This is a genomic window from Flavobacterium sp. ov086 (genome assembly GCF_900187965.1).
Lineage (GTDB): Bacteria > Bacteroidota > Bacteroidia > Flavobacteriales > Flavobacteriaceae > Flavobacterium.
In genome coordinates, this window is the sequence record NZ_FZNL01000028.1 from 1 (window position 1) to 57671 (window position 57671).

The 57671-nt window shown below is 33.2% G+C and carries 51 protein-coding genes and 2 tRNA genes; 20 read left to right on the forward strand and 33 right to left on the reverse strand.

The window, feature by feature from the left end; all coding sequences use genetic code 11:
- A partial coding sequence (locus CHB81_RS22990) for an integrase core domain-containing protein (protein WP_141130362.1) occupies positions 1-292 on the forward strand: 292 nt, incomplete at its 5' end.
- A 53-nt stretch (positions 293-345) separates the two neighbouring features.
- Here the strand turns inward: CHB81_RS22990 and CHB81_RS22995 are convergent.
- The 3 genes from CHB81_RS22995 to sppA all read right to left on the reverse strand — a co-directional run bounded on the left by CHB81_RS22995 (position 346) and on the right by sppA (position 5825).
- Positions 346-2937, reverse strand: a complete 2592-nt coding sequence (locus CHB81_RS22995) for an AsmA family protein (RefSeq protein WP_089354178.1) — start codon at positions 2935-2937, stop codon at positions 346-348.
- 173 nt (positions 2938-3110) lie between these two features.
- Positions 3111-4058 carry a S9 family peptidase gene (locus CHB81_RS23000; protein ID WP_089354179.1) on the reverse strand — a complete coding sequence of 316 codons (948 nt, stop codon included), beginning with the start codon at positions 4056-4058 and terminating at the stop codon, positions 3111-3113.
- Between the two features lie 9 nt (positions 4059-4067).
- Entirely contained in the window at positions 4068-5825 is a 1758-nt protein-coding gene (gene sppA / locus CHB81_RS23005) for a signal peptide peptidase SppA (protein ID WP_089354180.1), read from the reverse strand.
- Between the two features lie 281 nt (positions 5826-6106).
- On the opposite strand from sppA, the gene folK reads away from it, so the two are divergent.
- Positions 6107-7240, forward strand: a complete 1134-nt coding sequence (gene folK / locus CHB81_RS23010) for a 2-amino-4-hydroxy-6-hydroxymethyldihydropteridine diphosphokinase (protein WP_089354181.1) — start codon at positions 6107-6109, stop codon at positions 7238-7240.
- Between the two features lie 87 nt (positions 7241-7327).
- On the opposite strand, the gene CHB81_RS23015 is transcribed toward folK, so the two are convergent.
- The 3 genes from CHB81_RS23015 to CHB81_RS23025 all read right to left on the reverse strand — a co-directional run bounded on the left by CHB81_RS23015 (position 7328) and on the right by CHB81_RS23025 (position 11370).
- Positions 7328-10216, reverse strand: a complete 2889-nt coding sequence (locus CHB81_RS23015) for a T9SS type B sorting domain-containing protein (protein WP_254921264.1) — start codon at positions 10214-10216, stop codon at positions 7328-7330.
- Between the two features lie 109 nt (positions 10217-10325).
- The gene (locus CHB81_RS23020; RefSeq protein WP_089354182.1) at positions 10326-10868 is read right to left on the reverse strand and encodes an RNA methyltransferase; all 543 of its coding nucleotides are present in this window, start codon (positions 10866-10868) and stop codon (positions 10326-10328) included.
- 79 nt (positions 10869-10947) lie between these two features.
- Positions 10948-11370 carry a DUF1573 domain-containing protein gene (locus CHB81_RS23025; RefSeq protein ID WP_089354183.1) on the reverse strand — a complete coding sequence of 141 codons (423 nt, stop codon included), beginning with the start codon at positions 11368-11370 and terminating at the stop codon, positions 10948-10950.
- A 158-nt stretch (positions 11371-11528) separates the two neighbouring features.
- On the opposite strand from CHB81_RS23025, the gene mutS reads away from it, so the two are divergent.
- The 4 genes from mutS to CHB81_RS23045 all read left to right on the forward strand — a co-directional run bounded on the left by mutS (position 11529) and on the right by CHB81_RS23045 (position 14997).
- Positions 11529-14135, forward strand: coding sequence for a DNA mismatch repair protein MutS (mutS, locus tag CHB81_RS23030; RefSeq protein WP_165902272.1), 2607 nt, complete (start codon positions 11529-11531; stop codon positions 14133-14135).
- Between the two features lie 149 nt (positions 14136-14284).
- A tRNA-Gly gene (locus CHB81_RS23035) sits at positions 14285-14357 on the forward strand.
- 14 nt (positions 14358-14371) lie between these two features.
- Positions 14372-14457, forward strand: a tRNA-Leu gene (locus CHB81_RS23040).
- Between the two features lie 162 nt (positions 14458-14619).
- The gene (locus CHB81_RS23045; RefSeq protein ID WP_089354184.1) at positions 14620-14997 is read left to right on the forward strand and encodes a DUF1508 domain-containing protein; all 378 of its coding nucleotides are present in this window, start codon (positions 14620-14622) and stop codon (positions 14995-14997) included.
- A gap of 232 nt (positions 14998-15229) precedes the next feature.
- Here the strand turns inward: CHB81_RS23045 and CHB81_RS23050 are convergent, their stop codons facing one another.
- Positions 15230-15454, reverse strand: a complete 225-nt coding sequence (locus CHB81_RS23050) for a hypothetical protein (protein ID WP_089354185.1) — start codon at positions 15452-15454, stop codon at positions 15230-15232.
- Between the two features lie 349 nt (positions 15455-15803).
- Positions 15804-17033 carry a 3-deoxy-D-manno-octulosonic acid transferase gene (locus tag CHB81_RS23055; RefSeq protein WP_089354186.1) on the reverse strand — a complete coding sequence of 410 codons (1230 nt, stop codon included), beginning with the start codon at positions 17031-17033 and terminating at the stop codon, positions 15804-15806.
- Positions 17034-17169: 136 nt separating this feature from the next.
- Here CHB81_RS23055 and CHB81_RS23060 point away from each other — a divergent pair, with 136 nt between their 5' ends.
- From CHB81_RS23060 to CHB81_RS23075, 4 genes are all read left to right on the forward strand, one after another.
- Complete coding sequence (locus CHB81_RS23060) at positions 17170-18303, forward strand: DegT/DnrJ/EryC1/StrS aminotransferase family protein (RefSeq protein WP_089354232.1); 1134 nt, start codon at positions 17170-17172, stop codon at positions 18301-18303.
- A 44-nt stretch (positions 18304-18347) separates the two neighbouring features.
- Positions 18348-19361, forward strand: a complete 1014-nt coding sequence (galE, locus tag CHB81_RS23065; protein ID WP_089354187.1) for a UDP-glucose 4-epimerase GalE — start codon at positions 18348-18350, stop codon at positions 19359-19361.
- A gap of 151 nt (positions 19362-19512) precedes the next feature.
- Positions 19513-19710 (forward strand): hypothetical protein, encoded by a 198-nt coding sequence (locus tag CHB81_RS23070; protein ID WP_089354188.1) that lies wholly within the window; start codon positions 19513-19515, stop codon positions 19708-19710.
- Positions 19698-20015 carry a hypothetical protein gene (locus CHB81_RS23075; protein WP_089354189.1) on the forward strand — a complete coding sequence of 106 codons (318 nt, stop codon included), beginning with the start codon at positions 19698-19700 and terminating at the stop codon, positions 20013-20015. The genes CHB81_RS23070 and CHB81_RS23075 overlap by 13 nt, the downstream gene beginning before the upstream one ends.
- A gap of 86 nt (positions 20016-20101) precedes the next feature.
- Here the strand turns inward: CHB81_RS23075 and fabD are convergent, their stop codons facing one another.
- Together fabD and CHB81_RS23085 are read right to left on the reverse strand one after the other, a co-directional pair.
- Positions 20102-20977 (reverse strand): ACP S-malonyltransferase, encoded by an 876-nt coding sequence (gene fabD / locus CHB81_RS23080; protein WP_089354190.1) that lies wholly within the window; start codon positions 20975-20977, stop codon positions 20102-20104.
- A 71-nt stretch (positions 20978-21048) separates the two neighbouring features.
- Positions 21049-21411, reverse strand: coding sequence for a DUF983 domain-containing protein (locus tag CHB81_RS23085; protein WP_089354191.1), 363 nt, complete (start codon positions 21409-21411; stop codon positions 21049-21051).
- A 149-nt stretch (positions 21412-21560) separates the two neighbouring features.
- Here CHB81_RS23085 and CHB81_RS23090 point away from each other — a divergent pair, with 149 nt between their 5' ends.
- Positions 21561-22424, forward strand: a complete 864-nt coding sequence (locus CHB81_RS23090) for a helix-turn-helix domain-containing protein (protein ID WP_089354192.1) — start codon at positions 21561-21563, stop codon at positions 22422-22424.
- Positions 22425-22600: 176 nt separating this feature from the next.
- Here the strand turns inward: CHB81_RS23090 and CHB81_RS23095 are convergent, their stop codons facing one another.
- From CHB81_RS23095 to CHB81_RS23115, 4 genes are all read right to left on the reverse strand, one after another.
- The gene (locus tag CHB81_RS23095) at positions 22601-23134 is read right to left on the reverse strand and encodes a YceI family protein (protein WP_089354193.1); all 534 of its coding nucleotides are present in this window, start codon (positions 23132-23134) and stop codon (positions 22601-22603) included.
- 287 nt (positions 23135-23421) lie between these two features.
- The gene (locus tag CHB81_RS23100) at positions 23422-23652 is read right to left on the reverse strand and encodes a (4Fe-4S)-binding protein (RefSeq protein ID WP_089354194.1); all 231 of its coding nucleotides are present in this window, start codon (positions 23650-23652) and stop codon (positions 23422-23424) included.
- Between the two features lie 174 nt (positions 23653-23826).
- Positions 23827-24543 (reverse strand): pirin family protein, encoded by a 717-nt coding sequence (locus CHB81_RS23105; RefSeq protein ID WP_089354195.1) that lies wholly within the window; start codon positions 24541-24543, stop codon positions 23827-23829.
- A 391-nt stretch (positions 24544-24934) separates the two neighbouring features.
- Positions 24935-26416 carry a helix-turn-helix domain-containing protein gene (locus CHB81_RS23115; protein ID WP_089354197.1) on the reverse strand — a complete coding sequence of 494 codons (1482 nt, stop codon included), beginning with the start codon at positions 26414-26416 and terminating at the stop codon, positions 24935-24937.
- 196 nt (positions 26417-26612) lie between these two features.
- Between CHB81_RS23115 and aceB the strand changes: the two genes are divergently transcribed.
- Both aceB and aceA read left to right on the forward strand, forming a co-directional pair.
- Positions 26613-28214, forward strand: a complete 1602-nt coding sequence (aceB, locus tag CHB81_RS23120; protein ID WP_089354198.1) for a malate synthase A — start codon at positions 26613-26615, stop codon at positions 28212-28214.
- A gap of 108 nt (positions 28215-28322) precedes the next feature.
- Positions 28323-29603: an isocitrate lyase gene (aceA, locus tag CHB81_RS23125; RefSeq protein WP_089354199.1), complete on the forward strand. Its 1281-nt coding sequence runs from the start codon at positions 28323-28325 to the stop codon at positions 29601-29603.
- 187 nt (positions 29604-29790) lie between these two features.
- Here aceA and CHB81_RS23130 read toward each other — a convergent pair whose 3' ends face one another.
- The 9 genes from CHB81_RS23130 to CHB81_RS23175 form a co-directional block, all read right to left on the reverse strand.
- Complete coding sequence (locus CHB81_RS23130) at positions 29791-30366, reverse strand: Crp/Fnr family transcriptional regulator (protein ID WP_089354200.1); 576 nt, start codon at positions 30364-30366, stop codon at positions 29791-29793.
- Positions 30366-30683 carry a DUF6370 family protein gene (locus CHB81_RS23135; RefSeq protein ID WP_089354201.1) on the reverse strand — a complete coding sequence of 106 codons (318 nt, stop codon included), beginning with the start codon at positions 30681-30683 and terminating at the stop codon, positions 30366-30368. Before CHB81_RS23135 ends, CHB81_RS23130 begins: the two co-directional genes overlap by 1 nt.
- A 2-nt stretch (positions 30684-30685) precedes the next feature.
- Positions 30686-31846, reverse strand: a complete 1161-nt coding sequence (purT, locus tag CHB81_RS23140; RefSeq protein WP_089354202.1) for a formate-dependent phosphoribosylglycinamide formyltransferase — start codon at positions 31844-31846, stop codon at positions 30686-30688.
- A gap of 698 nt (positions 31847-32544) precedes the next feature.
- On the reverse strand, positions 32545-34419 hold the full coding sequence (locus tag CHB81_RS23150; protein ID WP_089354204.1) for a U32 family peptidase: 1875 nt from the start codon (positions 34417-34419) through the stop codon (positions 32545-32547).
- A gap of 138 nt (positions 34420-34557) precedes the next feature.
- Positions 34558-35103, reverse strand: coding sequence for a dihydrofolate reductase family protein (locus tag CHB81_RS23155; protein WP_089354205.1), 546 nt, complete (start codon positions 35101-35103; stop codon positions 34558-34560).
- Between the two features lie 155 nt (positions 35104-35258).
- The gene (locus CHB81_RS23160; protein WP_089354206.1) at positions 35259-35852 is read right to left on the reverse strand and encodes a hypothetical protein; all 594 of its coding nucleotides are present in this window, start codon (positions 35850-35852) and stop codon (positions 35259-35261) included.
- Positions 35853-35991: 139 nt separating this feature from the next.
- Positions 35992-36450 carry a PA2169 family four-helix-bundle protein gene (locus CHB81_RS23165; RefSeq protein ID WP_089354207.1) on the reverse strand — a complete coding sequence of 153 codons (459 nt, stop codon included), beginning with the start codon at positions 36448-36450 and terminating at the stop codon, positions 35992-35994.
- A gap of 377 nt (positions 36451-36827) precedes the next feature.
- Complete coding sequence (locus CHB81_RS23170; RefSeq protein WP_089354208.1) at positions 36828-38018, reverse strand: pyridoxal phosphate-dependent aminotransferase; 1191 nt, start codon at positions 38016-38018, stop codon at positions 36828-36830.
- A gap of 63 nt (positions 38019-38081) precedes the next feature.
- The gene (locus CHB81_RS23175; protein WP_089354209.1) at positions 38082-39176 is read right to left on the reverse strand and encodes an acyl-CoA desaturase; all 1095 of its coding nucleotides are present in this window, start codon (positions 39174-39176) and stop codon (positions 38082-38084) included.
- Positions 39177-39283: 107 nt separating this feature from the next.
- Between CHB81_RS23175 and rsmG the strand changes: the two genes are divergently transcribed.
- Complete coding sequence (rsmG, locus tag CHB81_RS23180; protein ID WP_089354210.1) at positions 39284-39913, forward strand: 16S rRNA (guanine(527)-N(7))-methyltransferase RsmG; 630 nt, start codon at positions 39284-39286, stop codon at positions 39911-39913.
- An 88-nt stretch (positions 39914-40001) separates the two neighbouring features.
- Here rsmG and CHB81_RS23185 read toward each other — a convergent pair whose 3' ends face one another.
- Positions 40002-40733, reverse strand: coding sequence for a hypothetical protein (locus CHB81_RS23185; protein ID WP_254921267.1), 732 nt, complete (start codon positions 40731-40733; stop codon positions 40002-40004).
- A 339-nt stretch (positions 40734-41072) separates the two neighbouring features.
- Between CHB81_RS23185 and CHB81_RS27065 the strand changes: the two genes are divergently transcribed.
- Both CHB81_RS27065 and CHB81_RS23190 read left to right on the forward strand, forming a co-directional pair.
- Positions 41073-41240, forward strand: coding sequence for a hypothetical protein (locus tag CHB81_RS27065; protein WP_199232498.1), 168 nt, complete (start codon positions 41073-41075; stop codon positions 41238-41240).
- A gap of 179 nt (positions 41241-41419) precedes the next feature.
- Positions 41420-41815: a carbonic anhydrase gene (locus tag CHB81_RS23190; RefSeq protein ID WP_254921268.1), complete on the forward strand. Its 396-nt coding sequence runs from the start codon at positions 41420-41422 to the stop codon at positions 41813-41815.
- A 7-nt stretch (positions 41816-41822) separates the two neighbouring features.
- Here CHB81_RS23190 and CHB81_RS23195 read toward each other — a convergent pair whose 3' ends face one another.
- Both CHB81_RS23195 and CHB81_RS23200 read right to left on the reverse strand, forming a co-directional pair.
- Positions 41823-42527 carry a LytTR family DNA-binding domain-containing protein gene (locus tag CHB81_RS23195; RefSeq protein ID WP_089354212.1) on the reverse strand — a complete coding sequence of 235 codons (705 nt, stop codon included), beginning with the start codon at positions 42525-42527 and terminating at the stop codon, positions 41823-41825.
- A gap of 32 nt (positions 42528-42559) precedes the next feature.
- Positions 42560-43612 carry a sensor histidine kinase gene (locus tag CHB81_RS23200; protein ID WP_089354213.1) on the reverse strand — a complete coding sequence of 351 codons (1053 nt, stop codon included), beginning with the start codon at positions 43610-43612 and terminating at the stop codon, positions 42560-42562.
- A gap of 299 nt (positions 43613-43911) precedes the next feature.
- Here CHB81_RS23200 and CHB81_RS23205 point away from each other — a divergent pair, with 299 nt between their 5' ends.
- From CHB81_RS23205 to CHB81_RS23220, 4 genes are all read left to right on the forward strand, one after another.
- Positions 43912-44994 carry a hypothetical protein gene (locus CHB81_RS23205; RefSeq protein ID WP_089354214.1) on the forward strand — a complete coding sequence of 361 codons (1083 nt, stop codon included), beginning with the start codon at positions 43912-43914 and terminating at the stop codon, positions 44992-44994.
- A 215-nt stretch (positions 44995-45209) separates the two neighbouring features.
- Entirely contained in the window at positions 45210-46271 is a 1062-nt protein-coding gene (locus CHB81_RS23210; protein ID WP_089354215.1) for a sensor histidine kinase, read from the forward strand.
- On the forward strand, positions 46268-46987 hold the full coding sequence (locus tag CHB81_RS23215) for a LytTR family DNA-binding domain-containing protein (protein ID WP_089354216.1): 720 nt from the start codon (positions 46268-46270) through the stop codon (positions 46985-46987). The genes CHB81_RS23210 and CHB81_RS23215 overlap by 4 nt, the downstream gene beginning before the upstream one ends.
- Positions 46988-47040: 53 nt before the next feature.
- Positions 47041-48783, forward strand: coding sequence for a CocE/NonD family hydrolase (locus CHB81_RS23220; RefSeq protein WP_089354217.1), 1743 nt, complete (start codon positions 47041-47043; stop codon positions 48781-48783).
- A 101-nt stretch (positions 48784-48884) separates the two neighbouring features.
- Here CHB81_RS23220 and pruA read toward each other — a convergent pair whose 3' ends face one another.
- The 7 genes from pruA to map form a co-directional block, all read right to left on the reverse strand.
- A complete protein-coding gene (gene pruA / locus CHB81_RS23225) occupies positions 48885-50510 on the reverse strand; it encodes an L-glutamate gamma-semialdehyde dehydrogenase (protein WP_089354218.1) in 1626 nt (541 codons plus the stop codon).
- A gap of 153 nt (positions 50511-50663) precedes the next feature.
- On the reverse strand, positions 50664-51050 hold the full coding sequence (gene apaG / locus CHB81_RS23230; RefSeq protein WP_008467225.1) for a Co2+/Mg2+ efflux protein ApaG: 387 nt from the start codon (positions 51048-51050) through the stop codon (positions 50664-50666).
- Between the two features lie 101 nt (positions 51051-51151).
- On the reverse strand, positions 51152-52411 hold the full coding sequence (locus CHB81_RS23235) for a DUF5103 domain-containing protein (protein WP_089354219.1): 1260 nt from the start codon (positions 52409-52411) through the stop codon (positions 51152-51154).
- 81 nt (positions 52412-52492) lie between these two features.
- On the reverse strand, positions 52493-55402 hold the full coding sequence (locus CHB81_RS23240) for a DEAD/DEAH box helicase (protein ID WP_089354220.1): 2910 nt from the start codon (positions 55400-55402) through the stop codon (positions 52493-52495).
- 112 nt (positions 55403-55514) lie between these two features.
- On the reverse strand, positions 55515-56288 hold the full coding sequence (locus tag CHB81_RS23245; protein ID WP_089354221.1) for a class I SAM-dependent methyltransferase: 774 nt from the start codon (positions 56286-56288) through the stop codon (positions 55515-55517).
- Positions 56289-56367: 79 nt separating this feature from the next.
- Positions 56368-56742: a GxxExxY protein gene (locus tag CHB81_RS23250; RefSeq protein ID WP_089354222.1), complete on the reverse strand. Its 375-nt coding sequence runs from the start codon at positions 56740-56742 to the stop codon at positions 56368-56370.
- A gap of 60 nt (positions 56743-56802) precedes the next feature.
- The gene (map, locus tag CHB81_RS23255; protein ID WP_089354223.1) at positions 56803-57621 is read right to left on the reverse strand and encodes a type I methionyl aminopeptidase; all 819 of its coding nucleotides are present in this window, start codon (positions 57619-57621) and stop codon (positions 56803-56805) included.
- Positions 57622-57671 lie beyond the last annotated feature (50 nt).

Here is a 57671-nt window from a genome sequence, read left to right on the forward strand (position 1 = left end):
AATCAAAAATAAAGTCTTATGCAGTATGACCCAAAACTCAGACCCGTATGAAAATGCCGTAGCAGAAAGAATTAATGGAATTTTAAAACAAGAATTTATGATCGATAAATATCATCAAAAAATAAAAATTACAAAACAAATTATAAAAGAATCGATCAATATTTACAATGAACAAAGACCACATTATTCTAATCATATGCTAACACCAAATCAAATGCATTGTCAAAATCAAATCCAAATAAGAACCTATAAAAACAAAAACAGTTGCAAGAACGTTCTTGCAACTGTTTAATTAATTATTTTTATCTAATAATCAGTGTCGTTTTTTTAGGACGAGACAATTTTTTATTTCTTCTTGAATAAACCATTTAATAAGTCACTTGCTTTTTTAGTAACTTCCTGGGTTTTCTGTTCTTTTTCAGTTTTTGCAGCTTGTGTGGTATCTTTTGCTTTTGTATTCTTATTGATTAAATCATTAAGGGCAGAAGTACCTTTTTGTGTTAGCTTTTCTTTTTGTTGATTGGCAACCTGAGATGCTAAACTCGTAACCGCAGATTTCATGTCAGTTGATATTTTTGGATTAGAAAAATTACCTGTAATCATCGCATTTATTGGGATGTTTTGCAGTTTCGCAGCATCCGCAGGAGACATTTTTGAGATAAAGGCATTCGCTTCAGATCCTAAATATTTAGCCGGAACATCCAGTTTTAAGTTATAATTCATGGTTTGGTCAAAACCGTGAGTTCCGCCAACTGTGATTTTAATATCCTGATATTTGATGTCAAATGGTTTTACATTTACTTTTCCGTTTTCAAAAGTTAAAGCTGCTTTAATATCGTTCAAATTTATTTTATTCATATCAATAAACTTGATGTTCGAAGTTAATGCACTTAATACAGTTGAATTTTTAGAGTTTATCGTTGTCGAAAGCAATTGTCCTAACAAATCTCCTGAAATAGAACTTAAGTCTGGAGTTAATTCTTTCGAGTCTAGATTTCCGTTTAATTTAATAGTCGAATTTAATTTTCCGTTGATAATTCCGGCAATTGGTGCAATTTTTTTCATCATGTCCAATTGTGTAAAAGTCTGTGCAATATCAACTTGATTGAAACCTAAATTCATATCAAAAGTTGGTACCTTAGTTTTTGTAGAAACAGTTCCTGTTAAACCAATTGTTCCTCCAAAAATCGAAGTTTTAAAGTTTTCTAACGTAGCTTTTTCATCTTTTACGATCAATCTGCCTGAAACATCTTTTAGTTTTAAATTATCATACAAAACGGTTGTTGCTTTTGCATTTAAAGTACAATTTAAAAACGCCGGAATCTTCATTGCTTCTGTTGGTTTTGCAGCAGTTTTTTCAGTTGCAGGTTCACCGGCAGTCATGAAATCGTCAACAGCCAATTGGTTTGAACTCATATTGAAGTTTCCTCTTAGTTCTTGTTTTTTAAACATAAAACCGTAAAAGTTTTCTAAAACTCCATTAATGCTTAAATCGCTTTTTCCGGTTGTAGCATCAAATTTTTTCAGGTTTATAGTACTTGGATTAAACTCTACCAAAGCTGTACTAATGTTCATCGCTTTATTGTTTTCATCAGTATATTTAAATCCTGATAAACTCATCGTCCCTGCATTTTTTATGTTTTGATATTGGCTTTTTTCCACAGATGCCATATCAAAATTTGTGGTAACGTCAGCTTTTAAAATACCTGCTAATGGCTTATCCATTTTGATTGGATATGCTTTTGAAAGGTTAGCTAAATTAATAGTTCCTTTTAATGCAGCGTCTACAATAGGATTTACGGTAATGTTTTTAATATTCGCTTTAGCGTTAAAAATATCCTGATCGATTCTAAACGAAAGTTTGTCTAAATTAACGTAGGTGTCATTTAGAATTCCTGTTTCGTTGATGATTTTTGTGTCAATTACAATATTCTGAACTGATTTTGGTAAGTTAGGATATTGAAATGAAGCATTGTTTGAGGCAATTGCAATGTTGAATTTAGGAACAGTAGTATCTGTTAATTGTCCTTTTGCAAAACCAGCTACAGTAAAGTCTCCAGTTGTTTTTACACCATCTAGACTCGAAGCATAAGCCGACGGAATTAAACCTAAGAAATTGGTGAAAGATGAAGTTGGTGTTTTAAATTTTAAATCATAAATCTGACCCGCATCAACCATCTGAATAAAACCGTCAAATTCTAATGGTAATTGATTGATTAAGGCTTTGTTTTCTTTAAAAGTATATTTGCTTTGTTCTAAATCAATTCCTAAAACGGCATCTAAAGTCAGTTTTACATTTTTCATGTAATTGACTTTATCCATATCAAGAGATACTTTAGCAGTAGATTTTGTAGTTAAATCCAGTTTAGAGTTGGTAAAATCACCAGTTCCTTCGTGATTTAAACTATCAATTACCATCTTAATTTTCGAACCCTGATCAATATATCTGAAAGTGAAATTTTCGATTTTGTAGTTCTGAATTTTTAATGAAAGTGGTTTGCTTGCTTCATCTTTCTTTGTTTCGTTTTTATCTTTTAATGCAATATCGAAGTTACCAACACCATCTTTATTAAAAATAATATTGATTAATCCATTTGTAGAACTGATTCCCTGAATGCTTAAAGGTTCTTCTTTTCCTTTGAAAAGTTCTTTGATACTCATTTTTAAATTCAGTTCGCCTAAAGAAACTAAAGTATCACCTTCAAAAGGAGCTTTGTTGATAATCACTAATTTTTCGATTCCAACAGTTGCATTCGGAAAGTTTTTAAACAAGCTTAAATCAGCATCGGCAAAACTTACTTTTGCATCAACACTTTCGTTAATAGCTTCAGCAATTTTGGCTTTTATCTGATCCTTAAAAAAATAAGGGATAGCGAATAAGGCGGCTACAATGACGACAAGAACAATAGCTGCGATTTTTAGAATTTTCTTTAACATATTAATAGATTTGAGGATTTAGCATTAATGTTTAATACGTGCAAAAATAGCTTTTTTGATTTAGTTCTGAGATAAAGTTTTCTTAAAAAATGTAAGAAATTTACCTATTTGAATAAAAGAAAAAAATCCGTTCGATCATATATTCAAACGGATTTTGGGTTTTATTATTTTATTTATTTCAGAATAAAAGAAACTATCTTATTAGTCATGACTTCTGAGATAGGTAAAGTTTCATTATTATAACTCTCTAAATTTGCCTGTTTATCGCCATCGATAATTTTCATGATGTGATTCATTTTATCAACGATCAATAGCTCGGCATTTTTATTAGCGTTTGCCAGATTTTCAGCGTCTTGTGTATTGATTTGTAAATCGTTGTTTCCTTGCAGTATTAAAATAGGAACGTTTAATTTTTTAATTTCTGTTTGTGGATTGTATTTAAACCACGAAATCAAATACGGCTGAATGCTTGGTCTAAAAAGTGCATTAAGCATTGGATCTACTTTTTTTACCGTATTTCCGCTTTTTAAACTGTCAATAATAGGAAAAGTCAAATCGTTAATTTGTTGATTTGATTTGCTTGCTATTTGCGTTTTTATAAGTTTATCTGCTGAGTCTCCAGCTCCGGCAATAGAGATAAATTTAGTTGCTTTTGCTCCGGCAATCATTCCTATTAAAGAGCCTTCGCTGTGACCTATTACAATTACATGCGAAAAGCGCTTGTCTTGTTTCAGGAAATTAATCCAGCTTTTGGCATCTTCTGTATAATTTTCGAAGACTAAACTTGATTCCGCTATTGCAGAAGCTTTGCTTTCGCCAATTCCTCTTTTATCATATCTTAATGATGCAATTCCGTTTTTTGCTAGAGCTTCAGCCAGCATTTTCAGCGAATTGTTTTTCATCATCGGATTATTTCCATTTCGGTCTGTTGGTCCCGAACCTGCAATTATTAAAGCAACCGGAAATTTTTTACTCAGATCCGGAACCGTTAAAGTACCAAAAAGCTGATCATTATTAATTTTTAAAGTCGCATTAGATTCTTTAAAAGTGTATTGCTTTTTATCCTGAGCATTAACAAAACTCAAAAAGAAAATAGTGAGCAGAAGAACTATATTTTTCATTGATCTGAATTATTTGATGTTTAATCCAAAAGGAAGCATCGCCTGAACACCTTTTTGTTTTTGAAATCTTTTTACCTGCTCAATAAGCTGATAATTTTCTTCGCCAATTTCCTCTTTTATAAAAGCTTCTTTAGATTGTGCAAATGGTAAATTAGAGAGAAGATCATTAAATGTTTTCTCGTATTCAGGATAGTTTTGAGTGGTGTATGTTTTTACTTTAGCCATTTTAGCTGCTTCAGCAATAGCGTCATTCAAACCTCCAATTTTGTCTACTAAACCTATTTTTAAGGCTTCAGTTCCTGACCATACTCTTCCTTGTGCGATAGCGTCAACTTGTGCAAAGGTCATTTTTCGGCCTTGAGCCACATGCGTCACAAAAGTATTGTAGATATGTTCAACTCCTTCTAATGTAAAGGCTTTAAACTTCTCATCAATTGGCACAAACGGACTATAATTTGCGGAGTTCTCGTGAGTTTTTACCTGTTCCGTATTGATTCCTAACTTAGTTGCCAGAGGGCTAAAGTTTGGTAAGATTCCAAAAACTCCAATAGAACCAGTAATAGTATTGTTTTCTGCAAAAATTTTGTTAGCATTACAAGCAATGTAATATCCTCCCGAAGCAGCATAATTACCCATAGAAACCACAACCGGTTTTACTTTTTTAGTGATTTCGATTTCTCTCCAAATTAAATCAGAAGTTAGAGCGCTTCCGCCCGGACTATCAATTCTAAGAACGATCGCTTTTACATCCTCATTTTTTCTGGCTTCCTGCAACGAACGACGCATTGAGCCTTCTCCAATTACGGTAACATCACCTTCACCGCTTTGTATTTCGCCTTGAGCGTAAATAATCGCAATTTGGTCTGATGCTGTATTGGTCAACGCTGTAGTAATATTATTCTGAGTATAATCTGATATAGAAATTTTGTTATAATCATCGTCGCCTGTAACTTTCAATGCTTTTTTGATAGCGTCGTGATATACATCTTCATAAGCAACAATGTCAACTAAATGTTGTGATTTTGCCATTTCCGGAGTTCGGGCAAGCAAACCATTTGCAATTTCATTTAACTTAGCAACAGGAATATTTCTGCTTTTCGAAATATCGTTAGTAACCGTTGTCCAGATTGAGTTTAATAATGCCGTAACTTGTTCTCTGTTGGCATCGCTCATTTTGTTTTCTAAAAACGGTTCAACGGCACTTTTATATTTTCCATGACGAATCACTTCCATATGAATACCTGATTTATCCTGAAAATCTTTAAAGAACATTACTTCAGACGAAAGTCCTTTAAAATCTAAATCTCCGGCTGGATTCAAATAAATAGTGTTGGCAACAGAATTTAAATAATATTCTTTTTGCGAATAAGTATTGGAATAAGCCCAAACAAATTTTCCTGATTTTTTGAAGCTTTCAAGTGCATTTCTTAAATCTTTGTATTGTGCTAATCCTAAAGAAGATTCATCGTTTAAAATCGAAATTCCTTTAATATTATCATCCGTTTTTGCTGCTTCAATTGCATTGATAACGTCAGTCAAACCGATTTCTTTTTTGCCAGTGAATTGGGTTACCCAGGGATCTTTATATTTTCCGGCGTAATCATTTTGAATCTGTTTTAAATTTAATTCGATCACAGAATCACCTTTGACAGAGACAGAATCATCTCCTCCAAAAATAGTTCCAATTAGAATTACTCCAAAAAAGAAGACCATAATAAACACAAAAATACCAATAACAGTGGCAATTACATTTCCTAAAAACTTCATAAGTATATTTTTTTAATAAGTAGCAAAAAAGGTTGGTTTGTTACAAATATAATCTAAATAGAATTTAATTCTCCTATCGGTAATTCTCAAATATTTGTATAATTTACATTTTTGAATGCTAAAAATAAAGATAGATTATTTTGTAAGATAATAGCGATTTATTTTATAATTTTAAAGAAAAGAAATTATAAACAAACTGTTTTCGACTCTTGAAAACTTCTAATTCTTGTGTTGAATAATGTACTTAATTCTAAAATAGTTTTAGTTAATTTGCATTAATTATGAAATCACAGCATCAAATCACTCTATCTATAGGCAGTAATCAGGGAAACAGATTGGCAAACATCGAAAGTTGTATTGCCTTAATACACCAGGAAGTTGGTACTGTAATCAGGGTTTCAAGACTATACGAAACTCCGGCTTGGGGATTTGAAAGTGACGCTTTTTATAATTGTGCTTTGGTTTTGCACAGTACTTCATCTGCACAAAAAATACTGAATCAGGTTTTAAAAATCGAAAAACATTTAGGGAGGATCCGTTCGAATCAGAAAGGATATCAATCCCGATTAATTGACGTCGATCTGATTACTTATGACGATGAAATTATTGAGTCTGAAAAACTTGAGGTTCCACATCCGTTAATGCAAAACAGAAATTTTGTTTTATTGCCAATGCGGGATTTAAAACTAGATTGGAGACATCCTGTTTATCAAAAAACAATTTCAGAATTAATTGCCATTTCGCCAGACGATAGTGTTTGCACGGTAATTCAGGATTTGAAGATTCCGTTGCAGGAAATTCCTTTAGAAAGTTTTAATTATATTGCTTTTGAAGGAAATATTGGAGCTGGAAAAACGACTTTGGCGCACAAAATTTCAGAAGATTTTAATGCTAAAACTGTTTTAGAGCGTTTTGCTGATAATCCGTTTTTACCAAAATTTTATAAAGATCAAAATCGATATGCCTTTCCTTTAGAAATGTCTTTTCTTGCCGATAGATATCAGCAATTATCAGATGATTTGGCGCAATTTGATTTGTTTAAAGATTTTATTGTCGCCGATTATCATATTTTTAAATCTTTGATATTTGCCAAAATTACGCTTGCAGAAGATGAATATCGTTTGTACCGAAACTTATTCGATATAATTTACAAAGAAATGCCAAAGCCTGATTTGTACGTTTATCTGTATCAGAATTCAGAACGCCTGCTTCAAAATATCAAGAAACGCGGAAGAGCTTATGAACAGAACATTGAGGCTGAATATCTGAATAAAATCAATAACGGTTATCTGGATTATATTAAATCCCAAACCGATTTGAATGTTTTGATTATTGATGTTTCAGAACGTGATTTTGTAAAAAAACACGAAGATTACCTTTTTATATTAGAAGAGATAAAGAAGAAATTGAATTAGATAATGTGGCAATTAGAAAATTAGATAATTATTTACTGCATTTCAAAAATTATCAAATTATCAAATTTTCTAATTGGCACATTAAAATCATCTTTTCAATGTAAAATGCCCTCTTAAAATTGGTTTGGTATTGTCAATTTTTAAGGCATACCAATAATCAGAAGCGGGTAGCGGATTTCTATCCAAAGTTCCGTCCCACGTCATTTTAGTAGCATTTAACTGCGCGATAAATTTTCCGTATCGATCAAAAATAGTGACTTGTGCTTCAGGATAATATTCCATTCCGGTTACTTCCCAAACATCATTATAGGTATCATTATTTGGAGTAAAAAATGGAGGAAAAACAAGAACTACAAACATTTTTGTTGTATCACTACAGCCACTTTTTTCTCTTACATAAGCCGTTTGTAATCCGCCTGAAACATCATAAAATACATTTGAATTTTGAAAATTAGAACCGTCAACAGAATATTCAAAGTAATCTTGTTCTTTGGTGAGATAGATTACAACTCTAGTTCCGTTTACCTCAATGCGGGATATTTCCGGAACCTCGCGTTCCTCAATAATAATGGTTTTTTGACTCGTACAGTTTTCAGGAGCGGGACTTGTAACATCTACAATATATGTTCCGCCTTTTGATGCAGGAATAGTTTGTGTTGATTCTCCGGTGTTCCATTTATAAGACATTCCTGAAACTCCGGCATCAAGTATAATGGTTTGTGATTGGCACAATACAAGCTCTTGATCGGTAACAACTGGAGGAGTATAAATTTTAATGTCAATTGGAATTCGGGTACTATTAATACAGCCATTATTTGATGCTTCTGCATAATAAGTAGTATTTGTTGAGATTGTTGGAGTTTTAAAGCTGTTACCTGTAAATAAGCTTGTACCGCCAGTTGATTCTGTATACCAATTTATAAAACCAATATTTGTACTTGCTTCAATAGTAACAGATCCGGGACCACAATTAAAATAAGTTGGTTGTGCAGCAACTGGAGTTGTTGGTGTTGGATAAACGGTTGCAGTAACTGGTTTTCTATTTGACTCACAACCGGCATCAACATAATAAGTTGTTGTAGCGGTTATTGTAGGAGTTGTAAAAGAATTTCCGGTTGCTAATGCCGTTCCGCCAGTAGCATTTGCATACCAACTAATAGTTGCTCCGGCTGTTGCAGTAGCATTAAATGTGAAACTTCCTGAATCGCAAGCCGCAGGTGGATTTGTAGAAGGTGTTGCAACCGGAATTGTAATTTTTGTGCTGGCTGCGATTTCTAAAGGAGCTTCGCCGACTGATCCTCCATATTCAACAACATAGCCTTTTGGCTGATATGCGTCACCTGAAATTAATGATCCTGTGTTGGATAAATCATTCCAGGAGCCACGTATTCCGATTCCGGGTTGCGTAATATGGGCGTAATCTTCATCTCCTTGGTTGTTTGGTTCTCCGGTATTCCAAAAAGTATACGACATTACTGTTTCTGCTTCAGGTCCGGTTACCCATTTCCAAACGCCTTCTGTTTCGGCGTCGCTTCCTCCAATCCACCCTGTTCCGGAGGCTTGTTCACCACTTAACTTAGCTTCATCAGCAGATAAAAGAGTTGCCAGATATCCTTTAAGTCCATAATAAGTACTTGCTTCGGCAGCGGCTTTTGCAGCTGTCCAGGTAATTCCTATACTCGGAACAAATAAATAAAAGTGTTGTGTCGATGGTAAATAATTGGCTTGGCCAATCGTTATAGAAAAAGTTCTTGTACCGGAAGCTGTAGCTGATGAGTTAGAAAATACAACATCTTTAATGGCTGCTTCTAAATCAGAATATAAAACATTTCCTCCCGTTGGACTTGATAAGACTAATTTTCCTTCATCGGGATACCAGGCTTGTACAATTGATGGATGTGCAGCAGGATTTAAAATTTCTATTCTATCAAGCCCCTGAGAATAGCCTGAAGAAATCTGAATATAAGCAGCTTTTGTTCCAAGTTCTTTATCATCGTGAGTAATTGTAATTGAGGTTACAATATTTTTAGAAGTTAAAGGGCAATAGAATTGATCTCCCGAAGCCCTAATTATAGGGGCTGTTGTTACTGTGGCTTTGTTGCAATTGTTTGAATATGTCGCCGAAGCATCTTTAAACGTTGACCAGTTTATATTAGAATAATTTGCGTTATCTACTTCTATGCAACTTAAATTAGGATTTGAAGTAAGATCAATAGCTAACATGTAATTATTAATGCCGTTTTTTACGCTTAAGGTATTCAGATTGTTATTGTCACAGCTAAATGAATTTATACCTGTATTTTTAGATATATCTAAAGTGGTGATGTGATTATTTGAGCAAGAAAACATATTTAAGTTTAGATTTTTTGAAATATCTAAATCAGTTAATTGATTATTGTAGCAAACAAATATGTTTAAGTTTGTGTTATTAGAAGTGTCTAAACTTGTTATTTGATTGAATGTACAATAAAATATTTCTAGGGCTGTATTTTTTGAAACATTTAAGGTTTTTAATTGATTGTAACTGCAACCCAAACTTTTTAACGCTAGATTTTTTGAAATATCTATAGTGTTTAAATTATTTTGGTTACAATTTAAAAGATTTAAATTGTAATTTTCTGAAATATTTAAGCTGATTAATTTATTACCACTACAGTCTAAATAATTTAGTTTTGAATTTTTAGAGAAATCTAATGTAGTTAAATTGTTGTTATTACAAATCAAAGTTTCTAATTCTGAAAAGCCTTCAATTCCAGATAAATTAGAAATATTTTGGTAACGAATTTCTAAACTTTTAACACTATTTATACTTGTTGTTAAAACTTTACCATCAATAGCGCCATTGTCAATTCCTAACTTAATTAATGCGTCTTCGAAATTTAAATCAGGAATTGTAGTGTATTGTGCATGCCCAAAAAAACCAGACAGCAATAAAAAAAATAAGAGTGGTATTTTTAAGAAATTAACATTTTTCATTTTATAAAAGTATCAATTTTATAATAACAAAAAAATAATTTTCTATTTGTAACAATTATAGATTTAATTTGTTGAAAAATAACAAATTATGGCAATGTTTTTTCTTGTTTTAAATGCTTTTTGGCCACTTCAGTTTCTGGAATAAATCCCAAACAACAATTCCAGCGCTCACAGCAATATTTAAAGAATGTTTGGTTCCTAATTGCGGAATCTCAATGCAGCCATCGCAAATTGCAACCGCTTCCTGAGCTACACCATAAACTTCATTTCCGAAAACCAATGCGTATTTTTGATCTTTTTCTACTTTAAAATCCTGAAGAAAAATAGCACTTTCAACCTGTTCGATAGCAAGCGTTAATACATTGTCTTTTTTTAGATTTTCGATAACTTCCAATACATTTTCATGATGTTCCCAAGCTACAGTTTCGGTAGCGCCAAGAGCGGTTTTATGAATTTCTTTGTTTGGAGGTGTAGCTGTAATACCGCATAGAATTATTTTTTCGATCAAAAAAGCATCGGCAGTTCTAAAAACAGAACCTATATTGTGTAAACTGCGAATATCATCTAAGACTAAAATTAGAGGAGTTTTGTCAGACTTTTTAAAATCTTCAATTGATTTTCGATCTAGTTCGCTATTTTCCAGTTTTCTCATTTGTGTTGGATTCAGGTCATAAAAAAAGCCTCCAAAGATAAGGAAGCTTTTTCGATTATTTTATTTTGTTTTTCTCAGATTAGCTTTTTACTGGATCTGGTAAAACTGTACCTTTAATGGTAAGTACTTTTGTTGGTTGTCCTTCAGCGTTAGAAGTAACCGTTACAGTTTTTGTAAATGCACCAACTCTGTCAGTAGCATATTTTACACCAATAATACCTTTAGCACCTGGAGCGATTGGCTCTTTTGGAGTTGTTGGTACAGTACAACCACAAGATCCTTGTGTATTTGTAATGATTAATGGTTTAGTTCCGTTGTTTACAAAAACAAATTCACGTTTTCCATCAGCATTGTGAGCGATAGTTCCGTAGTCAATAGTTTCTGTTTCAAAAGCCATTCCAGCACCTTCGATTTTAGCAACTTTAGCTTTTTTAGTGCTTTGAGCGTTAGAAGCTGTAATTCCAACTACAGCTAACATAGCAATTAAGATTATTTTTTTCATCTTTTAGAGTCTTTGTTTTAATTATGAACAAATCTATATAAAATTCTAATATCTCATCTTAAAAATTGCTTAAAATATTTTAATTTTTGAACCGCTTCAATATTCCTTTAAAATATTATAAATTCGCTGTCTTAATTTTTCATTTAAAATACAACAATTTGGCAGCGAAAGAGAAAGTGGTGAAAGAAACACCCTTAATGAAACAGTACAACGAAATCAAGAGAAAATATCCTGATGCATGTCTGCTTTTTAGAGTGGGTGATTTTTATGAAACCTTTGGAGAAGACGCTATTAGAGCATCAAAAATTCTGGGTATTACATTAACCAAAAGAGGGGCTGGTTCTGATACTGAGACCGCTTTGGCAGGATTTCCACACCATTCTGTTAATACATATTTGCCAAAATTAGTTAAAGCCGGACTTCGTGTAGCGATCTGTGATCAGCTCGAAGATCCAAAAATGACTAAAACTATCGTGAAACGTGGTGTTACTGAACTGGTAACTCCGGGAGTTTCATTAAATGATGAGGTTTTACAATCAAAAACAAACAATTTTTTAGCATCTGTATATTTTGCTAATAAAAATATCGGAGTTTCCTTTCTTGATGTTTCTACCGGAGAGTTTTTAACAGCTCAGGGAAATGCTGAATACATAGATAAATTATTGCAGAATTTTAATCCTAGTGAAATTCTGGTTCCAAAGAATAATAAAATGGATTTTAAGGCTTCTTTTGGAGAAGATTTTCATACTTTTTATTTAGAAGATTGGATTTATAAAGAAGATTATGCTCTGGAAACTTTGACAAAACATTTTCAAACTGCTTCCTTAAAAGGTTTTGGAGTTGAAGAGCTGAAAGAAGGAGTTATTGCTTCAGGAGCAATCTTGTATTATTTGTCAGAAACACAGCATAACCGTGTACAGCATATCACGGCAATTCAACGTATTGCAGAAGATGCTTATGTTTGGATGGATCGTTTTACTATTAGAAACTTAGAATTATACCACAGTTATAATCCAAATGCGGTAACACTTTTAGATGTAATTGACAGAACGCTTTCGCCGATGGGAGGACGTTTACTGAAACGTTGGTTAGCTCTGCCTTTAAAGGATAGTGCTAAAATTAAAAACCGTCACGATGTTGTTACCTATTTAAAATCAGATCCTGAAGTATTGCAAAATATTCAATACCAAATTAAACAAATTTCAGATTTAGAGCGTTTGATTTCTAAAATTGCAGCCGGAAAAGTTTCGCCTCGTGAAATTGTTTATTTGAAAGAATCTCTGGATGCTATTATTCCGATAAAAACTTTAGCATTGCAAAGTAAGCAGGAAGCGGTAAAGATTATTGGAGATAGTTTACATGCCTGTGATCTTTTAAGAGAGAAAATAAAAACAACCTTAAATCAGGATGCGCCCGTAGCGATTGCAAAAGGAAATGCTATTGCAAAAGGTATTAGTGAAGAACTGGACGATTTACGTGCTATTTCTACTTCAGGAAAAGAATATCTGGAGGGAATAGAAAAAAGAGAATCGGAGAGAACAGGAATTTCTTCTTTAAAAATCTCTTTCAATAATGTATTTGGATACTATATAGAAGTTAGAAATACACACAAAGATAAAGTGCCGGCAGAATGGATTCGTAAGCAAACCTTAGTAAATGCCGAGCGTTATATTACCGAAGAATTAAAAGAATATGAAACTAAAATTCTAGGCGCTGAAGAGAAAATTCATAAAATTGAAAGCGAACTTTTTGAGCAATTAATTGCCTGGATTGCGACCTATATTAAGCCGGTTCAAATGAATGCTAATTTGGTGGCACAGTTAGATTGTTTGTGTTCATTTACGCAATTGGCTATCGAAAATCAATATGTATGTCCTGAAATTGATGAAACTTTCGAGCTGGAAATCAAAAACGGACGTCACCCTGTAATTGAAAAACAATTGCCGGTTGGAACTCCTTATATTGCTAATGATGTTTTCTTAGATAGAGAAACACAACAAATTATCATGATTACTGGACCCAATATGTCTGGTAAGTCGGCTATTTTAAGACAAACTGCTTTAATCGTATTGTTGGCTCAAATGGGAAGTTTTGTTCCGGCTGATAGTGTAAGAATGGGAATTGTCGATAAAATTTTTACCAGAGTAGGAGCATCGGATAATATTTCGATGGGAGAATCTACTTTTATGGTTGAAATGAACGAGACAGCTTCTATTTTGAATAATATCTCAGACAGAAGTTTGGTTTTATTAGATGAAATTGGTAGAGGAACAAGTACTTATGACGGGATTTCGATTGCCTGGGCTATTGCCGAGTTTTTACACGAACATCCGGGAAGGCCTAAAACATTATTTGCAACGCATTATCACGAATTGAATGAAATGACTGAATCGTTGTCTAGAATCCAAAATTATAATGTTGCCGTAAAAGAATTAAAAGATACCGTTCTTTTTATTAGAAAGCTGGTAAAAGGAGGAAGTGCGCATAGTTTTGGAATTCACGTTGCAAAAATGGCAGGAATGCCTCAAATTGTAATTTTGAAAGCACAGAAGTTATTAAAGAAATTAGAAAAAAATCATTCAAGCGATGCCTTAAACGGAGTAAAATCTGCAGCAGACGAAATGCAAATGAGTTTCTTTAATTTAGATGATCCTTTATTAGAAGAAATAAAAGAAGAGATTCTAAGTCTTGATATAAATGCGATAACTCCGGTTGAAGCATTGATGAAACTCAACGAGATTAAAAGAATGTTAGTTAAAAAATAATTTCAGATTTAAAGTTTAGGTTATCAGAAAGTTATAAAATAAGTAGATTTTTTTTTGGAAAAACGCTTGTGTAATTGAATAAATGTCCTAAATTTGCACTCGCAATACAGAACAAGTCAGGTATTGTGGTTCTTACAAGAATTTGAAATGCGAAAATAGCTCAGTTGGTAGAGCGCGACCTTGCCAAGGTCGAGGTCGCGGGTTCGAGCCCCGTTTTTCGCTCAACATCGTATAATGCTCGGATGGTGAAATTGGTAGACACGCTGGACTTAAAATCCAGTGAACAGCAATGTTCGTGCGGGTTCAAGTCCCGCTCTGAGTACTAAAGCCTCTTCTTTTTGAAGAGGCTTTTTTTATTGTGTAAACTCACACAGTGCAAAATAAATTTGCGAAGTAAATTTATTTTAAAGAATCTAAGAATCTATCCTGATAGCTATCAGGACTAAGAATCTGAAATCAACAATTTAAAATCTAAAATATATCTATGGGTGCTTTTGTAATTAGTAAAAGGTTTAATGATGAATATAAATTCGTGTTTACTTCCAGAAAAGGCAAAGTCATATTTACAAGTTTAAGTTATGAGTTGAAGTTTGAAGGTGAAGAGGATATTGAGAAGTTTAAAGCGAATGTTGATCAGGCTAAGTTTTTAAAATTTAAAGGCTCAGGAGGGAAGTATTTCTTTAAGTTGATGTTGGGGGAGGTTCATTTTGCAACAAGCCGAAAATACACAACGGAATTGCTTTTGCAGAAGGGAATTAAAGAAATTGTGACTTATGCTTCAAGGTCGGAAATTTTGGACTTCTCGTCAAGCGAATCTATTTTTGAAGATGAGTTGGTTCAGGAGGAAGAAATGGAAGAATAGATGAATGAAATCCCAATTTGTAGTTGTTTGTTTTGATTTAACTAGGTTTAAAAACAAAAAAAATCCCAAATTCCAATAGGCTTAATGTCTTTTTGGAATTTGGGATTTTTTTTTTATGCTTGGAATTTGGGATTTCATCCCGAAGCTTCGGGATTGGAATTTCAAAAAAAAATTAGCATAAAAAAAACCATCACGATGGATGGTTTTAAAATCTTTAGAATTTAAGTTCTAATTATTTTTTTACTTCTTTAGCAGCTTCTTCTACTTTAGCAGCAGCAGAATCAACTTTAGTTGCAGCAGAGTCAACAGTTGCAGCAGCAGAATCAACTACAGTAGCAGCAGAATCAACAGCAACAGCAGTAGAATCTACAGCTTCAGTAGCTGCAGCGTCAGCTTTTTTACAAGATACAACAGTTAAAACAGCAACAACAGCTAAACTTAAAAATACTTTTTTCATCTTACTTTATTATAAAAGGTTAATTATTAATTCGTGGCAAAGATATAAATTTTTTAATATGTAAAATATTTTTTTATTTTTTTTTTAAAATATTTTCATTGCTCACGATTATCTTATTTATCAAAGAATATGCCAAAACTACAAAAATGTTTGGTATTATCGTATTTTTTGTATAAATTATTTTTCGTTGAATATTCTATAAGAGAATTGGCTTTTTTTATTCTCTTGCTTGCAGTTTGTTTTGTTTTTTAATAATAATTACGCAAACGCTGAGTGTTAAAATAAGACGTTTTTAGCGCTTTTTATTTTGATTCTGGTATGGAAATCCGTTTTTGGGTTTTTGAAACGGCTACGAAACGATTTTCATGATGCTGTTTGTAGCTCCTTTATAGTCTTGAATGTATGACTTGCAAATTTGACTTTTCTCTGTAAAAAAGTTTTCATCGGTAAGCAAGCGATCAAGACTTTGTTTTAGTTCGTCTATATTCGATATCACAATGCATCCGCCAATATCAACCAATTGAACAGCCTCGGCAAAATTGGAATAATTAGGACCAATTACAATTGGTAGTCCAAACGTTGCGGGTTCCAGAATATTATGAATTCCCGGATTGCCAAAACCGCCGCCAACATACGCAATGGTTCCGTAGCTATAAATTTTTGTCAATAAACCAACCGTGTCAATAATAAAGACTTGGTAATTTGATAAATCAAGACCCTGTTTCTCTGAGAATAATACAGTTGATTTTGTAATTTGCGATTTAAGACTCGAGATTTGGTCGGCTTTAATGTTATGGGGCGCAATAATAAATTTTACAGTCGAAGGAGTTTCATTGATATATTCAGCTAATAAAGCTTCGTCCTTTGGCCATGAACTTCCTATTACTATAGTTGGAGTATTATTTTTAAAGTTTTCAATAAAATCAAGTGTGTTATCTCTTTCTAAAATGGCATTTACACGATCAAAACGAGTATCGCCGGAAACAATTACATTATGGAATCCGATGGCTTCAATTTTTTCTTTAGACTCTTCGTTTTGAACAAAAAAGTAAGTGAATGCTTTTAATGCATTTCTATAGAAACCGCCATACCATTTAAAGAACATTTGGCTGTCTCTAAAGATTCCGGATATTAAATAAGTTGGTGTTTTACTGTTCTCTAGCTCTTTTAGATAATTTAGCCAGAATTCATATTTAATGAAAAAGGCTAATTCAGGATGTGCTAATTTTAAAAATCTCTTTGCATTGCTTTTAGTGTCTAAAGGTAAGTAAATAGTCACATCGGCAACTGTGTTATTTTTACGCACTTCGTATCCTGAAGGGGAAAAAAAGGTAACAATGATTTTGTGTGAAGGGTACTTTTCTTTGATTTTTTCGATTACCGGTAAACCTTGTTCATACTCGCCAAGAGAGGCTGAGTGAAACCAAATAGTCTTATCTGTAGGTTTTATTTTATCTTCCAGAATACTAAAAACATTTTTCCGACCATTTACAAAAAGCTTAATTTTCGGACTAAAAATCGCTACAATTTTCAGAAAAAACCCCGCAATAGAAACAACTAAATTGTATAGAAAAAGCATCTGTTTATTTTTGTGGCTAAATTACATTTCTTTCCATTATTTTCATTGGTTTGAAGGTATTAAATAACTATTTTTGTTCCTCCTTTTAGAGATTATGTTTAAAATACAGGTCTTTAATTTTAAAAATATATTGAAAATGAAAAAAATTCAAATGGTTGACTTAAAGAGTCAATACGAAAAAATAAAAACGACTGTTGATGCTTCGATTCAAGAGGTTTTAGACACAAATACTTATATAAACGGACCTTTGGTACATCAATTTCAAAAAAATCTTGAAGATTATTTGGGAGCAAAACACGTAATTCCGTGTGCAAATGGTACAGATGCTTTGCAGATTGCTATGATGGGATTAGATCTAAAACCAGGTGATGAGGTAATTACTGCCGATTTTACTTTTGCAGCAACTGTTGAGGTTATTGCTTTATTACAATTAACACCAGTTTTGGTAGATGTTGATATGACGAATATGAACATCGATATCGACGCTATTAAAAAAGCAATTACGCCAAAAACTAAAGCAATTGTTCCGGTGCATTTATTTGGACGCGCTGCCAATATGGACGCAATTATGGAAATTGCTGCAGAGCATAATCTGTATGTAATCGAAGATAATGCGCAAGCAATTGGAGCTGATTACATTTCTAAATCAGGTACAAAAAGCAAAGTAGGAGTAATTGGTCACGTTGCGGCAACTTCATTTTTCCCGTCTAAAAACTTAGGCTGTTATGGAGATGGAGGAGCAATTTTTACAAACGATGATAAATTGGCTCACATTATCCGCGGAATTGTAAACCACGGAATGTACGAACGTTATCATCATGATGTAGTGGGAGTAAATTCACGTTTAGATAGTATTCAGGCAGGAGTTTTAAATGCAAAATTACCTTTGTTAGACGAATATAATAAAGCACGTCGTCGTGCAGCTTCAAAATACAATGCAGCCTTTGCAGGAAATGCACACATTATTACACCGGAGTTTGATGCAAACGAAAATGATCACGTTTTCCATCAATATGTATTGAGAATTATCGATGCAGACAGAAATGCTTTGATGCAACATTTGTTGGATAAAGCCATTCCATGTGCAATTTATTACCCAATTCCGTTGCACTCTCAAAAAGCTTATGTTGATACTCGTTATAAAGAAGAGCAATTTCCGGTAACGAATCAATTGGTAAAAGAAGTAATTGCTTTACCAATGCATACAGAATTGGACGATGAGCAAATCAAATTTATTACAGATTCTGTTTTAGAATTTTTAAATAAATAATATAAAAGTTAAACCAAATAACAATAGCACAAAACAACCACAAAATGAAAGTATTAGTAACAGGAGGATTAGGATTTATTGGTTCTCACACCGTAGTCGAATTGCAAAATGAAGGCTTTGAAGTAGTGATAATTGATAATCTTTCGAATTCTACAGAAGATGTTTTAAAAGGAATTACAGCCATTACAGGAAAAACGCCTTTATTCGAAAAGTTAGATTTAAGAGAAAAAGCGTCAGTTCGGGATTTCTTTAAAAAACACAACGATGTTACCGGAGTAATTCATTTTGCTGCTTCAAAAGCAGTTGGAGAAAGTGTTGAACAGCCTTTGTTGTATTATGAAAACAATATTGCTTCGCTAGTTTATTTGTTGCAGGAATTACAACAAAAACCTGAGGCAAGTTTTATTTTCAGTTCTTCTTGTACGGTTTACGGTCAAGCCGAAAAAATGCCAATTACAGAAGATGCTCCTGTGCAAGCAGCAATGTCTCCTTATGGAAACACGAAGCAAATAGGAGAAGAAATTATCACAGATACAGCTAAGGTTACTAATATCAGTGCAATTTTATTACGCTATTTTAATCCTGTTGGAGCGCATTCAAGTAATGAAATTGGAGAATTACCTTTAGGAGTTCCTCAGAATTTAGTGCCTTTTATTACGCAAACCGGAGTAGGATTACGTAAAGAATTATCTGTTTTTGGAAATGATTATCCAACTCCAGACGGAACTGCTGTTCGTGATTATATTCACGTTGTAGATTTAGCAAAAGCGCATGTTATTGCATTACAGCGTTTATTCAATAAAAAGAATTTAGCAAAAGTGGAGACTTTTAATTTAGGAACCGGAACAGGAAGTTCAGTTCTTGAAGTAATCAATAGTTTCGAAAAAGTAAGCGATAAAAAATTGCCGTATAAAATTATGCCACGTCGTGAAGGTGATATCACCGAGGCGTATGCAAATACAGATAAAGCAAATAATGTTTTAGGCTGGAAAGCTCAATTAAGCTTAGACGAAGCAATGGCAAGTGCCTGGAAATGGGAGCAAAAAGTTCGTTCTTAATAAGTTTTCAGTCGCGGTCACAGTTTTCGTAGAGACGCACAGCAGTGTGTCTTATGTTCGATATTAAAAATCCCAAATAATTTATATTATTTGGGATTTTCATTTTGAGTCAATTTATTTTGTAATTTTGTAAGATCAAAATGTAGGAATTATGGAGCCGAAAAAAGAAAATGAGAAGAATAATAAGGTTGAAGAGCCAAGAGTAGAATATGAAGTTCAGAAACCTCAATTTAAAGGAATAGATCGCGATACTTTTGATTTTGATGCTGAGTTTGAAAAAGGATTAACACCGGAGGAATTTAAAGCTGAAATGTCTAAAAGAATAAAAGCTTATCCTTGGAAAAAGTAATTTTTGAAAATGTCGTTCTGGAATATTTCGATGATTTGGTTTTTACTCTTTTTAAAGAAGAATATTTTGGTTTTGCTGAATCTGCACAAAATTATATAGATAAAATAGTGGATTTTGTCATTTCAAGTATTTCTAAATTTCCACATAAAAAAACACCCGAAAGACTTCGGTATTTAGGTTCTAACTATATTTTTTATAAAGCTAATGCTAGAACAACTTGGTACATTTTTTTTGAAAGAAAAAATCATAATTATTTAATAACTGGAATTATAAATAATTACAGTGAAGAAGTAAAAGAACTATAAAAAACAAAATCCTCATAAACATTTCGTTATGAGGATTTTTTATAGATATAGTTTTTAAACTGAAAACTAAAAACTGCGACTAAAATTTAAACATTCGCAGTAACCGCTTCTTTGTCGATTTTATTAATCAAACCAGCTAACACTTTTCCTGGGCCAACTTCAGTAAACAAAGTAGCGCCGTCAGCGATCATTTGTTGTACAGATTGTGTCCATTTTACAGGAGCAGTTAATTGAATAATTAAGTTCTTTTTGATTTCGTTTGCATCAGAAATAGCGCTTGCTGTAACGTTTTGATATACTGGACAAATAGGAGTAGAGAAAGTTGTTGCTTCAATTGCAGCAGCTAATTCTTCTCTTGCAGGCTCCATCATTGGTGAGTGAAATGCTCCACCAACAGGTAAAATTAAAGCACGTTTTGCTCCGGCAGCTTTCATTGCTTCGCAAGCTTTTTCAACAGCAGAAGTTTCTCCTGAAATTACCAATTGCCCTGGGCAGTTGTAGTTTGCAGCAACAACAATTCCATCAATAGAAGTACAAACGTCCTCGACGATATTATCAGCTAAACCTAAAACAGCAGCCATTGTAGACGGAGTGATTTCGCAAGCTTTTTGCATTGCCAAAGCACGTTGAGAAACTAATTTCAAACCATCTTCAAAAGATAAAGTTCCGTTGGCAACCAAAGCAGAGAATTCACCTAAAGAATGTCCTGCAACCATTTCTGGTTTAAAATCTTCGCCTAAAGTCTTCGCTAAAATAACGGAGTGTAAAAATACTGCAGGTTGTGTAACTTTAGTTTCTTTTAGTTCTTCGGCAGTACCCTCGAACATAATATCAGTGATTCTAAAACCTAAAATTTCATTAGCTTTTTCGAATAATTCTTTGGCTAAAGCCGATGATTCATATAAGTCTTTGCCCATTCCTGTAAACTGTGCGCCCTGACCCGGAAATACGTATGCTTTCATTTGTCTAATTTAAGATTGAATTTTTTTAAATTGAAAATTAGTTTCAATAGAAAGACAAAAATAACATTTTTTTATTTCGTATAATCCTTAAACATGTAAATCCATGCTAATCTTGAAAATCGGAGATTAAAAGAAGTAAGTAAAGTAATGACAACAGCAATAATTGGAATGATTCTTAAATCGAAATTTGTTTCAAAGAAAAACTGTGCAATACAATACGTTGCGATTCCCTGAGCGACTGTTAATCCGTAGTTTACGTACATAGCGCCAAAGAAATATCCAGGCTCTTTTTGGAATTTGTAATTACAATGACTGCAATATTCGTTCATTTTTGGTAAACCAAAATTCAGAAAAATATTCTTGTCTTTAAAAACTTTTCCTTTATGACAAATAGGACATTCGTTGCTTAAAATATGAGTTAATGCACTTGACATGATCTTGTTGATTTTTATTTGTACAAAGGTATTTCAGAATCTTTTAAATCCTTTTTTATATCTTCGCTACTTATAGCACAATAAAGACATTTTGTGTTAAATTGCCAAAATTCCAAATTTCAAATCTGAAATCTACAATCTAATCGCGTATGAAAAAGTATCCTGTTTATAGTGTTCAGAATTTTAGCTGTAACGATATTCATCGTGATTTTTATATCAATACTTTTAAAGAGCATCTAAAAAGCCATAGTTTTGTCGAAGAACCGCATCGACATGATTCTTATTTAATGGTGTTTTTTACGAAAGGTTCTGGATTGCATGAAGTTGATTTCGATCAATTCGGAATAAAAACAGGAAGCTTGTTTGTTCTGCAGCCAGGACAAATGCATCATTGGAATTTGTCTGAAGATGTTGAAGGCTTTGTAATTATTTTTTCGCAGGAACTTTATAATTTGTACTTCGGACAGAAAAAAATCAACGATTACAATTTTTATCATTCCATTCACAATCGGCCGGAAATGGTTTTTGAGGAAAGTGAAATACCAAAAATATTACCTTATTTTGATTTATTGATTCAGGAGAATAATCAAAATAATAAGTTGCAATTAGACAAAATGCTGAATTTATTAGATTGCATTCACATAGAAATTTCCAGAAAATATATCGAGACCTATTCGCATCAAACACATTCGTATAATGTTAAAATCAGTGCTTTTGAAGTGCTTTTAGAAGAGTATTTTAAAACTCAAAAACTGCCGTCGTTTTATGCGGAGAAATTAAATATTACATTAAAACATTTAAATAGAATCTGCAATGAAATTTTACAAAAGACCGCAACAGAAGTAATTATGGATCGCGTAATTCTTGAAATTAAACGAATGTTAATCGATAAACAATTGTCTATAAACGAAGTTGCATTTGCTGTTGGCTACGAAGACTATTCCTATTTTTCCAGATTCTTCAAAAAACAAACCGGATTTTCTCCAACAGAATTTCGAAATACTTTGCGATGAGTTTTTTCGCCACGAATTTCACGAATTTTCACGAATTAGTTTTTATAGATTATGCTGAGAAAAAATTCGTGCACATTCGTGAAATTCGTGGCAAACTTTTAAAAAAAAAGAAAACCCTGCACTTTTAAAAAAGTACAGGGTTCTCAACCAGCCAAATTAAATTGAAAATACTATGATTAAGCTTGTTTTGCGAATTGCAATTCAATGTTTAAACGAACTTCTTCTCCAACTAAAACACCACCAGTTTCAAGAGCAGAGTTCCAGTTTAAACCCCAATCTTTACGATTAATTTTTCCTTCAATGTTTAAACCTACTTTTGTATTTCCCCAAGGATCAGTCATTGTTCCGCTAAATTCTACAGGAAATTTTACTGTTTTTGAAACACCTTTAATGCTTAAATCGCCAGTTAATTCATATTCTCCGTCATTGATTTTTTTGAATGAAGAACCTTTGAAAGTTAATTTTGGGTGATTTTCAGCATCGAAGAAATCTCCGCTTCTTAAATGTCCATCTCTGTCTGCATTTGCAGTATCAACAGAAGCAATATCACTAGAAAAACTGATATCAGCATTTTCGAAGTTATCTCCGTCTGTAGTAATTGTAGCATCGTAAGTTCCAAATTTTCCTGAAACATTTGTAAACATCATGTGTTTAACTTTAAAACCAATTTCTGAATGTGTTGGGTCAATTGACCATTTTGTAGTTGCCATAGTTTTTATTTTTTAAATATTAATTTCATTTTGATAGGACAAAGTTACGTTGGTAGTAAGCGTAACGCACTTAACCTAGATTAAGAAATGGAAAATGTGATTTGAAATTATTTTGAGGTTCTTTTTTTTTGTTGCCACGAATTCCACGAATTTTCACGAATTAATTTTTATAGATTGTGCTGAGAAAAAATTCGCGCACATTTGTGAAATTCGAGGCAACCCGACGCAGATTGGAAAAATCTTTTAATCATTTTATCCCGATAACTATTGGGAGTGGTAAAAAAAAACTATTTAGTGTTGTTCATATAAAATGTCAATGCTCCAGATGGACATTTATGAACTGTTTCTATGATTTTTTCAGTTGTTGAGGCTTCTGCTGTAATCCATGGTTTTTCTTTTGGATGAAAAACATCAGGATTATTTTTTACACAATTAGCAGAGTGAATGCATTTTCCGGATTGCCATACAATTGTGACTTCTCCGTTTGTGTATTCTTTGGTTAGATTATCAGGATTCATGGTTGAAAAATTTAAGGATTAGTTTTTATCTTAAAGTCAGACCAATTTTCTCTTATAAAATTAATCTTTCTTTTTGAGTTTTGTAAAAATTAGAGCAAAAAAATAAACGATAATAATCTGAAATTCAGATTAATTATCGTTTATCGAGAAAAAGTATTAGTTGTGTTTTTCGAATTAATAATTCATGGGAATTTCCATTAAAAGAAACTCAGCATCGGTATTTGCTTTTATGTTTAAAGTTTCAAAATCAGAGATTCCTATTGCGTCACGAGTATTCAATTCCTGACCGTTTATAGTTACATTTCCTTTTAAAACAAAAGCGTAAACTCCGTTTCCTTCTTTTTTTAGTTTGTATGTTGTAGCAATTCCTGCATCAAAATTCCCCATATGAAACCAGGCATCCTGATGAATCCAAACACCTTCATCATCTGCATTTGGGGATAAAATCTGAGACAATTTATTATGTCTGTCCGCAACATCCAAAGTAATTTGTTGGTAGCGTGGTGTTACATTTCTTTTGCTGGGAAACAACCAGATTTGCAATAATTTAGTTTGTTGATCTGCATTTGGATTAAACTCACTATGTTGAACTCCGGTTCCGGCACTCATAACCTGAATATCACCATTTTTGATGATTTCAGTATTTCCCATGCTGTCTTTGTGTGCTAAATCGCCTTCTAGCGGAATCGTAATGATTTCCATATTATCGTGAGGATGCGTTCCAAAACCCATTCCGCCAGCAATCGTATCGTCATTTAAAACGCGAAGTGCACCAAACTGAATTCTGTCAGGGTTGTACCAGCTAGCAAAACTAAAACTATGATAAGCATTAAGCCATCCGTGATTTGCATTTCCTCTTGTTTCTGCTTTGTGCAATACTATATTTTCCATAATGATATGTGTTTTGTTATTTTGATAGTACAAATTTACGATGGACATAGAGGAAAAGCACTTAATGTAGATTAAGTTCTTTAGGGTTCTAATTTTTAGGTACAAAGGTTCAAAGGAACAGAGGTTCAAAGGTTTTTTAATCGTTCCGGAGGAACAAAGATATTGTAGGGATGGATTTTAATCCATTCTACACATGCAATATCGCCAATCTTTGTCGAGCTTCTTGCAATGGACGGATTGAAATCCATCCCTACAAAATTGGCCGAGCCGATGGCTCTTTTCGAAAAGTTCCACAGGAATGATATGTTTTGTAGATCCATCGAACGCAAGGTAACGACAAGATTGCGAAAAAATCTAAGAAGTCCAATATCTAAAAGTCTAAAAATCTAATTTAACTATATTGACTAATAAACTGCTGCACAACCGCATCAGTATTCTCGTGGCGTTTTTTCTTTTCCAAAGCGATTGGCGGCGCAGCTCTTTCTAAGCAATCTTTTACATCGCAGGTTTCACAAGTAACACCAACAATTCTTTTCACTAAAGGTTTTCCTTCGATGAATTTGAATTTCTTTTTCATTGTTGGATTGATTAAAATTCCAACAGAAATACTGCGAATATTATCTTTTATAAAAGGATCTTTTGTGGCCGATGAAAAAACTAAATATTCATTTCCGCTATGAACGTAACTTGAAATCTGCGCATCAAAAAAATGAGGTTTATTTTGTTTGATTGCTTCGTCAATTGTTTTTACCGAAACCCATCTTCTGCAATAATGCTCGTTGGTTTCGTTGGCGTGCGGTTCTTGCTGATTGGTAATGTGTAATTCCTTTTTAATCTGATAAAAATCAGAACCAATTTTATGGGACATTCTTAAAAAGAATAAGTTCTTCAGATGAAAATCTTTGGGTAATAAATTGGTTAATCTCTGATAGAATGATTCCGGAGAAACTTCGAAACTTTCTATTAAAGCAACAAATTCTTCCGGATTTGGTTTTTCGTTAGTCAGGAAGTCATTGATTTTGTTCACAACTAATTGCCTTGGTAATAATAAAGCTCCCGCAAAATAAGAAGCATAAAAATTATGCAGAACCTGATCGAAGTTTTCGAACTTAATCCAACTGAAAGTCAGTAAACGATCGGATATATTTAGGTAATTATAAGCAATTTCTTTGGCTAAAATAAAAGCCTTTTGCGGATCATCAATTTCTGTCGACAATAATAATGTTTTACTTTTTGGGACGTAAATAGAGCGTAAATCTTCTAAAGCTTCCTGATCTGTAAAAGCGATTTCTTTTATCTTATAATCGAATTCTTCTTTAAGAATGGCTTCCAGTTCTTCAATCGTAATTTTGGAATCTAAATTTATTTGAAAGGATTTTGAAAACGCGATTACTTTCTCTTCTAAATCTTCAAAATAATTGCTGTGTGCTTCCTGATAAGATCGTAAAGCAGCAAGAAAGAAACTTTCTCTGCTTAAATTATAATGTTGGGCGATTTCGATAATTGTACTAATAAAGGCATTGACTTTTGCCGGAGCATTGGCAATAATATCAATTAAATCAGCTTCCTGAATACCAAAAAGCTCTAGTGGAATCTCTTTTAGAATTCCGGATTTTAAGATTTCTCCAATCGGAGCGAGGTTATTATCAAGTTTTAGAGATACCATTTGGTCGTAAGTCACGTCCAGATGTTCGCATAGAAGTAAAATTTTGTCCGTTTTTGGATATTTTTTTCCCTTTTCAATTTCGTTTAAGTACGATTTTGAAAGATTTGTCAATTTGGCTAAGCCAAAAAGTGAAAGATTTTTTTGGGTGCGAACTTGTTTCAGTTTTAGCCCAAATATCAGCTTTATATAGTCTTTTTCGATATCCATGAATCAAATATAACCATTTAAAAAATAATCGCCAAAAAATTATTTTTAATATTTAGCGAACGTTCGCTTGTTTTGTAGAAAACTTTTTTCTAATATTGTGGTGTAGAAAATATTAACCGTCAGATTGTTATAATAAATATTGTCTTGAAAGGATAACAATAAGAAACCAATTGATGACGAATTAAAATCAGCAGCTATGAAGAACCAATTAGAGATTACCGAGACGGCAATGGAATTTTTAGCCGAAAAGAGCCTTTCTTATCCAAAGATCTGGACCGAAGAAGCGATTGTTTTTATAACCGATTTACATCGAAAATTCGAATCGCAACGAAAAATATTGTTGTTGCAACGCGATCAAAAACAAGTCACTTTTGATCAGGGAGCAATGCCAACTTTTCCAGCCGAAACTAAAGCCATCAGAGAAAGTAATTGGACAGCTGGAGAAATTCCGAAAGATTTGTTGGATAGAAGAGTAGAAATTACCGGACCGGTTGATCGCAAAATGATAATCAATGCATTGAATTCGGGAGCGAAAACGTTTATGGCTGATTTTGAAGATAGTACTTCACCAACCTGGCAAAATTTAATGGACGGTCAACTGAATTTGATCGACGCTGTAAATAAAACAATTTCGTACACAGATTTAGCTAAACACAAATCGTATCAATTAAATGAAAAGATTGCAACGCTAATTGTTCGTCCAAGAGGATTGCATCTGCCGGAAAAACATCTTTTGGTTGATGGAAATGAAGTTTCTGGTTCTTTGGTAGATTTTGGATTGTATGTTTTTCATAATCATAAAAGATTATTGGAAAATAATTCAGGACCGTATTTCTATATTCCAAAATTAGAACATTATCTGGAAGCGCGCTGGTGGAATACTGTAATTGATTTTACTGAAGATTATTTAAAATTAGAACGCGGCACGATCAAAGTGACGGTTTTGATTGAGACCATAACAGCAAGTTTTCAATTGGATGAAATCATTTATGAATTGAAAGAACATATCGTTGGGTTGAATTGTGGGCGTTGGGATTATATTTTTTCTTATATCAAAAAGTTTAGAAAAAATCCAAAATTCATTGTTCCGGATCGCGATCAGGTAAATATGACTTCGCCTTTTATGAATGCGTATTCGAATTTGGTAATTCAAAGATGTCATAAAAGAGGAATTCACGCAATTGGCGGAATGGCGGCTCAAATTCCGATTAAAAATAATGAAGAAGCGAATGCCGTTGCTTTTGCAAAAGTAAAAACAGATAAAGAACGCGAAGTTCGAAACGGTCACGACGGAACTTGGGTAGCGCATCCGGATTTGGTTTCTTTAGCAAAATCGGTTTTTGATGCCGGAATGCCAACTCCAAATCAAATTCACATTAAAAGAGAACATCGCAAAATAACGGAAGACGATTTGATTGAACCACCAATTGGAATTATAACCGAAAACGGTGTTCGCAAAAATATCAATGTTGGAGTCTTGTATTTGGCTTCATGGCTAAACGGACAAGGTGCAGCGGCGTTGCATAATTTGATGGAAGATGCTGCAACGGCTGAAATTTCAAGATCACAATTGTGGCAGTGGCTGCAAAACAAAGTGGTTTTGGATAATGATCGAAAATTAGATTTGGCTTATTATCACGAGTTGGCCTTGGATGAATTCAAAAAAATCAAAGACGAATTAGGAGAAGAGATTTACGAACAACGACAATTTCCTCTTGCTGAAAAAGTCTTAGACAGATTGGTTGTAAATCCCGATTTCGTTGATTTTTTAACCATTCCGTGCTATAAATATCTATAAAGAATTAAAAATTGAGAATTAAAAATATTTTTTTCACGCAGATTTAGCAGATGACGCAGATTTTTAATTGAATAAAATGCTTTACTAACCAACTTAACTATATTATTTATGAAAACAACAGAAGACAGAATTCAGGAATTGATTAACGATTGGATCACGAACCCAAGATGGAAAGGTGTTGAACGCCCTTATACAGCTACAGAAGTAGTTACGCTTCAGGGTTCGTATCAAATTGAGCACTCTATTGCCAAAATGGGAGCGCAAAAATTATGGAAAAAGTTAAAAAGTCAGGATTATGTTGCTGGTTTGGGCGCTTTAACAGGAAATCAGGCGATTCAGGAAGTCGACGCTGGTCTTGAAGCGATTTATTTAAGTGGATGGCAAGTTGCTGCTGATGCAAATTTGGCTGGAGAAATGTATCCTGACCAATCGCTTTATCCGGTAAATAGTGTGCCATTGGTAGTTAAAAAAATAAATAGTGCCTTGTTACGTGCTGATCAAATTCAGGTGGTAAATCAGGTTGAAGATAAAAAAGATTATTTAGTTCCGATTGTGGCTGATGCCGAAGCTGGTTTTGGTGGAAATCTAAATGCATTCGAACTTATGAAATCAATGATTGAAGCAGGAGCTTCTGGAGTTCACTTTGAAGATCAATTGAGTTCTGCTAAAAAATGCGGGCACTTAGGCGGTAAAGTTTTGGTACCTACACAAGAAGCGATTAATAAACTGATTGCAGCGCGTCTGGCTTCAGATGTTATGGGGGTTTCAACGCTAATTGTGGCTCGTACAGATGCCGATGCTGCAAATTTATTAACCAGTGATGCTGATCCAAGAGATCATAAATTTATCACAGGCGAAAAAACAAATGAAGGTTTCTTCTATGTAAATAGCGGAATCGATCAGGGAATTGCGAGAGGTTTAAGCTACGCACCATATGCTGATTTGATTTGGATGGAAACCAGTAATCCGGATTTGGTTTATGCTAAAAAATTCGCTGACGCCATGAAAAAAGAATTCCCGGACAAGATGTTGGCTTACAATTGTTCGCCTTCATTTAATTGGGCTGCAAAACTATCTGTTGCAGAAATGGAAACTTTTAGAGAAGATTTGGCAGCGATGGGTTATAAGTTCCAGTTCATTACTTTGGCAGGATTTCATGCTTTAAATACCAGTATGTTCGAATTGTCTAAAGCTTATAAAGAACGCGGAATGGCAGGATATTCTGAATTGCAGGAAAGAGAATTCGCTTTACAGAAAAACGGATTCAGAGCAGTAAAACATCAGGCTTTTGTGGGAACTTCTTATTTTGATGCGGTTCAAAATACGGTTACAATAGGAAAATCAACCACAACCGCAATGAAGCATTCAACGGAGGTTGAACAATTTTAATTCAATAAAAAAACACGGCTGCTTAGCCGTGTTTTTGTTTTTTGCCACAGATTTCACAGATTAGAATGATTTAAAAAAAAATGTTGCCACGAATTTCATGAATTCACGCGAATTTTAATTAGTGAAAATTTGTGAAATTCGTGGCGAATAAAAAATCCTTTTAATCTGTGAAATCTGTGGCAAAAAACTATTTTTTTAAAAGTCGTGCTTTCATTTTGCTGAAAAATTCCGGTGTAACACCAATGAAAGAGGCGATTTGTTTTTGAGGTACTTTATGAGCTAATGTTCCGTATTTGGTGGTGAATTTCTCAAAACGTTCTTCGGCGGTTAAGCTCAAGTTGTCCATTAATCGTTGTTGATTGGCAACCAATGAATTTTCGATTAAAATCCTGAAGAAACGTTCTAATTTTGGAATATCAAGATACAATTGTTCCTGGTTTTCTTTAGAAAGTGAAACTACTTCGGAATCTTCTAAAACTTCAATAAAAAGTTGTCCCGGTTTTTGCGAAAAAAAGCTGTACATATCGCTCATCCACCAACCTGCACAGGCAAATGAAAGAACGTGCTCAACAATATTATCATTGATATTGAAGCTTCTTAAAATTCCCGAATTCACAAAATAAGAATGTTTGCAAACTTCGCCAGCACTTAGTAAAATGGTTTTGGCTTTGTAAGTATGTGTTTCTAGTTTAGATAAAAAATGCGCTTGCTCCTCAGGAGTTAGCGAAACGTGTTTGGCAATATTTTCAAGAATCAACTCCATTATTTTTCTTTAAGTAAAATGAATGATGTAGCTTTAAAACGACCGTTTTCTACTTTTCCGGTAACAGAAGCTTTACGAATTGCATTGCAAAAACCGTCTTTTGCATGTGCATCACCGTGTTCGTCAATTGTTGTTCCATCAACGAAATAGGTTTTTCCGTCAATGCGTACGGCTAAATCACAGCTTTTGCCTTTCATCCCGAATTGACATTCGCCACAAGCTGTTTCTACAATTTGAGGTTTTTCGGTTGTTTTTTTATCTTGTGCTTGGGTCGCGATTCCAACAAATAGGAATAATAGAAATATTGCTTTTTTCATTTTTAAGAATTTACAGTTATTAATTTAGAAGTTGCTTTGGCGCGTTCTATAATTTCTTCGATTGGAGCTGCCAGTGAATCGTGGCTTAAGACAACACCCATTCGGCGATATGGTCTTGATGTAGGTTTACCAAAAATTCTGAAATCGGTTTTTGGTAAAGCGGCTACTTTTTCGATTCCAGTAAAAGTTGGATTTGTAGAATCTTCTGATGCTAAAATTACGGCACTTGCTCCGGCCTTTTCTAATGTAATTTCGAAAATTGGAAGGCTTAAAATCGCACGTAAATGCAATTCGAATTCGTTGAAGTTTTGCGTTCCTGCCAAAGTTACCATTCCGGTATCGTGTGGGCGAGGAGAAAGTTCAGAGAAATAAACGCCTTCACTGGTTAAGAAAAATTCCACACCAAAAAGTCCTGCGCCACCCAATGCTTCCGTGATTTTTTCCGCCATATCCTGAGCTTCATACAAATCGGCTTCAGAAACTTTTGCAGGCTGCCAGCTTTCCTGATAATCGCCACGTTCTTGTCTGTGACCAATTGGCGCACAAAACAAGGTTGGATTGTTATTCTGCGTAATCGTTAAAAGCGTAATTTCCGAATGAAAATCAACAAAAGCTTCTACAATAACTTCGATAACATCGCCACGAGATCCTGCAACGGCATATTGCCATGCTTTCTCGATATCACTTTCGGTTTTTATAGTTGATTGTCCTTTTCCCGAAGAAGACATTAATGGTTTTACAACACATGGAATTCCAACTTCCTGAACGGCTTTTTGCAGTTTTTCGGCTGAAGTTGCGTATTGATATTTTGCTGTTTTTAGCCCGAGTTCTTTTGCAGCTAAATCACGAATGGCTTTGCGATTCATGGTAAAGTTTGCTGCTTTCGCCGAAGGAACAACGGTGATGCCTTGTTTTTCGTAATCGTAAAAACGTTCCGTACGAATGGCTTCTATTTCAGGGACTATAAAGTCTGGTTTGTGTTTGGATACAATTCGGTCAAGAGCTTCACCGTCGAGCATATTGATTACTTCAAAACCGTGTGCAACTTGCATCGCCGGAGCATTTTCGTAACTGTCAACAGCAATTATGGTTTGTCCGATTCGTTGCGCGGCAATGACAAATTCTTTGCCTAATTCGCCTGAACCGAGGAGTAGTATTTTCATTTTGTCTAATTTAAAGATTGGGTATTTTGGCTCAGTTTCACAATTATAAAACTGCTTATAAAAGTTAAAATCATTAATACAAATGATAAAAATAAAATCATTAATAGTGAAAATAAAATTTGATAAGGAATTTGCACGTTAAGTACTGATGAAATTCCGTTTACGAATAATCCAATAACATATATTGTAAAAAGGGTTGTTATAATTTTTGAGCTTACGCCGAATGAAAATTGAGAGCAAGCTTGAAAATAACTTATTTGATTTAATGAAAAGTTGATTTTTTTGGCTGTGTTCCAAAACAGAAAAACTATAAATAAAGGGAATAAGATTCCCCAGAATATTGGATTCCAAAAGATGCCGAAATCACATATTTGTATACATTGAAAAATAAAATAGCTGTCTGAAAATATTAATAAGGGAAAAAAAAGACATACCAAAATTCCCGCAATAATCGAATATTTTTGGATGTTATTTTTTGTTTCCATTTAAATTTAGTTTGGAGAGTAAAGATAAATAAAATGGAATTTATTCTTACACAGATTTTGCAGATTCGGCAGATTTAATTTAAACGCAAAGTTCACAAAGGATTGCGCGAAGAACGCAAAGCTGTTGTTATTAATATAAAAAAGGTTCGCAAAGATTTCAAAATAAATCTTTGCGAACCTTGCGTATTTCTTTGCGAACTTTGCGGTTAAATCCTAATGAAATTGGTCTTCTTCGATTTCGAATTCGGCATCTTTTTCCCAGATTTCCATTTCACAAGGTTTGCAGTTGAATTTTAGTTTGTATTCAAGTTCGCCTTGTTTTAATACCAATGGTTCTTTTACTTTAACACCCATTATGTCTTTTTGGTGTATTGGGCATTTTTTTAATTCGTATTTGATGCAATATTTAGTTGTCATTACACGAGATTTTCCTGGATCCCATTGCAATTCGAATGCTTTTTCGATTTCTGTAACGCCATGACGTTCGTAGAATTTACGAGCCGTTTTGTTCGAAACATTGTACATGAAATCTAGTTTGGTTTCAGGATACGGATGCGAAGTTTTTACCAATTGGTGTTCTTCACGTTTGTAATTTGCCAAACGAATTTCGGTTAACTGATCGTAAACGGTTCTTCTCATTTCGTTGATTTTAGAAATAGGAAGGAACCAGTTTTGGGTGAACATCACATTAATTTCATTGGCTGTATAAGGCGTAAAACCTGTTTTTGCCAATTGCGTTTTGATGTTTTCCTCGATTGATTCGCCGGTTTTAGTTTGTTCTTTAGAATGTTCTAAAGTAACAGTACTTATATTTCCGTCTTCATCGGTTGCGATTAATTCGAAACCAGTTTCATTTTCTGTAAGTAATAAAGTCGTGCTGATTTTTCGAACGGCACTATCTTCTCTTTCTACAATTTTGATAAAAGCTGCGTCGTTATTTCTGTAAATAAAAGTTCCGTCTTTTACTTCTTTTAAAACGTTTGGATAAATTTTACCGTTTTCGGCTTTGTTTACATAGATTCCGTCTGCTTCGTTATTTTCGTTGATGAAGCAAAGTCCGTCACCATTGTTTAGTAATTCGCCGTTTTCGATTTCATAAGCGTTTCCAACAGTTCGGATTAGTTTACCAATATATTGTCCTTTTGATTTTGGACTTTCCCAAGATCCAATACTATGATTTCTATCGTTTACAAAATAGTCGGTATAACCGCGATTAAAAGTTCTGTTTAAAGAAGAATCGAAAGTATAGGTACAAGTTCCTGATGAAGCTTTGGTGTATTTATCACTTCCTTCGCCTTCTAAGAAACTATCTAATTTTTGACGTAAAAACGATACGTTGTTTTTTACGTAAACAACATCTTTTAATCTTCCTTCGATTTTAAAAGAAACGATTCCGGCTTCAATTAAATTCGGAATCTGATCTGAAATATCTAAATCTTTAATAGAAAGTAAGTGACTGTTTTTGATTAAAGTTTCTCCGTTTCCGTCGATTAAGTTATAAGGTAAACGACAGTTTTGAGCGCAAGAACCGCGATTGGCACTGCGTTCTCCGTTAGCCACACTCATATAGCAGTTTCCACTGAAAGAAACACATAATGCTCCGGTTACGAAAAATTCTAATTCTACATCAGCCTCGTCGTATATTGTCTTAATTTGATGTAAATTCAATTCGCGGGCCAAAACCACACGTTTGATTCCGGCATCTTTCAAGAATTTAATTTTATCGGCATCACGATTATTGGCTTGTGTGCTGGCGTGAAGTACGATAGGAGGAAGCTCCATTTCCATAATCGCCATGTCCTGAATAATCAGGGCATCGACACCAATTTCGTATAATTCCCAGATCATTTGACGACATGTTTCTAGTTCGTTATCGTACAAAATGGTATTCATAACTACAAAAACCTGAGCATTAAATAAATGCGCATATTGTACCAAAGCGGCAACATCTTCGATAGAATTGTTGGCGTTTGAACGCGCTCCAAATTGTGGAGCTCCAATATAAACTGCATCGGCACCACTATTGATGGCTGCCATTCCCCCAATTAAATCTTTAGCAGGAGCTAATATTTCAATCTTCTTCTTCATTTTTAGTACTTTAGGCTTTTGTGGTATTCACGGAAAAAAGTTTGCAAAGTTCTTATAAATATTTCGAGTTTGCTAATGCTGAAGTGACTTTTTTTGAAATAGTTAGGTTATATGGAATGATGATAAATGGGCTTTGATTTATTTGATTGGTTCGTAGATAAGCTGAACAACTCCTGATTTGAAAACATTTGTTTTAAGTAGCTTCAATTCTATTCGGTTTTTTAAATTTTCAAACAATGGTTTGCCGTTTCCTAAAACTGTTGGATGAACTGATATTCTGTATATATCTACAAGATTTAATTGAATAAATGTTTTAATAAGACTTGCCCCGCCATATAACCAAATGTCTTTACCGGACTGTTTTTTAATTTCATTTACTTGTTGCGAAATATCAGAATTTATAAAAATGGCATTATCGTCTTTTTTATTTTGACTTGAAAAAACATATTTCTTTTTTGAATGTACTCCTTCCCAAAGCGCTTTTTCAGCTGAACTTGCATTTTCATCCGGTTGAAAATTACCCCACGCGTCATAACTCACACGACCATAAAAAATAGTATCAATGCCAGATAAAAAACTATCAAAATCCATATCGTCGTCCATAATGCACCAATCGATTTCTCCATTTGGTCCTTCAATAAAACCGTCCAGGGTTACTGCTAAATCTAAAATTACTTTTTTCATTTGATACTTTTGTTTTATAGAATTTGATATAAAAATATATTATTTCAGTTTTTAATAAAACAAAAAACTACTTAGTTTATTAACCAAGTAGTTTTTTCTATTCTTGAAATATTATAAATAGTTCAATATTTTATGTTAAATTATATATTTTGTTTTTAATCTAACGGAAAATTGTATCCTACAGCAAATACCCCAGATGATTGTTTAGCTGCGGGGTGAAAGTAGCCTGATATACCAATTTCAAAATTATTTCTTCGACCAATAGCTAATCCAATACTGAAAGGAATATGTAGTAACACGTCGCTTTTGTTAAAATTAATATTCGGTGTAAATGTTTCGAATTTACCTATCGAAGTACCAATACCTCCTTCAATAAAAGGTGCAACCCAAGGAATTGGCGCACACAAACGAACTTTTGCTCCAAGTAAAAAAGCATTGGTTGTTACTTTGTATTGAGGTTGATTTTGTAAATTCTGATTTTTTTCAACAGATGTAAATATGCCTCCTGCGTATGGACGTACACTAAACCATGATTTTACTCCAATGATATATTCTCCCAATAAATATGGACCGCCTCCCATAACATCGACTTCCTCTTGACTACCGTAATTTTCAATGTAGTAAGAACTGCTTGCGGCAAAACCTATGGTTGCTTTGATAGAATTACCTTCTACCTGGGATTTTGCCTGATTGCTAAAGAATAAAGTAAAGATTAAAATTAAGAACGAATTGCGTAATGCTGGATTCATGAAACATTTTTTGGTTGAGAATTTATATTTTTTTGGTCGGGACGAAAGTAGAGATTTATTTTTAAATTCCTACAAAATAAAAAAAACTGCTTGGTTTAATAACCAAGTAGTTTTCGCTCCCAAAAAATAGTGTGAATTATTATGACAATCTTTTTGCTTTAATTTTATCCAATGTACTTTGAATACTGTTTAATTGTTTCGAAATGATTGCAATTTGACTGCTTTCAAGTTCGTTTTTTTCAAGTGTCATTTTGTATTTTTCTACTGCAGTTTCTTCTCCGGTAATGCAGGCATTAATGATTGCTTTGGTATCTCCACCAGTGAATGATGATTTAATATCGATCCATGTGCGGTGTAAAGCGCCTAAAGGACCTCCGCCAGAAGTGTCGGTTGATTTTCCTAGTTTGTTGATTTGGTCTTGCAATTCGACTATGAATAGTGCACGTTCTCTTGCGTAATCTAAGAATTCGGCTTTAATGGACAAGTCATTTACATGCTCAGCGGCATTTGTATATCCCAGTTTTCCATCTTCCAAAATAGAAATTAATCCTTCTAATATATGAACTGCTTCTGTTGTGGTTTCTTCTGTATGTATCATAATGTTAATATTTAAATTAATGTATAATACAAAGTTGAGAATTTACTGCGTGTAATGTTTTACAGAATTATAATGCTGATTTATAATATTGTAGGATGGTAATTTTGAAAGGATAAGATTGTTTTTGCCACGAATTTCACGAATTTTCACTAATTACTTTATAGTTATTTGCTTGAAGGAAAATGTTCTTGTTACCATTTTGCTTGAGGGATAGCAGCGGATAGCCCACAGCCTGACGAAGGAAGTGTGAGGACTTGTAGCGAATAGCCCGATTCGCCGCGGCGAACACGCCCAAATAACCGCGTAAAAAAACAGCTTAAAGTATAAAGTGATGAAACTTTGAACCTTAAGCCGTTTTAATAAAATTGTTTATATTGTTATGCAGTCAAAGCTTCTTTGATTCTGCGTAACGCTTCTTTTAAGATATCGTTGCTTGTTGCGTAAGAGAAACGAATACAATTTGGATTTCCGAAAGCGTCACCTGTTACAGTTGCTACATTAGCTTCTGCTAAAAGGTACATTGAAAGATCGTTTGCGTCTTTGATTTCGGTTCCTCTTAATGTTTTTCCGAAGTAAGAAGAAACGTCTGGGAATACGTAAAATGCTCCTTCCGGAACATTGATTTTTATTCCTGGGATTTCTTTTAATAATCCAACAACTAAATCTCTACGACCATGAAAAGCTTCAACCATGTGGTTTAATACGCTTGGGTCAGCATCTACAGCAGTAATTGTAGCGCGTTGTGCTACAGAATTTGCTCCTGAAGTTACTTGTCCTTGAATTTTTGTACACGCTTTTGCGATAAATTCCGGGGCTCCAATGTAACCAATTCTGTATCCTGTCATTGCGAATGCTTTTGCAACTCCGTTTACAGTGATTGTTTTTTCTAGCATTCCCGGGATTGAACCGATACTGCAGAAAGTTCCTGAGAAATTAATGTGCTCATAAATTTCGTCAGCAACTACGTATATATTTGGGTGTTTTTCTAGCACTTTTGCAAGAGCTGTTAACTCTTCTCTGCTGTATACAGATCCAGATGGGTTACAAGGAGAACTGAACCACATCATTTTTGTTTTTGGTGTGATTGCTGCTTCTAATTGTGCTGGTGTAATTTTAAAATCAGTATCTACAGACGTTGGAACTTCAACAGGAACTCCACCAGAAAGTTTTACAATTTCGAAATAAGAAACCCAGTAAGGTGCAGGTAAAATAACCTCATCACCATCGTTTAACATTACTTGCGCAATGTTGTATAAAGATTGTTTTGCTCCTGTAGAAACTACGATTTGAGTTGGTTTATATTCTAAATTATTGTCTCTTTTGAATTTTCTGCAAATAGCTTCTCTCAATTCTAAAAAACCTTCAACTGGAGAATAAGTACTGTAATTTTCATCTACTGCTTTTTTTACAGCTTCTTTAATAAAATCAGGTGTATTAAAGTCAGGCTCGCCTAAACTTAAACTGATAATGTCTTTTCCTTGTGCTTTTAGTTCGCGTGCCAAAGCAGCCATTGCTAATGTTTGTGATGTCGCTAAGTTGTTGATTCTGTCTGAAAGAATATGATTCATTATAAATTTTTTGAATGTCCTTAATTTCAACTTTAATTAAGGAAGGTTAATTATTAATAGATTTTATGCTAGTTCGGGTTTCATCCCAAGATCTTTAAGATGCTTGTAATGTGCAATAACAGCTCCTCTCATGGTTCTGAATTCATGATATGGTAAGTTGCATTCGATTGCTGTTTGTTTTACAATTTCGGCAATTTTTCCATAGTGTATATGACTGATATTTGGAAAAATATGGTGTTCAATTTGATGATTTAATCCTCCGGTAAACCAGTTGATTATTTTGTTTTTTGGAGCAAAATTTGCAGTTGTGTACAATTGGTGGATTGCCCAGGTATTTTCCATTTCGCCATCTTCGTTAGGAACCGGATTTGAAGTTTCCTCTACTACGTGTGCTAATTGAAAAACGATACTCAAAATTAATCCCGCAGTATAATGCATTACAAAAAATCCAATAACAACTTTCCACCATGTTACGCCTAAGATCATTGGCAAAGCCATCCAGATTAAAACGTAGATTATTTTAGTGATCACTAAAACGGTCCATAATTTAGTTGGACTTTGCGGTGCTCCGTAGGATAATTTTCTTTTAAGGTAGTTTTTCATCTGTTTGAAATCAGTTGTTAAAGCCCAATTAAAAGTCAAAAGCCCGTATAAGAAGAAAGAATAATAATGTTGAAATTTATGAAATCGGTGCCATTCGGCATTTTGTGTAAAACGGATAATTCTTCCGGCATCAAGATCTTCGTCATGTCCGTGAATATTAGTATAAGTATGGTGAAGTACATTGTGTTGTACTTGCCAGTTGTGTACATTTCCGGCTAGTACATAGATACTTCCGCCCATAATTTTGTTGATCCATGATTTAGAAGAGTACGATCCATGATTTCCATCGTGCATTACGTTCATTCCAATTCCGGCCATTCCAATTCCCATAAGAATATTTAGTAGCAATTGTGCCCAAAATGGCATGTCTAGCGTTAAGATCAAAAAGTATGGCGTTAGAAAAACGGCAAAAAGAATAACAGCTTTTAAGTGCAGCTTCCAGTTTCCGGTTTTCTGAATGTTGTTCTCCTTGAAGTAATTGTTTACTCGTGAGTTAAGTGTTCTGAAGAACTTCAGATTGTCTTGCTTAGCAAATGTAGGCGCAGTGTTATTCATAATTAATTTAAATAGGTTTCAAAGGTAATTATTATAAATTTTCAATTTGCAAAATTGAGTTAAATATTTCAATCGTAAAGTAGTACTTTTGTTAAAAAATTAGAGCAATGGATGAGATATTGAAATATTTTCCGGATTTGACCGATATTCAAATCGAACAATTTCAAAAATTAGACTTTTTATACCACGATTGGAATGAAAAAATCAATGTTATTTCGCGTAAAGATATTGATGCCTTATATACTAAACACATTTTGCACTCCCTTGGAATTGCGAAAATCATGAAATTTGAACCTGGAGCAACTGTTCTTGATGTTGGAACAGGTGGAGGATTTCCGGGGATTCCATTGGCGATTCTTTTTCCCGAAACTCGTTTTTATTTAATTGATGTTATTGCAAAAAAAATAAAAGTGGTTCAGGGTGTTGTTGATGCATTAGAATTAAAGAACGTAAAAGCAGAACAAAAACGTGCTGAATTGGTAAAAGGTGACTTCGATTTTATTGTAAGCCGCGCCGTAACCAATATGCCGGATTTTGTTTCGTGGATAAAAGATAAAATCAAAAAGCAGCACAAGCACACTCTAAAAAATGGTATTCTATATCTTAAAGGCGGTGATTTGACAGAAGAATTAAAAGATTTTCCAAAAGCGACTTTATATGACTTATCAACCATTTTTGAAGATGAGTTTTTTGAAACCAAAAAAGTAGTGCATTTGCCTTTAAAATTTACAGTGTAATTTTTAATCGAACTTCTTAGAATAATTAAACCCGATAAGTACTTTTAAGTATTTTATCGGGTTTTTGCATATCAAAAGTGAATAATAATTAAGATGCTTTTTGTGATAATTGTAAAAATGGATTTGATTTAGAGTCTAAATTGGCGATGAAATCCATAAGTCCATTTTCTGAATTTTCATGAGTGAATTCAAATGCTGGATCAAAGAAAAAGTCGCGGCAAATTGCAGGTTCATTTGATGAATCATAAATGGCCTCGTCAGTTTCATCTAGGCTATTGTAGTTGTAGGTACATGGATATAAACGCTTTAATTCTATTACTGTATCGTTGAACCATTTGTCAAAAAACTTCTTTTTTGGAGTAATGTAACGTGCTAATAAAACCAGACCAAGGATTTCGTTTTGAATAAAGTAAGAGCCTTTTCTATATCTTATATCAATCATTCTAATATTCATTAGCGCAACCCAAATAGGTCCGTTTACAGAACCGGATGCGGGTATGTCAAGATTTGGATCAAAGATCAAAGGTGTTGTGTTTTCGGGATTAGCAATTGAGCACCAAAGTGCTTCGATGCGCTGTTGTATATCGGTTGATGCTTTTGAGTATCCTGAAAAACGGCAATTTATCCATTCTAATAAAGCTGCGGCAAGTCCTACAGTGGCTTTGTGATTGATCTCAATTAAGATATTTTCCAGTTCCTTGTTTTCCTCTAAAGGATCTAAAAATTGTTGTATTTTTTTTCGTGTCCAATTAAAATCAATTGGGTGACCTATACTTTTTGATTTTAAAATAATCTCGGGGGTGTTTAAACTTTTCATCATTCTGTTTTATTTTTTTTAGTGATCTGATTTTTAATTGTTTTGAATTTATTCAGTGTCTTTTTAATGTTGTTTTATCTGTGGCAAATTTATAGTGATGCTTATTTTTATAATGTTCCAATAAGTTTTTTAAATGATAGAATAAGTTTTTTGTTGTTGTATGTGCTTGGAAATCAATATAATAAGAAAAAGACTACATTTTTATTATAGCTATAAAACTATCATATTGTTCTACAGTACAATATGATATTGAGGGGTATATTTCTAAATTGTAGTAATTGAATAGCTTCCTTTTTATAATTTTGGATTGTACTGATTTTAATTTTAAAACTTTAAAAAAACATGAGAATCACATTTTGTAAAATGATTTTAATAACTACACTTTTTAGTTTAAAAGCATTTTGTCAAATTAAAGAAGCAAAAGAAACAGAGCAAAATAATTCCGTATCAATTGCAAAAATGGTTCCTTTAAAAGAAAAAGTATTAACGCTGAACAGCAAAAAGCATTAACTCCGGATGCAGTTATTAACAGTCTAAAGGATGGAAACAAACATTATATGAGAAATGATTTGACGTTGAGAGATCATTCGGCTTTAGTTCGCGATGCTTCACAAGGACAATATCCAAAAGCAGTTGTTGTATTCTGTTTAGATAGTAGAGTTCCTGTTTGAGATGTTTTTGATAAAGGAATTGGCGGTCTTTTTGTTGGTAGAGTTGCCGGCAATTTTGTAAACGAAGATTTACTAGTAAGTATTGAATATGGTTGTAAAGTATCTGGAGCGAAGTTTGTCTTAGTTTTAGGACATGAATCCTGTGGAGCTATAAAATCGGCAATTGATGATGTCAAAATGGGAAATATAACAGCAATGCTTGCCAAAATAAAATCTGCAATTGCCAGATCTCAAGATTTTAATGGAGATAAAACTTCAAAGAATCCTGCTTTTGTAGAATATGTTGCTAAAAACAATGTTATGGAAACTATAAAAACAAAAAGCCCAATTTTGAAAGAAATGCTGGATAAAGGCGAAATCAAGATTATTGGAGGGTATTATAACATTCATTCCAGTGAAGTAATTTTCTTGTAGATTTTAATCAGTTTAAAAAAATTGTTTCCAGATGATTCAGCCAGTTTTCTTTATAACTGGTTCCAATTGGAATCTCTATTGCGTTTATTTCAATTTCGTTTTTAGAATATGCCGTCAGTTTTTTTGTCTGAATAATAAAGGAACGATGAATTCGAATAAAATTAGAGTTTAGCAATTTTTCAAAAACGGAAATATTCTGTTTAATATGATGCGATTTTCCGTTTTCAAGATGAATAGTGATATAATCTTTTAAACTTTCGATGTACAAAATTTCGTCAAAGATAATTTTGATGTTCTTGCTGCCGCTGGTTACAAAAATGTGATTTTCAGTTGCTACGTTAATTTCTTTCTTTGGAGTCTGCAATTGTTTGAATTTTTCGATTGAAGCAAAAAAACGATCAAAAGTTATTGGTTTTAAAAGATAATCGATAACGTTAAGTTCATATCCTTCAATTGCATATTCCCGATAAGCAGTTGTAAAAATCACTTTTGGCGGATTTTTGAGTTTCTTTAAAAAGTCAGTTCCTTTTAGTAAAGGCATTTCAATGTCCAGAAAAATCAAATCGACTGTATTTGTTTCCAAAAAAGTATAAGCTTTTAGAGCATTTTCAAAAGAATCGACCAATTCGAAACTTTCAAAATTTATTAAATGAGAAGCAATTAACTCTCTTGCCAAAGGTTCGTCGTCAATAATAATACATTTGTATTTCATTCAAAAAAGAATAAATATTAATAATTTTTAGATCAAAGAATCAGATAAAGTTTGACTGTATAATTATTCCGGGTTTCTTCAATTTCTAATTTATGTTTTTTAGGATATAACAAATCCAATTGTTTCCTGACGTTTTCTAATCCAATTTTAGATTTGTCCGAAATAGTTTTAAGATCATTTTGCGGCTTCGTGTTTTTGATACTAAAAACGATTTGTTCTTTTTTGCTCTCTAAATGCAGTCTGATTTTTGCCTTTTCGGTTTCATTTATGACACCGTGTTTAAAAGCATTTTCTATAAAGGTCAATACAATTAATGGTGAAATTTTATGATTCTGTTGAATGTCTTTAGTAAATAAAATATCTAATCTGTTTTCGCTATAGCGGAGTTTTTCCAGTGCAATATAATTTTCTATCAAAGTGATTTCTTTTTCGATAGAAACATAATCTTCATTACAGCGATACAATACAAAATCCAGAATTTCAGATAATTTAGCAATTACTTCGGGTGCTTTATCGTCTTTTTTTAAGGTTAAAATGTATAAATTATTTAAAGTATTAAATAGAAAATGAGGGTTCAATTGATTTTTCAAAACCTTTAATTCCATTGATTTTTTTTCTTCTTCGAGTTTTAAAAGGCGTTGCTGTTTGCGGTTAAAACTTATAAAACCTAAAATAATAACCGGATAGGTAATAAAAGAAAATTCTCTTAAAATCAGTTTTCCTGAAGTCAGTCTTTCAGGGATCGTCATTTTATGTCCAAGCCAATCTTTAAAGAAATCAGGAAATTTTGGTTCAAGATAATAAAATTTTAAAATCATTAAAAGGGCAAATATGAAATAAAGCCAGCCCAGAGCTGAAAGAATAAAAAGCAGGTATCTTTTTTTGTTTAAAGTGTTTGGAATAATCCAATATATTAAGCCATAACCAACAGATGCTTGTGCTAAAATTTTAAAGGTGTAAATAAATGTAAAGTCATAATAATTTTCATTATCAGACTTATTGGAAATATAAAAGAATAAAAAGAAAATCCAGTAAAAGCAATGAAGTGCAATTCTTTTTAAATCCAGTTTTTTGACGAAATTCATAAGGTATTTTAATTGGGAGCAAGATAGCAAAATATAGAAGTAAGCTTTGCTTGTTGCTATAAATAATGGGTTTTTGCTTTCAAAAACATTGTTTTGGCATACGAATACAATAGAATCGAATTATTGATTATTTGAATGCTAAAACGACCTTTTCAATTGCGCCTGTAATTCTCAAAACTTGTTACAATTATATTCGCTTAAAAAACAATTATGATCAAATTTATCCTTGTATTGCTTGCACTTTTGAGTGAAGTGCTAAAGTAGAATCTCTTTAAAATAATTAACTAACCCAAAACTAAATGAAAAGAATAATTAAAAGTGCAATTGGTATTCTGATTTTAATGAGTACTTCAAATTTATTTTCGCAAGAAAACAAACAAGAAATTAAATACAGTGAAACTTCTAGAGTAATCAAACCTACTTTGTTTGCAGACTTAGGAGAAACTTGCCAAACTCCGGATGGAATGGCTCTGGATAAAAAAGGAAATTTGTTTCTGGCTATTACAAACCCAATTTCATTTGAAAAGTATGGAAGCAAAATCCTAACTTTTGATAAAAATGACAAACCTATAATTTGGTTTGATAAATTGCCATTGCATCCTGTTACAAACAAAGTACACCCAATGGGAATGGAGTTTGGACCTGATGGGAATTTATATATAATGGACAATCAGTTTTTTACCAGAAATGAGAATTTATCCAGATTAATCAGGATTATTGTTAAAGACGGAAAACCAATAAATGCGGAGGTTTTGGCCGAAGGATTTAATTTTGGAGAAGCGGTAAGATGGTCTAAAAACAGAGTTTATATAACTGATGCTTTGTTTGAAAACAGAAGAGAAAGCGGTATTTATAGTTTTTCATTGGAAGAATTAAACAAGAAAAATATTGTTTTGAATCCGTCAAATAAGAAAGATTATCTAGTTGCTACTTTTACCTTAAAGTCTGAAGTTACCAAAAGAACAATTGGGATTGATGGAATTGCTTTTGATAAAAAAGGGAATTTATACGCTGGAAATTTTGGCGATGGTGTAATTACTAAAATGGAGTTTTTTGCAGATGGAAAGCTGAAATCTAAAAAGATTGTTTTTGATTCTGATAAATTAAAATGTTGTGATGGCTTTTTTTATGACGAAAAAAGAAACTCCATCTTCATAGCCAATTATGAAAATAATAGTGTGCATCAGCTGAATTTAGATACGAATACGATTTCATTGATTTGGGAAAATGAAAATGCAAATGGTTCTGACGGACTATTAGATAATCCTTGTGAAACTATTGTCTACAAAGGAAAATTGCTGGTGGTGAATTACGATACTTTTGAAGGAGAAAAAAATAAAGAAGCAGATAGTTTTCATACTATTTCTAGTTTTGAATTATAGATTTTAAAGTTGAAAAGAGTCTTGATCTTTAATGATTACAGGTTACAAATAAATCACATCACAAAAGCCGTCAGCTTCAAAATGAAGTTGGCGGCTTTTTGTATAGAGAGAGTTGTCAATTTTCATTCCTCTGCCATTATTCTTCGTTCATGTACTTTTATTTGTTCAATCTTTATTAGAGAGATACCTTTACTACAGCACTAACAACTTTTACTGTGAAAATAATTACAAGAATATCGACATATTGGAAAATTCAACTCATTGCATGGATTTCGGCTTCTTTGTATTGGGGAATCTCGGCTTTTTTCTATGGTAATTTTATCTGGAAAATGGGTATAGCAGATTTGATATTAGATGTATGCATTGGTATTGCATTGACAAATACTTATAGAAATTTTGCTTTAAAAAAAGGATGGGATAAGTTGAATCTAAAAATGTTAGTACCAAGAATTATAATTAGTGTTTTAGTGCTTTCCTTATTGTATATGTTTCTGATTGTTGGCAAACTTTATCTGGTGCGTTTGTTTTTTCTTAAAAGTGATACGATTTCCTTTTTAGCGTTTTTTAAATCGATACAACTGCAAGTTTTTATTGCCGGAACCAGGCTCATGTCTATTTGGGTATTGGCTTTTCATCTTTATTATTATTCAAGACTTGAGATCGAAACAGTAAAAGAAAATTCCCGATTGTCGATTGTAATGAAAGATGCCCAATTCAATAATCTAAATGCGCAGCTTAATCCTCATTTTCTTTTTAACTCACTGAATAATATAAAATTCTTGGTGTTAGAAAATCCACATTTAGCCAGAAGAGCAATTGATTTATTATCTGAGTTGCTAAGGAATTCCTTAAATAGTAATGTTGCAAGATTGATTCCATTAAATGATGAAATTAACCTTGTCAATGATTATTTGGAACTGGAAAAAATGCGATTTGAAGAACGTCTTCAAATGAAAATTGAAGCAAATGTAGATTTATCACAACATTTAGTTCTTCCTTTAAGTATTCAGACGTTGATTGAAAATGCGATAAAACATGGAATTGAAAAAAGAAAAAACGGTGGAAGTATTACACTGAAAATTGAAGAAGAGAATGGTTTTATAAAAATTAGTGTTCAAAACTCCGGAAAGTTAAGCAAAGAAATTAAAAATTCCGGTATTGGATTGAATAATTTGAGAGAGAGACTTTTGTTACAGTATAAAGGAAAAGCATCTTTTGAAATCATAGAAATGCTCGACGAAACGGTTTTAGCAACGATTTTACTTCCATTAAAATGAAAAAGATAAAAGTTATAATAGTAGATGATGAGCGCCTGTCGAGAGAAGAACTAAAGCGGTCATTAAAATTATATGAAGATTTTGTTCTGATAGGTGAGGCCGAAAATGCTGATGAAGCAAAAGCTTTAATCGAAAATGAAATGCCCGATTTGATTTTTTTAGACATTCAGATGCCGGAGAAATCAGGCTTTGATTTATTAGAGTCGCTTGATAATGTGCCGGAAGTTCTCTTTACTACTGCTCATAATCAATATGCTGTGCAGGCATTTGAGGTTAATGCTTTAGATTATCTAATGAAACCAATAAGAGAGGAGCGTTTTGCAAAAGCAATCGAAAAAATAAGAAATACTATAATTGCTAAATCTTCTTTACAGAATGCTGCAGCAAAAGATCGGAAAATTTTCATTAAAGATGGAGAGAAGCGATTCTTTATTCCATTGGATGAAATTTATTTAATTGAATCACTTGAAAATTACACCAGACTTTTTTTTCAGGATAAAAAAGCCCTGCAAAGACGTTCCCTCCGTCAATGGGAAGAAATACTGGATGAGAATATTTTCTTTAGAATAAACAGAACCGAGATTATAAACATTAATTACATCCGGAAAGTAAGCACTACAATTGGCGGAAGACTGGAAGTACAATTAAAAACAGGAGAACTATTAAAAGTTTCAAATCGTCAATCAGTTAAATTTAAAAATAGCAATGGGATTTAAAACTTGTCTTTTTAGTAATTTATAAATAAAATTAATTCAATAAAAACGATCCAATGAAATCACTTTTAAATTTTGTCTTTCTGGTTTTAGTAATAACTAATGCCTTTTCGCAGCAGACAAGTGTAGCAAAATCGGAGGATTTAAAAAGTGCTTATGATGTTCAGGACAGCGTGATGATCAAAACCAGAGATGGTGCATTTATATCAGCAATGGTGGTGCGAAAAAAAGGAATTTCAACTCCAAAACCTGTACTATTTCAATTCACTATTTATGTTAGGGATAAAGGACGAGATATTAAATCCTTAAAAGAAGCGGCGGACAAAGATTATGTTGGCGTTATTGCCTATTCGCGAGGTAAACGGTTTAGTCCGGATGAAATATTTCCTTATGAAAACGAAGCCAATGATACTTACGATATTATCGATTGGATCAGTAAACAAGAATGGTGTAATGGAAGTGTTGGGATGTATGGTGGAAGTTATAATGGATTTACGCAATGGGCGGCTTGCAAAAAGAGGCATCCGGCACTTAAAACAATTGTACCTTATGTAGCAAACAGACCGGGAATGGGGTTGCCAATGGAAAATAATGTGTTTGTAAATCCTAATTATGAATGGGCATTTTATGTAGGAAATAATAAATATTTAGATACTGTTGCCGGAAATGACAGACAGCGTTTTAGAAAAATGATGTTTAAATGGTGGGAAACCGGAGTTTCGTATAAAAATATGGATAGTATAGATGGAACTCCAAACAGATTTTTTCAGCGATGGATAAAACATCCTTCATTTGACGAATATTGGCAAAAAATGGCACCATATAAGAAGGATTTTGAGCAAATAAATATTCCGGTGTTAGCTTTTGACGGATATTATAATGACTCTCAAAATTCAAGTTTGTATTACGTGAGGGAACTTCAAAAATACAATCCAAAAACACCTGTGTATGTAATAATTGGTCCATATAGTCACTTTGGTGCTCAAATGGGAGGAGAAACTACTTTGAATGATTACAAGGTTGATTCGACAGCGATAATTAATGTAAAAGAAATAACATACGAATGGTTTGATTATATTCTGAAAAACGGCACTAAACCATCAATACTAAAAGATAAAATAAACTATGAAGTAATGGGAGCAAACGAATGGCGAAGCGCTCCTTCTCTTGACAAAATGAGTAATGGTGTTCTAAAATTATATCTTACAGATAATAAATCAGGTAATTTCTATGTATTAAGTAATAAAAAGCCAACTCAAAAAAAATATCTGTGTCAGGAAGTTGATTTTGCTAACAGAGAAATACAAAATAATGATTACTATCCGGATCCTATTATTAGAAAAGAAATCGAAACCAGTAATGGATTTATTTTTATAAGTGAACCCTTAAAAGAATCAATGCTGATTAATGGTTCGTTTTTAGGTGAAATAAAAGCAAGTATCAATAAAAAAGACATGGATATTGGGGTAACTTTATATGAAGTAATGCCCAATGGGGAATATTTTCATTTGTCTTATTTTTTAGGTCGGGCGAGTTATGCCAAAGATAGTACCAAAAGAAACTTGCTGAATCCGAATGCAATAGAATCAATTCCTTTTTCGAATACACATTTGGTAAGTAAACAATTAAGTAAAGGAAGTAGGTTGGTTGTTTCCCTCAATGTTAACAAAAATCCCTTCTCTCAATTAAATTACGGAACAGGAAAAGAAGTTAGCGACGAAAGTATTGAAAATGCCAAAGAACCTTTAAGAATAAAATGGTACAATGACAGTTATGTAGAAATTCCGATTTTGAAATAATAAAGTATCCTCAAAACAAAAGCCGAATCTTATTTAAAAGATTCGGCTTTTTATATTGACAAAGTTTTTAAAACTTGAAACTTTAAACCTGAAACAAAATATTAACCTAAGAAAGGATATCTGTAATCTTCTGGAGTTACAAAAGTTTCTTTGATAGTTCTAGGAGAAGCCCAACGTAATAAGTTCAATGCAGAACCTGCTTTATCGTTAGTTCCTGAAGCTCTTGCTCCACCAAAAGGCTGCATACCTACAACAGCTCCTGTTGGTTTATCGTTGATGTAGAAGTTACCTGCAGCATTTTGCAATTTCGTAGTTGCTACTTCAATAGCATAACGATCCTGGCTAAATACAGCTCCTGTCAAAGCATACTCAGAAGTAGTATCAACTAATTCTAAAGTTTCTTCCCATTTAGCATCTTCATAAACATAAATAGTAATAACTGGTCCGAATAATTCGGTTTCCATTGTAGTATATTTTGGGTTTGTAGTTACAATAACTGTTGGCTCAATAAAGTATCCAACTGATTTATCGTAATTTCCTCCAACAATAATTTCTGCATCAGCGTCTTTTTTAGCCTGGTCGATATAACTTGCTAATTTGTCAAAAGAACCTTCGTGAATAACTGCTGTAATAAAGTTTCCAAAATCTTCCGGAGAACCCATTTTCATAGATTTTACATCAGCAATTAATTGTTCTTTTATAGCTGGCCATAAACTTTGTGGAATATAAGCTCTTGAAGCTGCAGAACATTTTTGCCCTTGAAATTCAAATGCTCCACGAACAATTCCTGTAGCTACTTGTTTTACGTTAGCACTTGGGTGTGCAATGATAAAATCTTTACCACCAGTTTCTCCAACGATTCTTGGATACGTTTTGTAATGGTGAATGTTTGCACCAATTTTAGCCCAGATATCTTTAAATACGTGAGTTGATCCTGTGAAGTGAACTCCAGCGAAATCACGACTTGCCAAAACAGTATCAGTAATCATTAAAGCATCTCCAAAAACAACATTGATAACTCCATCAGGAACACCAGCTTCTTTGAAAACCTCGATGATAATTTGTGTAGAGAAAACCTGGCTATCACTTGGTTTCCAGATCACAACGTTACCCATCATAGCAGCACTTGCAGGAAGATTTGCAGCAATAGCAGTAAAGTTGAAAGGAGTAATAGCATAAACAAAACCTTCAAGAGGTCTGTATTCTAAACGATTCCAAGTTGTAGAATCTGATTTTGGCTGATCGTTATAAATTTGCGTCATGAACTCTACGTTGTAACGTAAAAAGTCAATTAATTCGCAAGAAGCATCAATTTCTGCCTGGTGAATATTTTTAGATTGTCCAATCATTGTAGCTGCGTTAATACGAGCTCTGTATGGACCTGCGATAAGTTCAGCAGCTTTTAAGAAAATAGCAGCACGTTGTTCCCATGCCATATTTGCCCATGCTTTTCGTGATTCAAGAGCATTAGCAATTGCTTTTTCGATATGTTGTTTTTCAGCTAAATGATAAGTTCCAACGATGTGTTTATGATCGTGTGGAGCCGACATTGTTCTTGTATTTCCAGTTCTGATTTCTTCGCTTCCGATATATAAAGGAACGTCAATTTTAGAATTCCACATTGTGGTATAAGCCGCCTGAACAGCTGCTTTTTCTGGTGAGTTAGGTGCGTAGCCTTTTACCGGTTCGTTTACCGCTTTTGGTACATGAAAGAATCCTTTTAGCATGTTATTTAAAATTAGATAATTAGACAATTTATGCGTTAGACGATTTGATTGTTACGAATAATCTAACGTTGCACAAAAGTACAAAGGATAAATTAATAATTTGATAAATTTATGATTTAGATAACGATAAAAAGCGCAGATTTAAACTAAACTTTAGTTTAAGGCAAAAGGAGCACACATTCTAAAAGTAGGAACAATAACTTTGAATGTTTTTGTAGTAGTAAAATTGATCATATTAAAATGACCTTTCATTGCGCCATAAGGCGATGATAGTAGACAACCAGAGCTATAAGTGTGATTTTCTCCCGGTTTTAAAACTGGTTTTTTACCAATAACACCTTCTCCGTCAACAACCTCTAAATCGTTTAGTGAGTCAAAAATTTCCCAGTGACGGGAAGTCAACTGAACAGAATCTTTGCTGTGATTTTCGATTGTAACGACATAACTAAAGGCAAAATGAATCTTGTAGTTCTTGAAGTAAGTACCTTCAAAACTAGTCAAAACTGATATTTTTATGCCTCTTGTAATTTGAGAAACCATACTAAAGTAGTATATATGTGTGCGTTATATGTGCAAATCTACAAAAAAAAATCATTCCGCCCGAAACCTTAACAATGTTTTAATGAATGATGAGTAATGTTTTAATTTATGATGTTTATAGAGTTTGCATTTCCTTTTCCGATAACTCTTTGGTAGCGATCAGAGGTTTCTTTGTAATAAACTAGTATGGTGTACTCATTTTCAGTTTGATAAAAATTTCCGTCAATCGCATTTTCGTTGTCAATCACACCTTTTTTATCGGCAACTGTGTATTGAAAATTGGTAAACCCCTGCTTGATCATAACCGCTTTTTCATATAATCCTTTTTCTGCATTATAATCCATTTTATATTCCGGTGACAAGCTGTAATTATTGAACATTCCGGTAATATAGATGTCTTTATTTAACTGGAAAGCCGGTGCCGAAAGACTAAAATAAACCCAGGCATAATCAGCTTCGATTTCGTTATTGGCGGCGTTTATATTTTTAACAACAAAATTTCCGTTCACATCCTGATTTAGAGTATAAATTTGATTGCCTCGCGCCAGATTTGTGTACAAATAAGAATTGTAGATATCATTGTTTGCGCCAACTCTCGCAACATTATTACTTCCGGCACGAATGTCTTTATTCTCAAAATATAGAAACTCATTTCCGCCCCAAAACTGGGTTTCTTTGTTGTATTTATAAACCAGTTGATTTCCTATTGTATATTGTGGCGGAATGTTTTTAATACCAGTATTAAGATTTCCGTTTTGTAATAAAAGAATTTTTACGTTTTGTAATGGAGTTTGAAAAACGATGTCATTTGACAATACAGCAAAATCCAGATTTTGTTTGTAGTCTATATTTGTAACGTCACGGCTTCTTTTTACCTGAGCTGTTACGGTCGAATGATCTTCGTACAAAATAAACTTTCTCGAAAAAACAACTTCTCTGTCTTCATTAAGAATTTTCAAAATATAGTTTCCTGAAATTCGCAATTCACTGGTAAACTGATTTGGAAAAGGAAGTCGATAATGCGAATAAACCTGAAGCGTATTGAATGAATTCGAATAATCAGTAATTCTCTGATTATCGAAACCTCGTATATAATCTGTTTTAGGGATATCAGTTGGAATCCAATTGTAATCACAATGTGTTACTTCAAAATAATAATTAGCTTCATTGCCAAATAAATCATCAAATTGAAATTGAAATGAATCGCCCAATTGAAATATCGGAACAACATTATTACCGCCCTGAATAAATGAAACAGTTTTAATGTTATAGGGAGGAACTACTTCGGTTTGTACTTCTTGGGCTGTCGCCGAAGTAAAAATGAAAAGCAGAAGGAGATTTCTAAATAAAAATTTTGGCATCATATTACGTTGTAAGATTGTAAATATAACAATTTTATATAACGAATATGATGCCAATTTATTGGTTTTGAAAACAAGTTATTAAGAACCCAGAATGTATTCTAAATTAACTTCGATTTCGTCATTAACAAAACTTTCTTCTAAAAGTGAGTCAGATAATAGCTTTTTGTTTTCCTGCAGCTTGATGATTTTTTCTTCCACCGTATTTTTTGAAATAAACCGAATCACATTTACTTTATTCAATTGTCCAATTCTGTGCGCCCTTCCAACTCCTTGCTTTTCAGCAAAAGGATTCCACCAGGGATCTAAAAACAAAACATAAGAAGCTTTGGTAATATTCAATCCAACTCCACCGGCTTTTAGCGAAATAAAAAATAACAAAGGCTCTTCTTTTTCCTGAAATAAATTTACCTGCTGTTCTCTTTTCTTCGCAGGAGTTTCGCCTGTAATTTCGCAATACGCTATTTTGTTTTCCTTACACCAATCGGTATAAAAACTCAAATTAGTAACAAACGAACTGAAAATAATAGTTTTTTGTTTCTCTTTTACTAAAGTTTCCAGATAATTAGTAACCGCAATATATTTTCCGGAATCAATTTCAGATTCCTGATCGACCATTTTCGGGTGATTACTCAATTGTCTTAACTTCATCAAAGTATTGATAATGCTGATTTTGTCAGGACTTGAACCGTCTGTTTTTAATAAAAAATTACGAGCTTTAGATTTCTCTTTTTCATATAATTTTTCCTGTTCAGGATCCATATCGCAATAGTAAATCTGCTCCGTTAATTCCGGTAAATCCTTTAAAACCTGTTCTTTTGTTCGTCGCAAAATATATGGCTGAATAAGATTTTTTAATTCAAACAAGCTGTTTTCGTCTTGCTTTTTCTCGATCGGAATTTTAAAATTCTCGGCAAAAAAAGCATAAGTACCCAAAATATCAGGATTTATAAACTGCATTTGCGACCATAAATCGTCTAACGAGTTTTCGATTGGCGTACCACTTAAAGCGATTTTATGAGAGACATTGATTTTGTTTATTGCTTTAAAAATCTTGGAATCCTTATTTTTAATGTATTGACTTTCGTCCAGAATTAAATAGCGGAAATTATATTTCTCTAAAATTGAAATATCACGATGAACAATGCTGTAACTAGTAAAAATTAAATCTGATGTTTCTAAGCGATTCTGTAATTGCTTTCTATCGTTTCCAACATATTGCATTTTCGAAAAATGCGGTGTAAATTTTGCAGCTTCGTTATACCAGTTAAAAACCAATGAAGACGGTAAAACAATTAACGTTTTTAAAGGTTCTTTTTCGATCGTAGTTTCGTTCTGAAACAAATCAAAATTCGTGGTTTTCGTTGTAAATCCTAATTGTTCCTGTACGGCAACTAAAACCGCTAAGGTTTGTAAAGTCTTACCAAGTCCCATATCATCAGCAAGACAGGCGCCCAAATTTGAATTAAAATGACTCAAAAGCCATTTTACTCCATCAATTTGATAAGGTCGCAAAGTTGCTTTTAATAAATCAGAAGACACATATTCGGCTTGCAGAATTGGATTTACATCGTCTTTGATTTCCGGAATCGCATCCAAAGCCGCAAAATTAGTTTTACGTAAAAGTAAATTTCCATCTTCGGTTTTAGCTAATTTAGCCAGTGAACTATATTTACTAAGCCATTCTAAAGGAATAAGAAAATAGTTTCCGTCAGGCAGTAAAAAGAGCCTTTCCTTGCTTTTTATATTCGGAATAATCTCGCTGAAATTGATTTTATATGTTCCTACAGAAATGATTATTTTAATATCAAACCAATCTTCTTTTGTTTCTCCTTTTGAAGTTGCAATAGTATGATTTTCGGTAATGATTTCTTTGCTTTCCAGTTTTAGATTCTCGATTGTAAATCCTAAACTTTCCAGTTCTTCTTTACGATCAATAACGAATTGAATATTGGTATAAGGATCAGGAACTTCGGTATCTGAATTCAATCCGAATAATTCGTTTTTGATTTTTACTAAACCAATTTTCTGTAATTTTTCTGTGTATAAATTTTCATCAGAACTTCGTTTAAACTGAATTATTTTCGGCTCATTTATAAGACCAAAATCAACAAACGAATGTGTTTTTTTTGTTTTACTGGCGTCAAATATATAGCCGTTATAATCAAAATAAAGGTTGAGGTAATAACAGTTTTTAAAGAAATCATAAACAGGCTGAATCGTACATGAAATGATTTTGTCCCGAAGTTTAATTTCGAAACCGGTCGCGTCAATGTCTATTTTTTTGGCTATTTCAGGAATGAAATTCTTAAAATAATTGTCAACTAATTTTGAAGGTATTTCGATTGATTTCTTCTTTAAAAAAGGAGAAAGTTTCTTAGAATTAAGATCTTTTAGCTGTCCTAATTTTTTATCGACAATTAACCAGCCCGGTTCATCCAAAAGAATATCGACACTTTTATCCATTGGTAAAAATGAAGTTTCGTTTTCTTTTAAAGATAGGGTATAAGTAATTCCTTCGGTATGTTTATCAAATTGAATTTGAGGTTCAAAATCCAAGGAAGTTGTGTCGATTCTCCAACGATAAAAATCCTTTTCGGCACTCATATTAGCAGATAACGGATATTGTTCTTTTACAATTAGATTGTAAAAGGATTCTAAGTTAAATTTTAAATGCTGACGAATGGCAAATTCAATTTTGGAGTCTTTTTGTAAATCAGCAATTGTTTTTGCCGATTTGATTTTGGCGCTGAATTTTTTGAAAATAAAGTCAGGCTTTAAAGACTCACAAGCGGTGAGTATTTTTTTGGTGCTGGAATCTAAATTTTCAAAAGCGATTCCAAAACTTTCGAGTACATCTGTACTTGCTTTTTTGTCTAAGTATTTAATATCATCGGTATTGTCGATGATATAGGCAGTTGGGATAAAGACATTCAGATTTTTTTCAAAACTGATGTCAAAACAAAATTGAAATGATTTTGAGAGTTCCAAGATTAGGGGGTGAGTTTAATTGTGATTTGGGCGTGGACTAAAATTTAAAAAGTTTTCAAATTATTGCTATTTTGAAAACTTTTTAAGGGAATTTATATGGTAAAAAAACTGTTTAGTTTTCTTGTTTAAAACAAAGTGGAATAATTTCACCTTTTGCTAAGCAATATTTCTCTACCAATTCTGGAGAGATTTTATTGGTGTAATCTTCTTCGATTACGATAAAGCCAATGCTTCTTAGTTTATCAAAATAATCACGGCCGTAAATACGAACGTGGTCGTATTGTCCAAAAATTTTAGCGCGTTCTTTTTGATCTGTAATACTATCATCGGCAAAAGTTACTGCTCTCGATAAATCCTGTGGAATTTGCAAAATTGCCATTCCACCCGGTTTCAATACACGAAACAATTCCTGCATTGCTTTTGTATCGTCCGGAATATGTTCTAAAACGTGATTACATAAAATAACATCGTATTCATTGTTTTTGAAAGGCAAATTACAAATGTCTGCTTTTACATCTGCCAAAGGCGAAAATAAATCAGTTGTAGTATAATCAAGGTTTTTCTGCTTGCGGAATCTTTTATAAAAAGCTTGTTCCGGAGCAAAATGAAGTACTTTTTTTGGTGCTGTAAAAAAATCAGTCTGATCGTTTAAATACAACCAAAGTAAACGGTGTCTTTCTAACGAAAGTGTACTTGGCGAAAGCACATTGTTACGTTGTTTTCCGTATCCGTAAGGCAAAAACGATCTAAAACTTTTTCCATCAATCGGGTCAGTAAATCGACTTCCTTTTAATGAAAGTGCCAAAATTGGACGTGCCACATAACTTAAACGAATTAATAATGGACGCGGGATTGTATTTAATACTAGTTTGAATAGTTTTTTCACGATTTGATGATTTGAACACGAATTTCACTAATTAACACGGATTAATGTTGTGGTGAAATTTCACGAACCTTGATTTGGGTTAGAGTATTATTCTTTTATATTTAAGACTGTCTTCTCCAAAATTAACTAGTAAACCTAGTTTGTTTTTTGATGCAGCCAGGTAATTTAATGTTTGTTTTATTTCACTACTTGAAAGTGCTACAATTGCTTTTAGTTCTAAAATAATCTGATCAAAAACTACAAAATCTGCAAAGTAATAACTTGATAAGATGATGTCTTTATACGCGATATTGTATTTTAATTCACGACTATATGGTATTTCATTTTTTTGAAACTCATATTCCAATGCGTCACCGTAAACCTTTTCACTATGTCCTTTGCCTAAAATTTTGTGGACTTCCATACAGATTCCAATAATTTTATAAGATTCCTCTTTTAAATACAATTCATTCATCATCATCTTCAGTGAAATTTTAGGCAAAAAGCGAATTCGTGCTAATTAGTGAAATTCGTGTTATAATACTAACGGCACTTTTCTGAATTCATCTTCTTCGTTGCTTACGATTCCTAAGGCTTTATAGATGTATTGGAAAGTTGATAATAATTCTGGTTTTCCGTCTATTAACGCCACGTCGTGTTCGAAATGTGCACTTGCTTTTCCGTCAGCAGTTGTAATTGTCCAGCCGTCTTTATGTTGTTTGATGTTTCTTGTTCCCATGTTAATCATTGGTTCAATTGCAACAACCATTCCTTCAACAAAAAGTTTTCCGCGACCACGTTTTCCGTAGTTTGGCATTTCTGGTTCTTCGTGCATTTTTTGCCCTAAACCGTGACCAACCAATTCGCGAACAACTCCGTAACCGTGAGATTCAGTATATTTTTGAATCGCATTTCCAACATCTTCAACGCGATTTCCAGCTTTAAATTCTCTAATCCCTACATAAAGAGATTCTTTAGTCACTTGCAGAAGTTTTTTAACTTCAGGAGCAACTTCTCCAATTTCAAAACTATAAGCATGGTCACCATGATATCCATTTTTGAATGCACCACAATCTACCGAAATTACGTCACCGCTTTTCAATGGCGTATTATTCGGAATTCCGTGTACAACCTGAGAGTTTGGACTCATACAAAGTGAATTCGGAAAATCATATAATCCCAAGAAACTAGGAACCGCACCGTGATCACGGATAAATTCCTCAGCTAATTTGTCAAGATATAATGTGGTAACTCCTTCTTTGATTTCAGAAGCAATCATTCCTAATGTTTTCGATACGATTAAAGCACTTTCGCGCATTAATTCAATTTCCTCTCTACTTTTTTGGATAATCATATTTTTCAGATTTTCAGTTCGCAAAAGTACGATTTTAATATTATTTTTTT

Coding starts and splice junctions, on each gene's coding strand:
- CHB81_RS23135 (WP_089354201.1), bottom strand. CDS start 30,683: ATGAAAAAAGCAATATTTCTATTATTCCTATTTGTTGGAATCGCGACC.
- apaG (WP_008467225.1), bottom strand. CDS start 51,050: ATGGTTTCTCAAATTACAAGAGGCATAAAAATATCAGTTTTGACTAGT.
- CHB81_RS23215 (WP_089354216.1), top strand. CDS start 46,268: ATGAAAAAGATAAAAGTTATAATAGTAGATGATGAGCGCCTGTCGAGA.
- CHB81_RS23095 (WP_089354193.1), bottom strand. CDS start 23,134: ATGGCAACTACAAAATGGTCAATTGACCCAACACATTCAGAAATTGGT.
- CHB81_RS23060 (WP_089354232.1), top strand. CDS start 17,170: ATGAAAAAAATTCAAATGGTTGACTTAAAGAGTCAATACGAAAAAATA.
- CHB81_RS23235 (WP_089354219.1), bottom strand. CDS start 52,411: ATGCCAAAATTTTTATTTAGAAATCTCCTTCTGCTTTTCATTTTTACT.
- CHB81_RS23105 (WP_089354195.1), bottom strand. CDS start 24,543: ATGGAAAATATAGTATTGCACAAAGCAGAAACAAGAGGAAATGCAAAT.
- CHB81_RS23090 (WP_089354192.1), top strand. CDS start 21,561: ATGAAAAAGTATCCTGTTTATAGTGTTCAGAATTTTAGCTGTAACGAT.
- CHB81_RS23050 (WP_089354185.1), bottom strand. CDS start 15,454: ATGAAAAAAGTATTTTTAAGTTTAGCTGTTGTTGCTGTTTTAACTGTT.
- CHB81_RS23150 (WP_089354204.1), bottom strand. CDS start 34,419: ATGAAGAAGAAGATTGAAATATTAGCTCCTGCTAAAGATTTAATTGGG.
- CHB81_RS23130 (WP_089354200.1), bottom strand. CDS start 30,366: ATGGAGTTGATTCTTGAAAATATTGCCAAACACGTTTCGCTAACTCCT.
- CHB81_RS27065 (WP_199232498.1), top strand. CDS start 41,073: ATGAGAATCACATTTTGTAAAATGATTTTAATAACTACACTTTTTAGT.
- purT (WP_089354202.1), bottom strand. CDS start 31,846: ATGAAAATACTACTCCTCGGTTCAGGCGAATTAGGCAAAGAATTTGTC.
- CHB81_RS23085 (WP_089354191.1), bottom strand. CDS start 21,411: ATGTCAAGTGCATTAACTCATATTTTAAGCAACGAATGTCCTATTTGT.
- CHB81_RS22995 (WP_089354178.1), bottom strand. CDS start 2,937: ATGTTAAAGAAAATTCTAAAAATCGCAGCTATTGTTCTTGTCGTCATT.
- folK (WP_089354181.1), top strand. CDS start 6,107: ATGAAATCACAGCATCAAATCACTCTATCTATAGGCAGTAATCAGGGA.
- CHB81_RS23220 (WP_089354217.1), top strand. CDS start 47,041: ATGAAATCACTTTTAAATTTTGTCTTTCTGGTTTTAGTAATAACTAAT.
- map (WP_089354223.1), bottom strand. CDS start 57,621: ATGATTATCCAAAAAAGTAGAGAGGAAATTGAATTAATGCGCGAAAGT.
- CHB81_RS23160 (WP_089354206.1), bottom strand. CDS start 35,852: ATGAATCCAGCATTACGCAATTCGTTCTTAATTTTAATCTTTACTTTA.
- CHB81_RS23100 (WP_089354194.1), bottom strand. CDS start 23,652: ATGAATCCTGATAATCTAACCAAAGAATACACAAACGGAGAAGTCACA.
- aceA (WP_089354199.1), top strand. CDS start 28,323: ATGAAAACAACAGAAGACAGAATTCAGGAATTGATTAACGATTGGATC.
- CHB81_RS23175 (WP_089354209.1), bottom strand. CDS start 39,176: ATGAATAACACTGCGCCTACATTTGCTAAGCAAGACAATCTGAAGTTC.
- CHB81_RS23045 (WP_089354184.1), top strand. CDS start 14,620: ATGGGTGCTTTTGTAATTAGTAAAAGGTTTAATGATGAATATAAATTC.
- CHB81_RS23205 (WP_089354214.1), top strand. CDS start 43,912: ATGAAAAGAATAATTAAAAGTGCAATTGGTATTCTGATTTTAATGAGT.
- CHB81_RS23155 (WP_089354205.1), bottom strand. CDS start 35,103: ATGAAAAAAGTAATTTTAGATTTAGCAGTAACCCTGGACGGTTTTATT.
- CHB81_RS23015 (WP_254921264.1), bottom strand. CDS start 10,216: ATGAAAAATGTTAATTTCTTAAAAATACCACTCTTATTTTTTTTATTG.
- rsmG (WP_089354210.1), top strand. CDS start 39,284: ATGGATGAGATATTGAAATATTTTCCGGATTTGACCGATATTCAAATC.
- CHB81_RS23070 (WP_089354188.1), top strand. CDS start 19,513: ATGGAGCCGAAAAAAGAAAATGAGAAGAATAATAAGGTTGAAGAGCCA.
- CHB81_RS23250 (WP_089354222.1), bottom strand. CDS start 56,742: ATGAATGAATTGTATTTAAAAGAGGAATCTTATAAAATTATTGGAATC.
- CHB81_RS23200 (WP_089354213.1), bottom strand. CDS start 43,612: ATGAATTTCGTCAAAAAACTGGATTTAAAAAGAATTGCACTTCATTGC.
- aceB (WP_089354198.1), top strand. CDS start 26,613: ATGAAGAACCAATTAGAGATTACCGAGACGGCAATGGAATTTTTAGCC.
- CHB81_RS23165 (WP_089354207.1), bottom strand. CDS start 36,450: ATGATACATACAGAAGAAACCACAACAGAAGCAGTTCATATATTAGAA.
- CHB81_RS23055 (WP_089354186.1), bottom strand. CDS start 17,033: ATGCTTTTTCTATACAATTTAGTTGTTTCTATTGCGGGGTTTTTTCTG.
- CHB81_RS23020 (WP_089354182.1), bottom strand. CDS start 10,868: ATGAGAAAACTGGAAAATAGCGAACTAGATCGAAAATCAATTGAAGAT.
- pruA (WP_089354218.1), bottom strand. CDS start 50,510: ATGCTAAAAGGATTCTTTCATGTACCAAAAGCGGTAAACGAACCGGTA.
- sppA (WP_089354180.1), bottom strand. CDS start 5,825: ATGAAGTTTTTAGGAAATGTAATTGCCACTGTTATTGGTATTTTTGTG.
- CHB81_RS23170 (WP_089354208.1), bottom strand. CDS start 38,018: ATGAATCATATTCTTTCAGACAGAATCAACAACTTAGCGACATCACAA.
- galE (WP_089354187.1), top strand. CDS start 18,348: ATGAAAGTATTAGTAACAGGAGGATTAGGATTTATTGGTTCTCACACC.
- CHB81_RS23195 (WP_089354212.1), bottom strand. CDS start 42,527: ATGAAATACAAATGTATTATTATTGACGACGAACCTTTGGCAAGAGAG.
- CHB81_RS23025 (WP_089354183.1), bottom strand. CDS start 11,370: ATGAAAAAAATAATCTTAATTGCTATGTTAGCTGTAGTTGGAATTACA.
- CHB81_RS23185 (WP_254921267.1), bottom strand. CDS start 40,733: ATGATGAAAAGTTTAAACACCCCCGAGATTATTTTAAAATCAAAAAGT.
- fabD (WP_089354190.1), bottom strand. CDS start 20,977: ATGAAAGCATACGTATTTCCGGGTCAGGGCGCACAGTTTACAGGAATG.
- CHB81_RS23000 (WP_089354179.1), bottom strand. CDS start 4,058: ATGAAAAATATAGTTCTTCTGCTCACTATTTTCTTTTTGAGTTTTGTT.
- CHB81_RS23115 (WP_089354197.1), bottom strand. CDS start 26,416: ATGGATATCGAAAAAGACTATATAAAGCTGATATTTGGGCTAAAACTG.